The sequence below is a fragment of the Amycolatopsis sp. NPDC114503 genome (genome assembly GCF_055633655.1).
The window spans coordinates 114,696-172,366 of sequence record NZ_JBVKDT010000002.1; the positions used below are offsets into that span (position 1 = coordinate 114,696).

At 72.6% G+C, this 57,671-nt stretch carries 18 protein-coding genes and 1 pseudogene (2 of these 19 cut by a window edge); 1 reads left to right on the forward strand and 18 read right to left on the reverse strand.

The annotated features are described in order from the left end of the window. Window positions 1-206, forward strand: the final stretch of a protein-coding gene (locus ACZ7OI_RS08600; protein WP_470263547.1) for an MFS transporter. Its footprint begins 1,294 nt before the window's first position; 206 of the gene's 1,500 nt are visible here — the last part of the coding sequence; its start codon lies off the left edge, out of view; it ends in the stop codon at window positions 204-206. A gap of 467 nt (window positions 207-673) precedes the next feature. On the opposite strand, the gene ACZ7OI_RS08605 is transcribed toward ACZ7OI_RS08600, so the two are convergent. From ACZ7OI_RS08605 to ACZ7OI_RS08690, 18 genes and pseudogenes are all read right to left on the reverse strand, one after another. After that, the gene (locus ACZ7OI_RS08605) at window positions 674-1,552 is read right to left on the reverse strand and encodes a 3-hydroxyacyl-CoA dehydrogenase family protein (protein WP_470263548.1); all 879 of its coding nucleotides are present in this window, start codon (window positions 1,550-1,552) and stop codon (window positions 674-676) included. 29 nt (window positions 1,553-1,581) lie between these two features. Further along, a complete protein-coding gene (locus ACZ7OI_RS08610; RefSeq protein ID WP_470263549.1) occupies window positions 1,582-2,634 on the reverse strand; it encodes an HAD-IIIC family phosphatase in 1,053 nt (350 codons plus the stop codon). Further along, a complete protein-coding gene (locus ACZ7OI_RS08615; RefSeq protein WP_470263550.1) occupies window positions 2,634-3,773 on the reverse strand; it encodes an acyl-CoA dehydrogenase family protein in 1,140 nt (379 codons plus the stop codon). Before ACZ7OI_RS08615 ends, ACZ7OI_RS08610 begins: the two co-directional genes overlap by 1 nt. Beyond that, entirely contained in the window at window positions 3,770-4,033 is a 264-nt protein-coding gene (locus ACZ7OI_RS08620; protein WP_470263551.1) for an acyl carrier protein, read from the reverse strand. The genes ACZ7OI_RS08615 and ACZ7OI_RS08620 overlap by 4 nt, the downstream gene beginning before the upstream one ends. A gap of 20 nt (window positions 4,034-4,053) precedes the next feature. Continuing rightward, window positions 4,054-5,055, reverse strand: coding sequence for a 3-oxoacyl-[acyl-carrier-protein] synthase III C-terminal domain-containing protein (locus ACZ7OI_RS08625; protein WP_470263552.1), 1,002 nt, complete (start codon window positions 5,053-5,055; stop codon window positions 4,054-4,056). Next, a complete protein-coding gene (locus tag ACZ7OI_RS08630) occupies window positions 5,052-11,966 on the reverse strand; it encodes an amino acid adenylation domain-containing protein (protein ID WP_470263553.1) in 6,915 nt (2,304 codons plus the stop codon). The genes ACZ7OI_RS08625 and ACZ7OI_RS08630 overlap by 4 nt, the downstream gene beginning before the upstream one ends. Continuing rightward, window positions 11,963-24,373, reverse strand: a pseudogene (locus tag ACZ7OI_RS08635) (non-ribosomal peptide synthetase); the annotation flags it as partial. The pseudogene ACZ7OI_RS08635 and the gene ACZ7OI_RS08630, both read right to left, overlap by 4 nt. A gap of 149 nt (window positions 24,374-24,522) precedes the next feature. After that, window positions 24,523-40,662: an amino acid adenylation domain-containing protein gene (locus ACZ7OI_RS08640; RefSeq protein WP_470263554.1), complete on the reverse strand. Its 16,140-nt coding sequence runs from the start codon at window positions 40,660-40,662 to the stop codon at window positions 24,523-24,525. An 85-nt stretch (window positions 40,663-40,747) separates the two neighbouring features. Continuing rightward, window positions 40,748-47,275, reverse strand: a complete 6,528-nt coding sequence (locus ACZ7OI_RS08645; RefSeq protein ID WP_470263555.1) for an amino acid adenylation domain-containing protein — start codon at window positions 47,273-47,275, stop codon at window positions 40,748-40,750. A gap of 149 nt (window positions 47,276-47,424) precedes the next feature. Beyond that, the gene (locus tag ACZ7OI_RS08650; protein WP_470263556.1) at window positions 47,425-47,646 is read right to left on the reverse strand and encodes an MbtH family protein; all 222 of its coding nucleotides are present in this window, start codon (window positions 47,644-47,646) and stop codon (window positions 47,425-47,427) included. A gap of 38 nt (window positions 47,647-47,684) precedes the next feature. Next, window positions 47,685-49,007, reverse strand: a complete 1,323-nt coding sequence (locus ACZ7OI_RS08655; RefSeq protein WP_470263557.1) for a lysine N(6)-hydroxylase/L-ornithine N(5)-oxygenase family protein — start codon at window positions 49,005-49,007, stop codon at window positions 47,685-47,687. A gap of 65 nt (window positions 49,008-49,072) precedes the next feature. Further along, window positions 49,073-52,852, reverse strand: a complete 3,780-nt coding sequence (locus tag ACZ7OI_RS08660) for an SDR family NAD(P)-dependent oxidoreductase (RefSeq protein WP_470263558.1) — start codon at window positions 52,850-52,852, stop codon at window positions 49,073-49,075. 34 nt (window positions 52,853-52,886) lie between these two features. Beyond that, the gene (locus tag ACZ7OI_RS08665) at window positions 52,887-53,669 is read right to left on the reverse strand and encodes a thioesterase II family protein (RefSeq protein WP_470263559.1); all 783 of its coding nucleotides are present in this window, start codon (window positions 53,667-53,669) and stop codon (window positions 52,887-52,889) included. Between the two features lie 16 nt (window positions 53,670-53,685). Then, on the reverse strand, window positions 53,686-54,366 hold the full coding sequence (locus tag ACZ7OI_RS08670) for an FMN-binding negative transcriptional regulator (protein ID WP_470263560.1): 681 nt from the start codon (window positions 54,364-54,366) through the stop codon (window positions 53,686-53,688). A gap of 29 nt (window positions 54,367-54,395) precedes the next feature. Then, window positions 54,396-55,259 (reverse strand): dimethylargininase, encoded by an 864-nt coding sequence (gene ddaH, locus ACZ7OI_RS08675; RefSeq protein ID WP_470263561.1) that lies wholly within the window; start codon window positions 55,257-55,259, stop codon window positions 54,396-54,398. A 145-nt stretch (window positions 55,260-55,404) separates the two neighbouring features. Next, a complete protein-coding gene (locus ACZ7OI_RS08680) occupies window positions 55,405-56,178 on the reverse strand; it encodes an inositol monophosphatase family protein (protein WP_470263562.1) in 774 nt (257 codons plus the stop codon). Between the two features lie 17 nt (window positions 56,179-56,195). Then, window positions 56,196-57,224: a TauD/TfdA family dioxygenase gene (locus tag ACZ7OI_RS08685; RefSeq protein WP_470263563.1), complete on the reverse strand. Its 1,029-nt coding sequence runs from the start codon at window positions 57,222-57,224 to the stop codon at window positions 56,196-56,198. Further along, a protein-coding gene (locus ACZ7OI_RS08690; protein ID WP_470263564.1) for a methyltransferase domain-containing protein crosses the window boundary here: on the reverse strand, window positions 57,221-57,671 show its 3' end. The gene runs 473 nt beyond the window's last position; only the last 451 of its 924 coding nucleotides appear in the window; its start codon lies beyond the right edge, outside the window — the gene reads right to left on this strand; its stop codon occupies window positions 57,221-57,223. The genes ACZ7OI_RS08685 and ACZ7OI_RS08690 overlap by 4 nt, the downstream gene beginning before the upstream one ends.

Below are 57,671 nucleotides of genomic sequence, written 5' to 3' on the forward strand. Positions count from 1 at the left end.
AGGCGGCCCGGCGATCCATTTCCGAGGCGCTCGTCGGGAACGACCAGTCGGTGATCGCGCTCGCGCGCACCGCCTTCACCGACGCGGTGGGCACCACCTTCACCGTCGCGGTCGGCTGCTCCGTCGTCGCCTTCATCGTGGCGACGACGATGCTTCACAAGCGCAAGCCCTCCGAAGCCCAGCAGCGGGAGGACGCCACCGCCTGATCAGGACAGCCGGGCAACCGGGGTCGAGCGGCACCCGCCGCTCGACCCCGGTTCGCTGTCTCCGGAAGAAAAGGGACGAGGAGCGCACGGCCGCGGGCACAGTGGCGGCGACGGCGATCGATGCGGACGGCTGGTTCCCGGAGAGCGGGGTCGACGACTGCCCAGGAGGCGCGAACTCTCCCGAAGCGGTGATGTCCACAGTGGACGTCCATAGTGGACGATCTGGCGGATGCGGGCAGAGAGGCGGCAGGGGCACGGAGTTCTTGCCGGTCGGCCTGGCGTTCACCACGATTGGCAACGTGACCGCCCAGGGCGGGCGGGCCCGGGTCTTCCGCAGCGCGCCGCGCACCTGCACCCGGGCGGGCTGTTCCTGGTCGAGGCGTGCGTCGCCGGGATGCCCCTGAAAGACCGCTTGTCGGCCGGGGAAACCGGGCGGCGCGATCACCGGCTTCGGGCTGGCGAGGCATTCACAAGGCGGTTGGACGATACTTGCCGGCCAGTCCCGGGTAGCGGTGGAAGCCCTGGCCGCTCTTGCGGCCGAAGTGCCCGTCCGCGACCAGCCGGCTCAGCTCGGCGCACGGCCGGAACCGCTCGTCCCCGGTGCATTCCAGCAACACCCGCAGGGTGTCCGCGACGGTGTCCAGCCCGATCAGGTCGGCCGTGGCGAGCGGGCCCATGGCGTGTCCGAAGCAGTCCTGGAAGATCCGGTCGACGGTGGCCGGGTCCGCGGTGCCCTGCTGCACCACGGTGGCCGCCTCGTTGACGGTGAGCATCAGCACCCGGTTGGACACGAAGCCGGGGGCGTCCGCGACGACGATGCCCTTTTTGCCGATGCGCGTGAGCAGTTCGCTCGCGGCGCGCAGGGTCTCCTCGGCCGTGCGCGGGCCGCGGATCACCTCCACGACCGGTTTCAGCGGCGCGGGGTTCATGAAGTGCATGCCCAGCACCCGGTGCGGGCGGGCGGTGTGCGCGGCGAGCCGGTCCACCGGGATGGCCGAGGTCACCGTGGCGAACACCGCCTCCGGCCGGCACACCTCGTCGAGTTCACGGAACACCGCCTCCTTGAGCGGGATGCGTTCCGGCGCGCATTCGAGCACGAAACCCGCGACGGCGAGATCCTGCATCCGCGGAGTCCAGGTGATCGCGTCCGGCGTTGCCCGCGAGGCCCGGCCGGCCAGCTTCGCCAGCCTGATCCCGTCACGGAGCCGGGCCGGTGCGGTCGCGAGTGCCGCCTCGTCCGGATCGACCACCACGACGGAGTACCCGTCTCCGGCGAGGCACTGGGCGATTCCGGCGCCCATGGTGCCTGCGCCGACCACCCCGATCACGTTTCCGGTGCTGGGCATGGCGTTCTCCCTGTCTCGGCCGGGCCCGCTCACGCGAGCACCACCCGCACCGGATGCCGGCGGGCGGGCGGCGGGTTGCCGGGGTCGATGGCCAGGGTCGTGCACCCGGCGGTCTGCTCGATCGCTTCGAACCCGCTGAAGCGCAGGGTCACCAGCATCTGCCGGTTGGTGTCGGTGGGCACGAACTCGGCGACCGGGCGGCGGCCCGCGGCCAGGGATTCGGCGATGATGTGGTCGATCAGCACCGTGCCGACGCCGCGGGAGAGCACCCGGCAGGACATCAGCAGCAGCTGGAGAACCGTTGCGCTGTCCCGGAGTTCGGTCACCGCCAGGCCGATCGTGCCGTACGAGCCGAACCGGTCCTGGAGGTCGGCGACGAGCACCTGGTGCCCGGGATCCGCGCACAGCCGGCGCAGCTCGGCCTGCTCGAAGGTGCGGCCGGTGGTGTTGAGCTGGTGCGTGCGCACGGTCAGTTCGTGCGCGCGGGCGAGATCGGCCTCGCCGGCCCGCCGGATGGTGAGCACCAGCTCCAGCGACTCCAGGAATTCGGCGGGTGGCCCGGCGTGCTCGGCTTCGGCCGCCTTGCGCCGCCGTTCGGTGCGGTAGAGCTGGCGCCGCTGGGCGCACTCGCCGGTGACCACCGACGGCGAGAACTCCTTGTACGTCGCGAGCCGGCCGGCCATTTGCGCGGGATAACACCGTACGACCGGCAGCGCGGCGGTCACCTCGGCTCGTTCCGCCGGATCGTTGTCGACGAAGGCGATCGTGTCGAGGCCGATGTTCAGCTCCTCGGCGATCCGCTCGACGGACCGGGATTTCGCTCCCCAGTTCACCTCCACCACAGTGAACATCTCGTCGAGCCCGTGCGCGGCCAGGTGCCCGGCCGCGACGTCGTGCTCGCCGCGGCTGGCCACCGCGTGCAGGATGCCCCGCCGGTCCAGGGTGTGCAGGGCCTCGACGGCCGCGGGGAAGGGAATCGGCCGGTCGCCCTCCACCACGACCCCGTCCCACAACGTGTCGTCCAGATCCCACACCAGGCACTTCACCGTGGGTACCGGGATCCGGCCACTCTGCCCTTTCATCACGCGCCCTTCCGCAGTTCGGCCCGCTGCCGGCGACCGCGCAGCAGGTGATCGGCGATGTGCAGTTCACAGACCTGCGTCGGGCCCTCGATGATTTCCATGACCTTGGCGTCCCGGAAGAATCGGCCCGCCCGGCTGCCGGGGGCACAGCCCGCTGCGCCCAGCACCTGCACCGCGCCGGCGGTCACCGCGGAGGCGGCGGTCGTCGCCAGGTACTTGGCGACGATGGTCTCCGCGACAGCGTCCGGGTCCTTGCCGTCCCGCAGCCGCGCTGCTCGCCGGCACAGCTCACGCGCGGCCCGGCTGTCCGCCACGGCTTTGGCCAGCACCGAACGCACCAATTGGTGCCCGGCCAGTGCGACCCCGCCCTGGCTGCGCCGCACCGCGTGGTCCGCGGCGTCCCGCAGGCACGCCTCGGCCATCCCGACACCTCCCCAGGCCACTGTGAACCGCCCGTGGTCGAGCGCGCTGCCCGCCACGTGCGACAGGCCGAAACCGGCTGGGGCGACCAGATTCTCCGGCGGTACGCGAACCCGGTCGAACCGCAGGTGCGCCAGATGCGCCGCGCGCATGCCGAGCTGCCCGCGCACCGGCTCCCGGACGACGCCGGGCCGGTCCGCCTCGACGAGGACCGCCACCGGACGTCCGCCGGTGACGCCCAGCACCAGAAACACGTCCGCCAGCTCGCCGAAGGTGCTCCAGCGCTTGTCGCCGGTGACCGTGTACTGGCCGCCCTCGGCGGTGACGGCCGTGGTGACCGAGGCGAGGTCGCTGCCCGCCCCCGCCTCGGTCGCCGCGAACGCGGCGAGCAGCTCCCCCCGGGCCAGCGCCGGCAGCCACCGCTCGCGTTGTCCGGCGGTGCCCCAGCGCGCCAGCGCGACGCAGACCATGCTCTGCACGGTGAGCAGGCCGCGCAGCGAGCTGCACACGCCACCGAATCGCGCGCACAGTTCGCCGACCTGTTCGGCGGTCGCGCCGAGCCCGGAGTACCGAGCCGGCACCACCGCGCCGAGCAGCCCCTCCCCCGCCACCGCGCTCCGGACCTCCGCGGGCAGCTCGCCCCGGGCGTCCCAGTCGTCCGCGTCTTCGCGCACGTCGTCGGCCAGCCGCGCGCCGAGGGCGGCGAGCTCGCTGCTCACGTTTCCGCGCTCTGGGCCGCGGTTTTCGCCAGCACGAACTCGGTCAGTCTGGCCGACGTGCGGAAATGGGACAGGTCGAGGTCGTCGACGCCGACCTCGAACCCGTACCGTCCCTCGACGAAGGCCACCAGCTCGATCGCGAACAGGGAATTGGCCAGTCCCAGCGCGAAATAGTCGTCGTCCGGGCCCAGCTCCGCACCGAGGCTGGCGGTCAGGTACCGCCGCAGTTCCGCGCCGACCGCGGCATCCGGTGTTTCCATGCGAACTCCCCTGTCGGTTGTCACAAGCAGTGGGTGGCGCTGCCGTCGCCGATCTCCACGAGAACCAGGCTCCACGCGGCCACCGGGCTGGCGCTGAGCAGCACCGCCCGCCCGCCTTCCCGGAGACCGCCGTTCGCCAGCTCGGCGTGCAGGTTCAGCAGCAGGTCGTTCGGGCCGAGATGTCCGTACTGGCGAAGGTTTTCGAAGCAGGTCTTGCTGATCTCGACACCGAGCGCCTCCTCGGTGAACCGGAAAGAACCGGCGGACAGGTTGTGGCTGAGGTAGCAGGACACGTCCGCGGGGGTGAGGCCGTTGCGCGTCAGCAGCCGCTCGTGCAGCGCGCGCAGCCGTCGGCGGGTCTCCACGGACAGCCGGAACGAGTAGTCGAAAACGTCGCGGCATTCCTCGCGCCACCGTGCCACGGGCCGGTCCCGGTAGTCGACTTGGAAGAGATCCCAGTAGGCGCCGTCGGTTTCCTGGACGACGTCGAGCACGCGGATCGGCCCGTCCCGGGAAATCACCGCGGCCGCGCCGCCGTCGCCGCTGACGGTCACCGGATGCCGGTACCGCGACGGGGCGGGCGGCTTGCTGCCGTGCGCGATCAGCACCCGGTCCAGCTCGCGGTCGGCGGCAAGCAGGCCGCGCGCGGCGAGCAGCGCCGGGGCGAGGGAGACGCAGCCGAGCCCGCCGACGGAAAACGTCACCGCCCGCTCCGCGCCGAGCAAGGCCTGGAGCCGGGTGGCGGGGGAACTCATCAGCGTTTCCGGCGCCCGGGATTCGATCAGGATCAGCGCGTCGAGTTCGCCCGCGGCGAGCCCGGCCCCGGCCAGTGCCCGGCTCGCCGCGGCGGCCGCGAGATCGAACGCGGAAAGCGAGTCGTCCGCCCGGATCTCCTCGATCCCGAGCGCCAGGCAGCTTTCCCGGCCGGCTTCGTCGAGCCGGTCGAGCTCGGGCAGCCGCGCGACGCAGAGCGAGGCCTCAGGCTGATAGCAGACCGGAGGGTGGAGGGCCGCCCGCGTCATCCGGCCGTCCCGTCCGCGAGTTCGGCGAACGCCTCGACCAGATGCTCGGCGAACGCCGCGGCGTCGGCCCCGGAAACCGAACCGCGATGCACCACGCCGAGTTCGAGTTTCCCGCCCAGCACATGAGTTTCGACCACGATCGGGACCTGGGCGAGCAGCGAGTCGGGCAGCGCGGTCAGGTGGATCGGGCAGGCCCGGATCGAGGCGCCGCCGAGCTTGCCCATCCCGTCGCCGGCCCCGGCCAGGTGCTCCACGAGCACCGAGGGTTCCGGCAGCGCGCGCAGCCGCGCCACCTCCGGGGTTCCGGGGCTGAGGTGGCGCAGGACGCCGTACCCGATGCCGTCGTTGGGCACCGAGCGAAGTGCCGAAGCGGCGCGCCCCAGGACGTCGGCGGCCTTGGCGCCGGGCTCGACCCGGACGAAGGTCGGGAACAGGTGGGTGAACCAGCCGAGCGACTCGGCTCGGTCGCCCGGCCACAGGGAGTTGGGCGAAGTGCCCATGCCGACGGTGCTCAGGCAAGCGTCCGGGGTCGCGCGCCAGCGCGACCAGGCCACCGCGACCGCGGCCATCGCGGCGTGCTGGCCGACCGGGCCGCTCTCGGTGAGCGGCACCGCGACCTGATCTGCCTCGACGGTGCGGCGCACGAGCCCGGCCCGCGCGCCCGCGGGGCCGTTCTCGGGCACGCCCGGCGCTCCGGCGGCCGCGCGCAGAACGCCTTCCCAGTAAGGAAGTTCGCCCGCCACCTCGTCGGACGTGGCCATCGCGCGGAGCAGCCGCGTCCATTCCCGCCAGGCGGCCCGGTGCAGCCCGCCGGCCGGACGGCCGGCCAGCGCGGCGTTGAGATCTTCCAGCAGCGGAACGAACGACGTGGCGTCGTAGACGAAATGGTGGATCGCCAGCACGACCAGCCCGGGCAGGTCGGCGCCGCGGTCGTAGCAGCGGACCCGCAGCAGGGGGCCGCGGCCGGGATCGACCGCCTCGAGCAGCTCGGCCAGATCGGACTCGAGATACCGGCGCAGCTGCTCGTCGTCCAGCGGCGGCAGCACCTTGGAGTCGGCGAAGGGGGCGGTCTCGTCCGGCACGCATTCGATGCGCCAGCCCAGGCTGTTGCGCCGGAACCGGTAACGCAGCGGCTCGTGCAGTTCGACGAGGCGTTTGAACGCCGCCCGCACCGCGTCCGCCCGGACGCCGGGAGTCGTCTCCAGGACGACCGGGGTGACGAAATCCCTTGCCCCGTCGACGGATTCGGCCAGCATGGCGTGCACCAGAGGGGCCGGCGGGACCGGTTCCCGCGGCGGGGCCGCCGGTTCCCGGGCCGCGACCGGCTCCGGCGGTGATGCCGCCGCTCCGGCCGTTTCGGCTGTTTCGGCCGCGAAGGCGGCGAGCTCGCGCAGGGTCGGATGTTCGAGCACGTCGTGCGGGGTGAGGCGCAGACCGGCGCGCGTAGCCCGCGAGGCGATGCCGACGCTCAGCATCGAGTCGCCGCCGATCTTGAAGAAGTTGTCCCCGGGGGCCACCTCGGGAACACCGAGCAGATCGGCCCAGATCCCGTGGAGGACGCGCTCGGTCTCGGCGAGCGCCGCCGGGACGGCGGCGGTGGTCGCCGACGTCAGGTCGCCGATCGGGTCGTGGCCGGGCATCGCGCCCTCCTTCATCCTGGTGCGGTCCAGCTTTCCGTTGCTCGTCCTGGGCAGCGCGGCGTGCCGCAGCACCTGGCCGGGCACCATGTGGCCGGGCAGCGCCTCGGCCGCCCACGCCTGCAGCGCGGTCTCGTCCGGGATCCGGTCGCCTGCCACGTGCGCTGTCAGAAGCGGGGCGCCGGAAGGCTGCGGCACGGAGAGCACGAGGGCTTCGCGGACCCGCGGATGCAGCATCAGCACCCGCTCGATCTCCGCCGGTTCCACTCGGTGACCGCGCAGTTCGAGCTGATCGTCGGCGCGACCCCGGAAGTCGAGGGCGCCGTCGGGGCGGACCGCGGCGAGATCCCCGGTGCGGTACATGCGCGCGCCGGGTGCGAACGGATCGGCGAGGAACCGGGCGGCGCTGAGCGCGGCCCTGCCGTGGTAGCCGCGGCCGACGTGGGCACCGCCGAGATAGACCTCTCCGCAGCGGCCCCGCGGCACCGGGCGCAGCCGGTCGTCCAGGAGGTAGACCACGGTGTTGGGCAGCGGCCCGCCGATGTCGGGCAGCTCTCCCTCCCCGGCCACCCGGCCCCCGGTCACGCAGATCGTGCACTCGGTCGGGCCGTAGATGTTGAGCAGGTCGAACGCGGCCTCCCGGGGCGGGCGCACGCGGAGCAGATCTCCCCCGGTGACCACGAACCGCAGCGCGGTTTCCGGTCCCTCGGGACAGTCGGCGAGAAAGAGCTCGGCGACCGGCGTCGGCATGCAGGCCACGGTGACGCCGTGCTCGGCCAGCTCGCCGAGCAGCCGCTCCGGGGTCTGCAGGATGTCGGACGCGAAGCAGAGCGGAACTCCGTGGTACAGCGCGGCCATGACCTCCAGCACCGCCATGTCGAACGCGGGCGCGGACAGCTGGGCGAGCCGGTCCGTGACGTCCAGCCCGGTCTCCTGGCCGAACCAGTGCAGCAGGTTGAGCAGGCCGCGGTGCTCGATTTCGCAGCCGAGCGGATGACCGGTGGAGCCCGAAGTGTGCGACACGTAGGCCAGATCGGCCACGCCCGCCCGCTGCGGCAGGCCGGTTTCACGGTCCGGCGCGGTTTCGGGGATCCTGACGACCGGTCCGCCGTCGACCGTCATGCCGTCGCCCACCACGAACGCGGTCGCGGCGACGCCGGCGAGGATGTCGTCGGTCCGCCGCCTCGGCATCGCCGGATCGAGCGACGCGAAGGCACCGCCCGCCTTCATGACCCCGAGCCAGCCGATCACCAGTCCGGCGTCGCGCGGCGCGAGCACCGGGACCACGCTGCCCGGTCCGACACCGTGCCCCGCGAGCCGCCGCGCGACCTCGTTCGCCCGTCGGTCGATCTCGCGGAAGGTGTGGCCGCCCGCCGAATCGACCACGGCGATCTCGTCGGGCCGTTGCGCGGCATGCTTTTCGAAGACTTCGCTCACCAATTCCGAGGCGGGCCAGGCGCATCGCGGGCCGGCGAGGACGGAAACCTCGCCGTCCCGGCAAAGTTCCGCCAGCGGCCGGTCCGGCTCGTCCGTCACGGCCGCGGCGGTCTCCCGGAACAGCTCCGTCAGCCTGCGGGCGGTGCCGGGCTCGAACAGGTCGGCCGCGTACTCCAGGTAGCCGTCCAGCGGGCCGTCGTCCTGGTCGTACAGACCGAAAGTGAGGTCGAACTTCGAGGTTCCCGGCGCGACTCCGGACACCCCGGCGAGGTCCTCGTGGATGCTCGCCACGTCCTGGACGCGAACGCCCGCGAGGTCGAGGTCGGGCTTGGCGGTGTTCTGGTGGGTGTAGCAGACGGTGAACACCGGATGCCGCGAGGGATCGCGGTCGCCCGTTTCGGCGACGATCTTCCCGAAGGGGATCTCCTCGTGGTCGAGGACGCCGGTCGCGGTGGTCGCGCAGCGGGCCACCAGTTCGCGGAAACTCAGCCCCGGATCCACCCGGGTGCGGAACGGAAGGAGGTTGTTGAAGTAGCCGATCAGGTCGTGGGTGGCGGGGTTGAACCGGCCGGTGGTCGCCGCGCCTACCACGACGTCCCGGTGTCCCGCCCACAGGTGCAGGACCGTGTCGACCACGGCGAGCATCGTGACGAAGTTCGTCGTGCTCTCGCCGGCGCTGAACTCCCGCAGCCGACGGGCGAGCTGCTGGTCGAGGCCGAACCTCACGGCGCCGCCGCGGAAAGACTGCACGGCCGGGCGCGGGTGGTCGGTCGGCAGTTCGGCGGCGGTCAGGCCGCTCAGCTGCGCACGCCACCACCGCAGGCCGCGCTCGGTGCGTTCCGCGTCCAGCCAGTGGTGTTGCCAGGCCGCGAAATCGGCGTACTGGACGGCGGGCTCCGGCAGCCGGACCGGGTGTCCCGCGCGACGTGCCGTGTAGCAGGCCGAGAGTTCCCGGAAGAAGACCGCGGGCGCCCAGCCGTCGAAGGCGATGTGGTGCCAGGTGTGCAGGACCACGTGATCCCGTTCGGCGACCTTGAGCACGACGGTGCGGAACAGCGGGCCGCGCCCGAGGTCGAACGGCTCGGTCGCTTCCGCGGTGATCGCCCGCGAAAGCTCCGCGACGCGTTCCGTCTCCGGCAGCGCCGCGAGGTCGTGCACGGCCAGCCCTGGTTCGGACACGTCGGCGAGCCCGTACGGTCTGCCGTCCTCTTCCAGGATGCGGCTGCGGAGGACCTCGTGCCGGTCGGCCACGTCGCGCACCGCGCCGAGGAACGCGTCGACGTCGAAATCGCCGGAGTAGCGGAGGTTGACCGGGATGTTGTACAGCGCGGTCCCCGGCTTCAGCCGGTCCAGGTACCACAGCTGTTCCTGGTTGTAGGACAGCGGCAGCCGCCCCGGACGCGGGATCGGGGCGATCGTCCAGTCGTCCGGCGCCTGGTCCGCCGTGCGCAGCTCGTCCACCCGGGCGGCCAGTTCCCCCAGCGTGGGATGGCGGTGCAGGTCGGCGAAGGTGAGCTGCACCCCGAACTGCCGCTGGGCCTGCCGCAGCACGGTGATGCCGGCGATCGAGGTGCCGCCGAGTTCGAAGTAGTTGGCGTCGGAGCCGACGTCCCCGGCCTTGAGCACGTCCGCCCAGATCCCGGCAAGTTTCGCCGCGGTCTCCCCAGGTATCGCCGGTTTCACCGCGGGGGCTGGGTTCGCGGGCGTCGGGGTGCCGGGCGGGCGGCACCAGCACGACACCTCGTCGGCGCCGAACGGGTAGGTCGGCACCTCGATGCGGGGTATCCCGGCGCCCGCGTAGTAGCGCCGCCAGTCCAGATCCGCGCCGTGCGAGTAGAGCTCGGCGAGCGCGGTCAGCACGCCCTTCCGCGTCGGGTCCGCGAAGAGCCGGACGACCGGCAGTTCGGGGGCGACGCGGGCGATCCGCCGGGAAAGCACCCCGTCCGCGGCCATTTCGGCGAAGACGGCGCCCTCCCCCGCGAGGCTGTGCACAAGCCGAAGCAGTCCGGCCTCGTTCAGCTGGTCGGTGAGCGGAGCGTCCGCCGCCGCGCGCCGGGCGTCGCCGGCCGTCGCCGGGTCCTGGATGCCGCGCACCGCCAGGTTGCCGACCCCGGAGCCGACCAGCCGGGCCGCGGTCAGGCCGAGGGGTCCGGCCAGCCGGTGGACCTCCTGCTGCCGGGCCAGCAGGCGCGAACCGGGCGACGGTTCGTCGGCCTCGGCGAGCATCGGGAAGGCCTCGCGCAACCCGGCCCACACGTCGTCTCCGAGCGCACCGTCGCCGGAGAAGAGCAGTACGAGCGGGACGTCCGCCGCCTGCTCGCGGCCCGTCGAGGAGACCTGCCGGAGCAGCCTGGCCAGTTCCCGGTTGTCCTCCGCTACGCCGGCCCAGCGGTAGCGGTAGTCGTCCCGGCCGCGGTTCAGCGCGTGGGCGACGGCGGCCGCCGAATGCTCGGTCCGGTCGAGGAAATCCGCGACGCTCTGCGCATAGGCAGCGAGGGCGCGCGGCGACTTCGCGGAAAGTGTGACCAGCTCCGGCGCCGGCCGGCCCGGCGCAGCTCCGGCCGGCACAGGCGGCTCCTCGACCACCACGTGCACGTTGGTTCCGGTGAGGCCGGTCGAACTCACGCCCGCCCGGCGCGTGCGGCCCGCACGGCGTTCCCATGGGGTGGCGGCGACGTCGACGCTGACCGGTCCGGCGAAGTCGATCAGCGGATTGGGGGTCTCGAAGTTGGGGTTCGGGTACCTCGTGCCGTGCCGCAGCCCGGCGAGGACTTTGAGGAGCCCGGCCACCCCGGCGGCCGGGCCGAGGTGGCCGATGTTTCCCTTGATCCCGCTGATCCCGCACGGGCCGGCGAGCCCGGTTTCGGCGAAGGCCAGCCGCAGCCCTTCGACCTCGATGACGTCGCCGAGCCGGGTGCCCGAACCGTGGCATTCGATGTGGTCGAGCGGGCCCGTTCCGGCGTCCCGCCAGGCCTCGGCCAGTACCTCGGCCTGTCCCCTGGCGCTGGGCGCGCTCATGCTCGTCGCGCGGAAACCGTTGTGGTTGAGGGCAGTTCCCCGCAGTACTGCGTGCACGTGGTCGCCGTCCGCGAGCGCGTCGGACAGCCGCTTGAGGACGACGAACCCGCCGCCCTCGCCGCCGGTGGTGCCGTCCGCCCTCGCGTCGAAGGGGCGGCACACCGCGTCGGGCGACTCCAGGCCGGGCATCCGCGCGCGTTCCGTCTCCGGGATCAGGACCGGGTACACGGTGAGCCCCCCGGCGAGCGCCAGGTCCGCCTGCCCAGTGCTCAACTGGTCCGCCGCCATCGCGATGGCGGCCAGGCTGCCGCTGCACGCGGTGTCCACCACCAGTGCGGGACCGGCGAAATCGAAGAGATAGGACAGGCGCGTGGCCGTCGCGGACGGATGCGAGCCGAGGACCTGCTGCGGATCTTCCTCGGAGTACAGGCTCGCGTAGCCCGCTTCCGGCGCGCTGAGCACGACCGCGGTGCGGGAGCCGCGCAGTTCTCCGGGCGCGTAGCAGGCGTTCTCGATCGCCCGGTGGGCGAGCTGCGCGGTGAGCCGCTGGTGCGGGTCCATCAGCTCGGCCTCGCGCAGGGAGATTCCGAAGAACCGGTGGTCGAACAGGTCGATCCGGTCCAGGTACCCCATCGCGAGGTAGTCGGCGTCCGCGCACGCCCCGGCGTAGTGGACCCGGTCCCGGCCCGGCGGCCGCACGCTGACCCGCCCGGCGAGCAGGTTTTCGTGCAGGGCGTCCAGATCGTCCGCGTCGGGCAGCGCGGCGGCCGCCCCGATGACGGCCACGGCTTCCCGGCCGGAACTGCTCGTACTCGTCACAGCTCGTGCCCCTTCTCCCCGGCGGCCTCGCCGGCCGGCTGATCGTCGAGCAGCCGGGCCATCGCCTCGACCGTGGAGTGCTCGAACAAGGTGCTCAGCGGAATCCGCCGCGCGGTCAGCCCGCCGAGCCTGCTGTGCAGCGCGAGCAGGACGAGCGAGGTGCCGCCGGCCTCGAAGAACTTCTCGTGCACGCCGATCCCGTCCCGCCCGAGCAGGTCCGCCCAGATCGCGGCGACCGCGTGCTCGGTCGCCGTGCGCGGAGGAACCGCGGCGTCGGATCGGTGCTCCGGCTCGGGCGGAGCAGGCAACGCGCGCCGGTCCACCTTTCCGTGCTTGGTCAACGGGAGTTCGTCGAGCACGACGAACGCCGACGGCACCAGGTGCTCCGGCAACCGCCGCGCCAGGTGCTCGCGCACCGCGCCCACGGCCGGCGGGCCGGCCGGAACCACGTAGGCGACCAGCCGCGGCCCGCCGGGCGCGTCCCGGACGGCCGCGACCGCGCCGGCCACCGCCGGATGCGCCAGCAGCGCCGCCTCCGTTTCCCCCGGTTCGACCCGGATCCCGCGGATCTTCGCCTGGTCGTCGGCCCGCCCCCGGAACACCAGTTCCCCTTCCCGCGTCCAGGTCACCACGTCTCCCGTCCGGTACATCCGCTGTCCCGCCGGTCCGGCCACGAACCGTTCCGCGGTGAGCCGCGGCCGGCGCAGATAGCCGCGTGCCAGACCGCTGCCCGCCAGGTACAGCTCGCCCGGCACTCCCGGCGGGACCGGCCGCAGCCACTCGTCCAGCACGTGGCAGCGGGTGTTGTCCATCGGACGGCCCACCGGGATCACCTCGGCCGGCGCGGTGCCGGCGACCCGGTGCGCGGTGGCGAACACGGTCGCTTCGGTCGGCCCGTAGGCGTTGACGACAGTGGTCTCCGGGCAGGCCCGGAGCACCCGCGCCACCGCGTCCGGCGGCACCTGCTCGCCCCCGGTCAGCACCTCGCGCACCCCGGCGAAACTCTCCGGGCGCTCCTGCGCGAGCACCGCGAAAAGCCCGGCGGACAAGCACAACGCGCTCACCCGCTGCTCGGCGATGACCGCGGCGAACGCGTCGACGTCCGGATTTCCCTGCGGCGCCACCACGATCCGGCCGCCGCCCAGCAGCGGCACCCACATCTCGTAGCCGGAGATGTCGAACGTCGGCGCGGAATGCATCAGCACCCGTTCGTGGGCGCCGCCGGACCAGCACCGGTCCGCGGCGAGGTCCACCACCGCCCGGTGGCTCACCCCGGACCCCTTGGGCGCCCCCGTCGAGCCGGACGTGTGGATGACGTACGCCAGCCGGTCCGGCAGTCCCGCGTCGGGCAGGTTCTCCTCCGCGTGGCCGCGGACGGGCTCGTCGAGACGCAACTGCGGGACGTCGCCCGCCGGCATCGCGGAAGTGCTGAGCAGCAGCGTCGGACGGGCCTCGCGCAGGAGCGCCGCCAGCCGGTCCGCCGGCTGGTCGGGCGCCAGCGGGAGGTACGCACCGCCGGCTTTCAGCACCGCGAGGGCGGCCACCACGTACTCCGGCGAGCGCGGCACGGCCAAGGCCACGATCGACTCGGGGCGAACGCCGCGGCGCACCAGTTGCCTGGCGAGCCGGTTGGCCTGTGCGTTCAGTTCCCGGTAAGTCAGCGACTCCGCACCGCACACCAGGGCCACCGCGTCCGGCGCGGCGGCCGCCCGCCGCTGGAAGAGCGCAGGAATCGTCTCGTCCGGGGTGACCGCCGCGGTGTCGTTGACGCTGTCGAGAAGCCGGTCCCATTCCGGCGACGGCAGCCGCGCCGCGGCGAGCCGGGCCGGCGGATTCCGCAGCAGCTGGACGAAACCGGCGGCGAGGGCCCGCACCGTGGCGGGCTCGAACAGTTCGGTCGCGTACTCGACGAGTCCCGCGCCGCTCTCTTCGACGTGGAACAGCAGGTCGAACCTCGCGGTCCCCGTCGCCACCGGTTCGGCGGTGCAGACGACGCCCGGAAGATCGAGCCCGGCAGGGCCGTGCTGCCAGGAGAACGCGACCTGGAACAACGGGTGATAGGCGGTGGACCGCTCCGGGTTCAGTGCCTCGACGATCCGTTCGAAGGGCAGGTCCTGGTGGTCGTGCGCGCGCACCGCCTTGTCCCGTACCTGCCGCACCACCGAGGCGAACGACGGGTTCCCGGACAGATCGACCCGCAGCACCCAGGTGTTGGCGAAGAAGCCCACCAGGTCCGCCAGCCGGTCGTCGACCCGCCCGGACACCGTCGATCCGATGGCCAGATCGTCGCCGCCGCCCATCACGTGCAGCAGCACCGCCAGCGCGGCCTGCAGCACCATCGGCACTGTCGCCCGGTGCGCGGCGGCCAGTTCCCCGGCCGTGGCCATCACCTCGGCGGGCACGGTGAACTGGACGCTGTCGCCGCGGTGGCCGGCCACCGGCGGACGCGGACGGTCGAGCGGGAGCCGCGCCGGCTGCGGCAGGCCGGCCAGTTCCTCGCGCCAGTAGCCGAGCTGGGCGGCCGACACACTGCCGGGATCCGCCGCGTCCCCCAGCAGTTCCCGTTGCCACAGGGTGTAATCCGCGTAGCTCACCGGCAGTTCCGGCCACCGCTGCGGCTCTCCCCGCAGACGGGCCGCGTAAGCCGTGTTCAGATCCCGGACCAGCGGCGCCAGCGACTCGCCGTCCGCGGCGACGTGGTGCAGCACCAGCACCAGCACGTGCTCGGCCGGGCCGTACCGCAGGACGGCCGCCCGCACCGGTATCTCCGCCGACAGGTCGAACGGGCGGCGTACCAGCCGGGACATCTCCTGCGGCGTCCCGGCCAGCACCGGCACCTCGAATTCGAGATCCTCCTCCCGCAACACCACCTGCGCCGCCTCGCCCGCACTGTCCACTTCGGACAGTGTCCGCAGGCTCTCGTGCCGCAGCACCACGTCCCGCACCGCCGACGCCAGAGCGGGCACGTCCAGTTCTCCGCGCAGCCGCACCACGAACGGAAGGTGGTAGGTCGGCAGTTGTTCGAGCTCGGCGAGGAACTTCAACCGGCTTTGCGCGTAGGACAGCGGCACCCGCTCCGGACGCCGCCCGGCGCGCGACAACGCCGGCCGCGCGGACCCGCCGCGAGGAGCGAACTCCGCGAGCCGGGCCGGCGTCGCCAGGTCGAACACCGCCCGGACCGGCAGCTCGATCCCCAGCACCGCGCGCACCCGGTTCACCAGCCGCATCGCCGAAAGCGAATGCCCGCCCAGGTCGAAGAAACTGTCGTCGACACCGACCCGCGCGACGCCCAGCACCTCGGCGAACATCTCGCACAGCGCCGCTTCGCGAGCAGTGCGCGGCGCCCGGTGGGGCGCGGTGCCGAACTCGGGGTCCGGCAGCGCCCGGCGGTCGAGCTTTTCGTTGGGGGAAAGGGGGAAACGGTCGAGCAGGACGAACGCCGACGGCACCAGGTGGGCGGGCAGCCGATCAGCCAGGAACGCGCGCAGGTCCGCGGGAGACGGCCGGGCGGCCTCCTCGGCGGGCACCGCGTAGGCGACCAGCCTCGGCGCCCCGCCGGCGGCTCGGGCCAGCACCGCGGCGCGGGCGATCGCGGGATGCGCGAGCAGGGCCGCCTCGACCTCGCCGGGTTCGATGCGGATGCCGCGGATTTTGACCTGATCGTCGGTCCGGCCGAGGTATTCCAGTTCGCCGCGGCCGTTCAGCCGGGCAAGGTCGCCGGTGCGGTACATGCGGGAGCCCGGTGCGCGGAACGGATCGGCGACGAACCGTTCCGCGGTGCGGCCGGGCCGGTTCTGGTAGCCCCGCGCGATCAGGCCGCCGACGTACAGTTCGCCGGGAACGCCGGGGGGCGCCGGGACCAGGCCGGGACCGAGGACGTAGGTGTGCAGGTTGCCCAGCGGCCCGCCGATCGGCACGTTCCCGTCCGGACCGGCCCCGGGCGGAACGGCGAACGTGGTGGCGTAGAAGGATTCGGTCTGCCCGTAGGCGTTGACCACCCGCGCGTCCGGGCGCGCGGCCCGCACCCGCCGCACCAGCGCGCCGGGCAGTGCCTCGCCGGCCAGCACCACGGTGTCCGCGCGAATTCCGCCGGGGTCGCGGTCCAGCAGTTCGGCCAGTACCGACGGGACCGTGCTGAGCACCGTGCCGGCGGCCGGGGCCAGTGCGTCGGGCACGATCTCGACGACACCGCCGGCGATCAGGGTGGCGAGGATTTCGAAGACCGACACGTCGAAGTTGACCGAGGCGCCGGCGGGCATCCGCGTGCCGGCCCGGATCGGGATCTCCTCGGCCAGCCGCAGCACGCCGTTGGCGACCATCCCGTGGGTCGCCGCGACGCCCTTCGGCTGCCCGCTGGAGCCGGAGGTGTACATGACGTACGCCAGGTTGCCGGGCCGGGCCGCGATGCTCGCTGCGGGACCGGGATCGCCGATTCCGTCGAGGTGGAGCAGCGGGATCCCGGCGTCCGGCAGGACCGGCGCGGTGGCCCGGGTGGTGACGATCGGAGCCGGGCGGGCGTCGGCGAGCATGAACTCCAGCCGGCCGCTGGGGTACTCCGGGTCGATCGGCAGGTAGGCCGCGCCCGCCCGGCCGATCCCCCAGAGCGCCGCGGCCAGGTCCGCGGACCGCGGCAGCGCCAGTCCCACGATCGATTCCGGGCCCGCCCCGCGCGCGAGGAGTTCCGCGGCCAGCCTGCCGGACCGGAGGTCCAGTTCCCGGTACGTCAGCGACACTTCGCCGCACACCACCGCGACGGCGTCCGGCGTCGTGGCGGCCCGCTGTGCCAGCAACGCGGGAAACGTCTCGCGCGGCGCGGGCACGGATTCTCGCGGGCGCAGCCGCTCGGCGGGCGTCCGGAAGTCGAGCGCGCCGACCCGGGCGCCGGGGTCGGCGGCCAGCTGCCGCACGGTCTGCCGCAACCGGCCCGCCAGGGTTTCCGCCTCCTGGCGGGTGACGGCGCCCTGCCGGTACTGCACGGACAACCGCAGCCGCGGGGTGAGTTCGGCCAGCACCGTGATCGGGTAGTGCGTGCCCGAGACCGAGCGGATGCCGCGCACCGCCAGCCCGGCCGCGTCGAACCCGGCCCGGTCCACCGGATAGGACTCGAACACCACCAGCGTGTCGAACAAAGCGGACAGTCCGAGCCCCTGCTGGAGATCGGCCAGGACGGGTTGCTGGTGGTCGAGCAGCGCCGCCTGCCGGTGCCGGAGCCGGGTCACCACATCGGCGAGGGTGTCGCGCGGGGCGCATCGCACGCGGACCGGAAGGGTGTTGGCGAACAGACCGATCATCTCGTGCACGTCCGGTACCGCGGGCGGGCGGCCGGCGACCGTCGCGCCGAAGAGCACGTCCTGCCGCCCGGTGAGCCCGGCCAGCAGCACCGACCAGGCGACCTGCACCAGGGTGCTGAGCGTGCTGCCCAGCCGGGCGGCGAGCCGGGGCAACTCCCGGACGGTCTCCTCCGGCAGCGGCACCTCGACCTCTCCGTAACCGGGACCGGCTTCCCCCGCGCGGGGGCACAGCAGGGTCGGTTCGGTCACGCCGTCGAGTTCCGCGGCCCAGACCCGCGCGGTCGCGTCCCGGTCCTGCGCGGACAGCCACCGCAGGAATTCCCGGTACTGGGGCACCGTGCCCCCGGTGCCGTCGTACAGCCGCAGCAATTCCTGGACGAGCAGGGGAACCGACCAGCCGTCGAGGACCAGATGGTGGGCGGTGAGGACGAGTTCGCCGCGGCCGGGGCCCAGAGTCACCAGCGCCATCCGGACCAGCGGCGGAACAGCCGGGTCGAACCGGTTCCGCCGGTCCTGCGCCAGCAGGCGGTCGACGGCGGCCTCCTGCTCCGCTTCGGGCAGATCCGAGACATCGACGTGCTGCCAGGGCAAAACCGCCTCCCGGGGCACCAGCTGCACCGGATCCCCGGTCTCGTCGGGCACGAACGCCGCCCGCAGGTTGGCGTGCCGCGCCAGCAGTGCCTGTCCGGCCGCCCGCATCCGCTCCGGGACCACGTCGCCGCGCACATGGCACACGAACTGCATGTGGTACGCGTCGAACGCGGCGCCGGCCAGCATGGTGTGGAAGACGAACCCGGACTGCAGCGGCGTCAGCGGCCACACGTCGGCGAGGCCGCGGTATTCCTGTTCCCACCGCTCGATTTCGCGCTGGCGCACCGTCACCATCGGCAGGTCGGACGGCGTGAGCCCGCCCGCGCCGGGCTCGGCGGCGTGCCGGACCAGCCCGTGCAGGGCCGTGCACCACCGGTGTGCCAAGTCCTGTACCTCGGCGCGTGAAATCGCCCTGGCGGGGAAGGAGAATTCCGCCTCCAGACGCGGTCCCGTCGCGCTGTCGGCGATCGCCGCTTCGATGTGCAGCACGGCGGTCGCCGGCTGGTCCCGGTCGGGGACGGCCGGCTCGACGGCGCCGGCGATCCGGCGGAAACCCGTGCCGCGTCCGTCCTCCGCGGAGAGACGGCCAAGGTAGTTGAGTTCGACCTGGGGCAGCGGGTGCCGCCGCAGCCGGGCGGCGGTCCGCGGGTTCAGGTGGCGCAGCAGTCCGAACCCGATGCCGTGGTCCGGAATCGCCCGGAGCTGTTCCTTGACCGCCTTGAGCAGTTTCCCGGCCTCGGCGAGGTCGTGGCCGTCGAGGTCGAGGCGCACCGGGAAGTAGCCGGTGAACCAGCCGACCGTGCGGGAAAGGTCCGCGCCCGGCACGACCCCGTCCTCGCGGCCGTGCGCCTCCACGCCGACCAACACCGACCGCGTCCCGTGCCGATCGGCGACGGCGGCCGCCAGCGCCGCGAGCAGAGCGTCCTGCACGCCGCAGCGGAATGCCTTCCGAAGCGCGGTCGACAGCCGATGGGTGAGCTCCGGCGCGAACCGCACCCGCACTGTGTCCACTGTGGACATCAGGTCCGCCGAGGGGTCGAGCCGCCTGCGGCCGAGCAGCGGGTCCGGCCCGTCCAGGATCGAAAGCCACCGGGGCAGCTCCGCGATCCTGCCCGGCTCGGCCGCCTCCTCGACGAGGGCGTGCGCCCATCGCCTCGCGGAGGTGCCCACCGCCGGCAGGGCCGGGGTCCGGCCGTCCCGCACCTCGGCCCAGGCGGCGGCGAGGTCCGGCAGCAGGATGTCCCACGAAACCCAGTCCACCACCAGGTGGTGCAGGACCAGCAGCAGCCGGCCGGTCTCCGGCGCGGCGAACCAGACGAGCTGGGCCGGCACTCCCGCGTCGAGGTCCAGCCGTGCGGTGGCGGCGGACAGATGCTCGGCCGCGGCACGTCGCCACCGCTCGTCCCACGGGCCGGTCCAGGGCACCCGGCGGATCTGCGCGGAGGGGTCGGCCGACCCCTCCGGGCCGATCAGCAGCACGTCGCCGTCCGCGGTTTCCCGCCGTGCCCGCAGCATGTCGTGGTGGTCGAGGACCGCGCCCCAGGCGGCGCTCAGCCCAGGGCCGTCGATCCCGGGAGGCAGCTCCACCACGGCCGACATGGCGAACCGGCGCCAGTCGCCGCCGAGGGCGCGCAGGTGCCGGTCGATCGGCATCGCCGGCATCCGGCCCACACCGCCGCCGTCGAGTTCGTCGAGCACCGGGCCCGCCCCACGGTGCTCGGAAGCCAGCCGTGCCAAGGCGGACGCGGTCCGGGCCTCGAAAATCTGCCGGCTGCTGATCTCCACCCCGCGGGCCCGGGCGAGGGAGACCACCTGGAGGGAACGGATGCTGTCGCCGCCCGCGGTGAAGAAGTCGTCGTCCACGCCGACCCGGTCCACGCCGAGCACCTCGGCGTACGCGGCGGCCAAGGTCTCTTCCGCCGGCGAGCGCGGAGCCCGGTACGCGCCGGTGCCGATCTCGGGCGCCGGCAACGCGGCGCGGTCCAGTTTCCCGGTGGCGGCGAGCGGAAGCCGGTCCAGCACGACGAACGCGGCCGGGACCATGAACTCCGGCAGCCGGTCCGCGGCGAACCGGCGCACTTCGGCCACCGACAGCCCTCCGGACAGGCCGAGGTCGTCGGTGTCCGCGTGGCGCGCGGGAACCAGGTATCCGACCAGCCGCCGGCCCTCGTGCACGGCCACCGCGGCCCGCGCCACCGCAGGGTGGGCGATCAGCGCGGCCTCGACCTCGGCGGGTTCGATGCGGAGGCCGCGGACCTTCATCTGTTCGTCGGCCCGGCCCGCGTATTCCAGTTGTCCGTCGCCGGTCCAGCGGGCGAGGTCGCCGGTGCGGTACATGCGCGCTCCGGCCGGGCCGAACGGATCCGCCACGAAACGCTCCGCGGTACGCACCGGCTGCCCGTGGTATCCGCGCCCCACCGCGCCCGCGACGTACAGTTCGCCGGCCACCCCCGTCCCGGCCGGGACGAGCCCCGGGCCCAGCACGTAGGCCCGCATGTTCCCCAGCGGCCGGCCGATCGGCGCGCTGCCTGCCGCCTCGCCGGTACCGGGCAGCTCGGCGACGGTCGCGTAGAAACTTTCGCTCTGGCCATAGGTGTTGACCACCCGCACGCCGGGGAAGGCGGCCCGCACCCGCGCTACGAGCCCGGCGAGGAGCGCCTCGCCGGCGAAGACCACCGTGGCCGCATCGACCGTGCCGGTGATCGCCGGAAGGAGTTCCGCGAAGACCGAAGGCACCGCGCTGAGCACGGTCCCGGTCCAGCCGCCCCGTTCGGCGAGTTCGAGGACGTCCCGGACGATCTCGACCGAGGCGCCGGCCGACAGCGCCGCGCCGATCTCGAACATCGACACGTCGAAGGCGACCGAGGTCGCCGCGAGGACCCGCGATCCGGCGGTGATTCCGGCGGGCCGCGCGAGCCGCAGGACGCCGTTCACGACCCCGTGGTGGGTGATCGCGACGCCCTTCGGGGTTCCGGTGGAACCGGAGGTGTACATCACGTACGCGAGGTGCTGCGGCGACAACGGGGCCGCCCGTTCGTCGTCCCGCAGGTCCGCGCCGTCGCCGCGGGTCAGATCCAGTTCGTCGAGGAGCAGCTGCGGCGGGCCGTCCGGCGGCAGTACGCCGCGCGTCGCGGAGCTGGTCAGGACGCATCGCGGGCGGGCGTCGGACAGGATCCGGCCGACGCGGCGGCTCGGATGGCGCGGGTCGATCGGGAGGTAAGCCGCGCCGGACTTCAGGATGCCGAGCAGGCCCACGACCAGATCGGCGGTGCGGGGCAGTGCGATGCCCACCAGGTCTTCCGGTCCGACGCCGCGGCGTGCGAGCTCCCGGGCGAGCCGGTTCGCGCGGGCGTTCGCTTCCCGGTAGCTGTAGGAGGTTTCGCCGCACACGACCGCGACCGCGTCCGGCGCACCGGCGGCCACCTGCTCGATCAGCGCGGGGAGCGGGACCGTCGGCGTGGGCGCCGCCGTGTCGTTGAACTCCCGCAGCAGCCGTTCGCGTTCCCCCGGCGCGAGCACCGGCACGGACCAGACCCGGGCGGCGGGATCGGCCGCCACCTGCCGGACCACTCGCGCGAACCGATCCGCGAAGGCGGCCGCGGTGGCCGGGTCGAACAGGTCGGCGGCGTACTCGAGCTCGCCGGAAAGTCCCTGCCCGGGTGTCTCGGCGAGGCTGAACAACAGATCGAACTTGGCGCTCCCGGTCCGCACCGGTTCCAGTCCCGGATCGGTGTCCTGCCAGGCGAACATCACCTGGAACAGCGGGTGGTACGCGGGAGAACGCTCCGGGTTCAGCGATTCGACCAGCCGCTCGAACGGCACGTCCTGACGGTCGTAGGCGCGTATCGCCCGGTCCCGCACCTGACGCAGCACCGCGGCGAACGAGGGATTGCCGGACAGCTCGGCCCGCAGCACCCAGGTGTTGACGAAGAACCCGACCAGGTCCGCGAATGCCTCCTCGACGCGCCCCGCGATGGGCACGCCCATGGTCACGTCCGTGCTGCCCGTCATCAGGTGCAGCCAGACCGCGAGCGCGGCCTGCAGAACCATCGGCACAGTGGCGGCGTGCTCCTCGGCAACCTGCCGCACCGCGGCCAGGGCGTCCTGCGGGAGGGCGAATTCGACGGTCGCGCCCCGATGACTGGCCACCGGCGGCCGCGGGCGATCGGCCGGCAGCCGCAGCGGCCGCACGCCGGCCAGCTCCTCCCGCCAGTACGCCAGCTGGGTCGCCGCCACGCTGCCGGGATCGGTTTCTTCGCCCAGCAATTCGCGTTGCCATAACGTGTAGTCCGCGTACTGCACCGGCAATCCGGCCCACTCGGGTGCCCGGCCCCGGCGCCGCGCGGCGCAGGCGGTGGCGAAATCGCGAGCCAGCAAGGGAATCGACTCCCCGTCCGCCGCGATGTGGTGCAGCACAAGGACGAGCACGTGTTCCCCGGCACCGGACCGCAGTACGGTCGCCCGCAGGGGGAGATCCGCGGCGAGGTCGAACCGGCGTTCGGCCTCCTCCTCCGCCGCACCGGGCGCCGCCGCCCGAACCGGGAGGTCGAGCACGACTTCGTCCGCGGGAACCACCACCTGCGAGGCGATCCCGTTCTCGTCGGCGACGAACCGGGTGCGCAGGCTTTCGTGCCGTACCACCACATCGCGCAGGGCGGCCGTCAGCGCGGGTATGTCGAGCTCGCCGGGCAGCGGCAGCGTGTACGGGAGGTGGTAGGCCTCCGAAGGTTCCTCGTGCCGATGCAGGAACCAAAGTCGTTGCTGCGCGAACGACAACGGCAGCCGTGCGGGGCGCGGCTCCGCTCGCCGCACCAGCGGGCGCGCGGACCGGGCGGCAGCCTCGACCCGTGCCGCGAGCCGCGCGACGGTCGGTGCGTCGAACACCGCGCGGACCGGCACTTCGACGCCGAGCACCCGGCGGATCCGGTTCACCAGCTTCGTGGCCAGCAGGGAATGGCCGCCGCGCTGGAAGAAATCGTCGTCGACGCCGACTTCCGCGACGCCGAGCAGTTCCGCGAACAGCTCGGCCAGCAGCGCCTCGCGGCCGGATCGCGGCGCCCGCCCGGCGGTCCCGCCCGGGCGTTCGGGGGCGGGAAGCGCGGCGCGGTCCAGCTTTCCGGTGGCGGTCAACGGGAATTCGGGCAGCCGCACGATGTCGGCGGGGATCAGGTGCACCGGGAGCCGCCGGGCCAGGAACTCGTGCAGCCGCGCCGGTCCGGTCGCCGTCACGTACCCCACCAGGCGGTCGTCCCCGGCCAGTACCGCGGCCCTGGTGACCGCGGGGTGCGCGGACAGCGCCGCCTCGATTTCCCCCGGCTCGATCCGGACACCGCGGATCTTGACCTGATGGTCGGCCCGGCCGAGGAACTCGACCTCGCCGTCCTCCCGGAACCGCGCCAGATCCCCGGTCCGGTAGAGCCGGGCGCCCGGGACGCCGAACGGGTCGGCGACGAACCGTTCCGAGGTCCGCGCGGGCTGCCCGAGATAGCCGCGCGCGAGACCGGCGCCGGCGAGATACAGTTCGCCGCGCTCTCCGGACGGCACCGGGCGCAGCGCGGCGTCGAGCACGTGCGCCCGGGTGGCCTCGATCGGCCTGCCGACGGCCACCCTCCCGGTTTCCTGCAGGACTTGATGAATCAGGCTGTCGCCGGCAACTTCGGAGCAGCCGTAGAGATTCACCAGCCGGGCGTGCGGCCACCGCGCGCGCATCGCGTCGGCCAGCGCGGGCGGCAGTTCCTCCCCGCTGGTGATCCAGGTGGTCACCGAATCGAACGCGCCCTCGGGTGCCTCAGTGACCAAAGCGGACAGCAGACTGGGCACCATCGTCAGCAGCCTGGCGCGGTGCCGGCCGGCCAGCCCGGCCAGTGCCGTCGGGTCGGCGGCCGCCTCGTCCGCGGCCAGCACCACGGTGTCGCCGGCGACGAGGCCGCCGAGCAGCTCCGTCGCCCCGTCGATGAACGTCAGCGCGCTCTTCGCGATCCGGACGCCCTCGGCAAGACAACGACCCCAGTGCAGCCGGTTCGCCAATGCCCGCTGGGTGCCGGCGACCGCCTTCGGCCGGCCAGTCGAGCCGGACGTGAAGATCACGTACGCCAGGTTTTCCGGACGCACCACCGGCCACTGGGCGGGCGGTCGGTCGGTTTCCCTCGGTGCCACCACGCGCTCCGGCGGCAGGCCGAGCTGTCCGGGCCGGTCACAAAGCACGAGGCGTGGCGCGGCGTCCGCGAGCATCAGCCCGATCCGCTCCACGGGCTGCGCAGGGTCCAGCGGCGCGAAAGCGGCACCGGACTTCAGCACCGCGAGGATCCCGACGACCAGCTCCACCGACCGCGGCAACGCCAGCGCGACGACCTCGTCCGGCCCAGCCCCGCGCCGGATAAGCGCGGCCGCCAACCGGTCGGCAGCCGCACTCAGCTCCCGGTAGCCGACTCGCCGGTCCCCGAAGACCAGCGCGCACCGGCCGGGAGTGCGGGCGGCCTGCGCGGCCACCAGATCCGCGACGCTCCCGGCGAAACCCGGATCCGCCCCGGCACCGGGAAAACGCCGCCCCGGTGCCACTGCCTCGTCGGCGCTCACGGCACCACTCCCTTCGCGGCGGCGGGCATCGCTGCCCACGCCGAACGCGACGCGCGGGGCGCGCGCCCCTTCGGGCCGGGCAACGACCGCACCGCCGATCAGCCTTCGCCGAGGACGTCGGTGATGATCCGGCCGATCCTGGCCGCGTTCTCCGGCAGGTGCAGCTGGTCGTGGGTGCAGTCGATCCCGAACTCCCGCACCGGGTTCCGGACGTAGGGCTGCCAGAGATCCCGGTAGGACCCGTCCGGGTTCGCGGTCGCGGTGAAGAGGACGACCTCGCCGCCGTCGCAGGCCGGGGACTCGTAGTGCTGCATCAGCCGCCGCTGGTGGATGGTCAGCGCGGCCGCGCTCTCCACAAGGGACTCTTTCTCCTCGCCTGCGAAGTGGGAGATGTTCTCCCGGAAGAAGTCCCGCGCCTGTTCGAGCGTCGCCCCGGAGCCCTCCCGGTCGCGGAAGTAGCTGCTGGGCACCGAATCCAGCATGACCAGCAACGCCACCTCGTGCCCGCGCCGCTCGAGTTCCCCGGCCATCGCCTGCGCGAGGGTGCCGCCGATGGACAGCCCGAGGAGATGGAACGGGCCCTCCGGCTGCACCTTGAGCAGTTCCCCGACGTAACCGTCCACCATGTCCTCGACGGAATCCGGCCGCGGCGTCTTCCCGTCGACGCCGCGGGCCTGGATCCCGTACATCGGCCGGTCCGCCGGCAGATGCCCGGCGAAACCCAGGTAGAGCCAGCACAGGCCGCCGCCCGGGTGGATCCACCACAGCGGCGCTTCCCGCCCCTCGGTCTTGATCGGCAGCACCGGCGCGAACGGATCCTCCGCACGGGCGGTGTCGTCGTCCAGCCGCTTGGCCAGCTCCGCGACGGTCGGGTACTGGAACACCGTCCGGATCGACAGCCGTTTGCCCAGCACCTTGCGGATCCGGCCGATCAACCGGGTCGCCAGCAGCGAATTCCCGCCCAGTGCGAAGAAGTTGTCCTCGACACCGATCCGCCCGGCCCCGAGCACGTCGCCGAACAACCCGGCCAGGAGCGCTTCCTTCACCGTCAGAGGCTCGCGCGGCCCGTCCGCGGAAATCTCCGGCAGCGCGTCGGAGTCCAGCATCCCGTCCGCGGTCAGCGGCACTCGGTCCAGTACCGCCAGCGCGGCGGGCACCAGGAACTCCGGCAGCCGGCCGGCGGCGAACTCGCGCACCGTTTCGACGTCGAGATCGTGCCCGTCGGCGGCGACGAGGTACCCCGCCAGCTGCCGGTCCTCACCGGTGCCGCGGGCGACGACCACCGCCTGTGCCACGGCCGGATGCGCCGTCAGGGCCGCCTCCACCGTGCCGGGTTCGATCCGGTATCCGCGGATCCGGACCGGATCGTCCGCGTGCCCGCGGAACAGCAGGTCGCCGTCCGGCGTCCAGGCCGCCCGGTCCCCGGTCCGGTACATCCGTTCTCCGGCCGGTCCGAACGGGCACGCCACCCATCGCCGCGCGGTCCGCCCCGCCTGGTGCGGAATGCCCCGCGGAAGCGTTGCGCCCGCGACGTACAGCTCGCCGGTCATCCCCGCCGGCACCGGCCGCAACGCGGCGTCCAGCAGGTAGACCCGGGTGTTGGCCACAGGACGGCCGATCGGAACGCCTTCGCTCGCCGGGTCTGCGGACGGCAGCGTCTGCCGGGTCGTGAACTCCGGCCCGTACCCGGTGTGCAGCACGACGTCCGGGCACCTGGCCGAGACGCGTCGCACAGCCGCCGGCGAGACGCGTTCGCCGCTGATCCACACCTCGCGCAGCCCGGCGAAGCATCCGGCGTTCTCCTCGGCAAGGCGGTGGAATCCTTCGCTGGTCAGGAAAACCGACGTCAGGTCCGATCCGGACACGGTGTCGGCGGTCAGTTTCCCTTGCGGTGCGAGAACGATCCGGCCGCCGCGCAGCAGCGGCGCCCACAGCTCGCGGACCGAAGCGGCGGCTCCGGGCGCCGAGTGCAGCAGTACCCGTTCGTGCGCGGCGGAGCGCGCGGTCTCTATGACGTTCCGGTGGGTCATCGCGACTGGCGCGTCCGCGTACCGCACGAGCGCCAGCTGGTCCGGCCCGGCGGTCCCGCGCACGTCCGGCGCGGCCGCACGTGCCGCCACCACGTCGAGGTCGTCCAGCAGGACCCGGGGGCAGCCGTCCGTCGGGAGCCCGGTCCCGGCTTCCGAAGCGGTCAGTACGAGATCCGGCCGGGCGTCCCGGAAGTCCGCCGGATCAGCCGGATCCAGGGCCAGGTAGGCACTGCCTGCCTTCACCACCGCCAGCAGTGCGACGACCAGCTCCGGCGAGCGCGGCAAGGCCACCGCTACGAGCGATTCCGGCCGTACCCCGTGCCCGGCCAGCACGCTCGCCAGCCGGTCCGCCCGCGCGGCCAGCTCCCGATACGTCACCGGCTCCTCGGCCGAAGCCACCGCGACCGCGTCCGGCGTGGCCGAGGCCTGCCGCTCGAACAGCTCGCTCACGGTGTCCCCGGGCGGAGGCGCCGCGGTGTCGTTGAACGCGCTCAGCACCCGGTCCCGCTCGGCCGGCGCCAGCAGGTCCACCTGACCGATCCGGAGCCGGGGGTCCTCGGCGAAGTGCCGCAGCACCCGCTCGAACCGGGCGCCGATGCCCTCGACGAGGTCGCGGCCGAACAGGTCGGTCCGGTACTGCAGGTCCACCACCAGTTCCGGATCGGCGACGGCCATCACGACCAGCGGGTAGTGCGTGCCGAAATCCGAGCGCATGCCGGTGATCGAGACGCCGCCCGAGGTGTTCGCCTCGGCGATCCCGGCGCGGTCGACCGGATAGGACTCGAACACGACGAGCGTGTCGAACAACGCGCCCAGCCCGGTGTCCCGCTGGATCTCGGTCAGCCCGTAGTGGTGGTGGTCCAGCAGCGCGCCCTGCCGTTCCTGCAGCCCGGCGAGCAGTTCGGCGAGCGTGTCCCCCGGCCGGCAGCGCACCCGCACCGGCAGCGTGTTGATGAACAGCCCCACCATCGAGTCCACGCCCGACACCTCGGGCGGGCGGCCGGACACGGTCGCGCCGAACACCACGTCGTCCCGGCCCACCAGCTGCGCGAGCAACACCGACCAGACGCCCTGCACGAGAGTGTTCGGGGTGATGCCCAGTTCGGCGGCCCGCCGGGAAAGCGCCCGCGAGAGCGAACCCGGCACCGCGACCGCGACCCGTCCGATGTCCCCGGTGTCCACTTCGGACCCGGCGGCGGGCGCGAGCAGGGTGGCCTCGGCGACCCCGTCGAGCTCCGCGGCCCAGGCTGCGGCGGCCGCGCCGGTGTCCTGTCCGGCCCGCCAGGCCAGGAACTCCCGGTAGCCGCGCACCTTCGGCAGTGCCGCCGGATCCCCGGCGGAACCGTAGAGCCGCAGCAGGTCCTGCATCAGCAACGGCATCGACCAGCCGTCGAGCAGCACGTGGTGCACGGTGAGGACCAGCTCGAACCGTTCCTGCCCCAGCGCGACCAGGACCATCCGCAGCAACGGCGCGACGGCCGGATCGAAACCGGCGTTCCGGTCCTCGGCCAGGAACCGGTCGAGCCCGGCGGCGCGGGCGTCCGGACCGTCGAGGCCGCTGAGGTCGAGGTACTGCCACGGCAGGGAAACCCGGTCGAGCACCAGCTGCACCGGATCGCCGCCGGCGTCGGCGGCGAACGCGGTGCGCAGGTTGGCGTACCGGTCGAGCAGCGCCTGCCCGGCCGCCCGCATCCGTTCCGCGTCCACCCGTCCGGCCAGCTGGAACACGACCTGGACGTGGTAGGCGTCGACGGCGGCGTCGCCCATCATCGCGTGGAACAGCAACCCGGACTGCAGCGGCGTCAACGGCCACACGTCCGTCAAGCCCGGGTAGCGGCGTTCCCAGTTCTCCAGCTCGGCCTGGCTTGCCGACACCAGCGGCACGTCCGACGGGGTCAGCCCACCGGCTCCCGGCTGCTCGACGTGGGACGCCAGCGCTTCCACCGCGGTCCGCCACAGCTCCGCCAGTTCGGCCGTCTCGGCCGGGGACAGCACTCCGGCCGCGAAGGCGAACCGGGCGTTCAGCTGCGGGCCTTGCGGGGTGTCGCCGACGAAGGCGTTCACGTCCAGCACCGACAACGGGGGCATGTCCGGGTCCGGCGCGGCCACCAGCTCGGCAGCGTCGGCGGCCTCGGTCCAGCCGAGCCCGCGCAGATTTTCCGGCATGTCCGTCGCGGAGAACCGGCCGAGGTAGTTGAAGCCGATCTGCCCCGTCGAGCAGGGCCGCAGCGCGTCGGCGGTCTCCGGGTTCAGGTACCGCAGCAGGCCGTAGCCGATGCCCTTGTCCGGGATTCGCAGCAGCTGTTCCTTGACCGCCTTCACCGCCCGCCCGGCGGCCTCGCCCCCGGCGAACGCCTCGGCCAGATCAACGCCGGCGAGGTCGAGCCGGACCGGGAACGTGCTGGTGAACCAGCCCACCGTGCGGGAAAGGTCCGCGCCCGGCACGATCTCTTCCTGCCGGCCGTGCCCTTCCAGCCGCAGCAGCACCGACGGCTCGTCCAGGCCGCGCGCCCGGCGCCAGCGCACCACGGCCATCGCCAGCGCCGCGAGCAGGCCGTCGTTGACCCCGCCGCGGAACGCCGCGGGCAGCGCGGTCAGCACCGACTCGGTCACCCCGGCCGGCAGCCGCACCCAGTGTTCCTCCACAGTGGACACGAGGTCCGCCGCGGGATCCAGCGGCCGCGAGCCGAGCACCGGGTCCGGCCCGTCGACCACCGAACGCCACAGCTCGAGCTCCGCCACCCGCGCCGGATCGGCCGCCTCCGCCTCCAGCGCGTGGGCCCACCGTCGCGCGGACGTCCCGACCGCGGGCAGCTCCGGGGCCTCCCCGGCGCGCACCCGCGCCCACGCCGCGGCGAGGTCCGGCACCAGGATCCGCCACGACACGCCGTCCACCACCAGGTGGTGCAGAACGATCAGCAGCCGGCCCGCGCCGGCCGTGCCGGGGTCGAACCACACGAACTGCGCCATCGTCCCGGACGCCGGGGCCAGCCTGCCCACCGCCGCCGTCAGCTCCGTTTCGGCGAGCTTCCGCCATGGCCCGTCCCACCGGCCGGTGCACTCCACCCGGCGCACCAGGCCCGCCGGGTCGACCGAGCCCGGCGGCTCCACCACCAGGCCCCAGCCCTCGTCGGACACCAGCCGGGAACGCAGCAGGTCGTGCCGGTCCAGCACGGCGGCCAGCGTCGCGGTCAGCCCGGCGCGGTCGATGCCGCCGGGCAGGTCCACCACCGTCGACATCGGGAACCGGTCGACGACGCGGCCGGCCAGCTCCGTCAGGAAGTGCCCGATCGGCGGAAGCGGCAGCCGGCCCACCCCGCCGCCGGCCAGCTCGGCCAGCACCGGTTCGTCCTGCCCGCCCGACGCCGCGGCCTCGGCCAGTTCGGCCACCGTCCGGCATTCGAAGATCTGCCGCGGGCTCACCTCGATCCCGCGCGCCCGGGCCCGGGACGCCACCTGGATCGACCGGATGCTGTCGCCGCCGACCGCGAAGAAGTCGTCGTCGACGCCGACCCGGTCCAGTCCCAGCACCTCGGCGTAGACCTCGGCCAGGATCTGTTCCCCGGCCGAGTGCGGCGCCCGGTACCCCCCGCCGGTGAACTCCGGAGCCGGCAGCGCCCGCCGGTCCAGTTTCCCGTTGGGGGTCAGCGGAATCCGGGGAACGGCCAGCAGCGCGGCGGGCACCAGGTAGTCCGGCAGCCGCTGGTGCAGGTACTCGCGCAGCGCGGTCATTAGGGTGCCGACCTCGCGGACGCCGCTCGGGTTGCTGGCCAGAGTCCGGCCGGGACGTCCGGTGGGCCGGAACCCGTCCGCCACCGCCCGGCCGCCGAGGGGGCCGTCCGGGAACAGCACGGCTTCGAAGCAGTCCGCCGACGTCGCCGACCAGGTCAGCACCGCGCCCCAGCCGCGTTCGGCGGCCCATTCCTCGAGTTCGTGCGGGTCGAGCGCCGGGCCGCCGGCCGCCGGCTGGTCGAGCACGGCCATCGCCCGCGCGGTCCGCGCCTCGCCGGCGAGCCGGGCGTTGGGGATGCCGGTGATCCGGACCGGGGTCTCCGGCCGGGCACGGCAGAACCGCTCGACCGCGCTCAGCTCGCCGTCCCAGGCCAGCACCGGCAGGCCGGCGAGCGAAACGGCGGCCACCGGCTCCTTGTGCAGCACGACTTCGTAGCGGTGCCGGGTCAGCTCGTTGTGCGCCCGGCCGGGCTTGAGCCGCACGTCCGCCCCGGCGGCACCGTGCTCGGCGGCCCACCGGTGGAACCACTCCGGATCGAGGACGAGTTCCTTCTCCATCAGCACGGCCTGTTCCACCAAAGCCCGCGCCGCCCAGGGCGCCGCGCCCGGCTGCTGCGCGTGCCGCACGGCCGCCTTCAGCACCCGGAGCGTGCCGCCGTTGCGCACGTCCCCGACCAGGATCCGGCCGCCCGGCGCGAGCAGGTCCATCGCCTGCGCCAGCACCCGGTCCAGGTACCGGTCGTCCGGGAAGTACTGCACCACCGAGTTCAGCACCACCGTGTCGAAGTAGCCGGCGGGCAGGCCGGACACGTCGTCGGCGGTCTGGCAGCGCAGGCGCACCCGGTCGGCGTACCCGGCCCGTTCCGCCTGGTCGGTCAGCCGGCCGATCACCGCGGTGGAGAGGTCGGTGCCCCAGTATTCGTCCGCTTCGGACACGATCTTCGCCATCAGCAGACCGGAGCCGACGCCGAGTTCCAGCACCCGCCGCGGGGCCCAGCGCAGGATGCGCGCCACCACCGCGTCCCGCCATTCCCGCATTTCCGGCAGCGGGATCGGGTCGTCGGTGTAGCTGGAGTGCCACCCGGTGAAGTCCTCCCCCCACGGGGTGTCCGGGTCGGCGTACATCTGCTCGTAGATCTGTTTCCACTCGTCGACCTGCTCGTGCGAGCCGACCTCGGAACCGGCCACGCTCGGCACCACGTAGCCGACCAGCCGCCGGGCGCCGGGCTGGTCCTCCCGCGGCACCACCACGGCTTGCGCGACCCCCGGGTGCGCGCGCAGCACGGCCTCGACCTCGCCTGGCTCGACCCGGAACCCGCGCACCTTCACCTGCGCGTCCGCCCGGCCCTCGAACACCAGCTCGCCGCCAGGGGTCCACGAAACCACGTCGCCGGTGCGGTACATCCGCTCCCCCGGCTCGAACGGATTCGCCACGAACCGCTCCGCGGTCAACCCCGGCCGGCTCACGTAACCGCGGACCAGACCCGAGCCCGCCAGATACAGCTCGCCCGCGGCGCCGACGGGTACCGGGCACAGCCCCGGGCCCAGCACGTAAGCGCGCATGTTGTCCATCGGCGCACCGATCGGAATCGACTCGCCGACCTCCTGCACACTGGAAATCCGGTGGCACGCGGCGAACGTCGTAGTCTCCGTCGGCCCATAACCGTCCACCACGGCGATGCCGGGGCATGCCGCCAGCACCCGCCGCACAGCCACCGGCGACACCACATCGCCACCAGCCCACACCTCACGCACCCCGGCAAGACACTCCGGCCGCTCCTCCGCGACCACCGCGAACAACCCCGCCGTCAACCACAGCGCAGTAATCCCCTGCTCCGCCACCAAGGCGCCCAGCACATCGACATCCAGGCGTCCCGGCGGAGCCACGACCACCCGGCCGCCACCGAGCAACGGCACCCACAGTTCGTAGGTCGACGCGTCGAACGCCACCGTCGAATGCAGCAACATCCGCTCGTGCGCACCGGTGCGATAACGCCGGTCGGAAGCCAGTCCGACCACCGCGCGGTGGGTCGCCCCGTTTCCCTTCGGCACCCCCGTCGAACCCGACGTGAACATCACATACGCCAACCGATCCACATCGGCCGCAACGTCCACATCGGACAGAGGAGCACCCGAAAGGCCCGCGATGGACCCGGCCACCGCAGGATCGTCCAGCACCAGACGCGGACCGTCGGTCTCCGGCAGGCTGCCCGCCGTCTCGACGGTGGTCAGCAGCAGTACCGGTTCCGCCGTCCGCAGCATCTCCGCCACCCGGGCTTTGCCGTGCCCGGGATCCACCGGCAGATAGGCACCGCCCGCCTTCAGCACCGCCAGCACGGCCACCACGAAGTCGACCGAGCGCGGGACCGCCACCGCCACCACCGACTCCAGCCCCACGCCCCGGGCACGCAACTCCCGCGCCAGCCGGTTCGCCCGCACGTCCAAGTCCCGATAGGACAGTTCCTGGTCCCCGGACACGAGCGCCACCGCATCCGGCGTCGCCGCGACCCGCTGTTCGAACAACGCGGAAACCGACAGCTCGGCAACCGGCGCCGCGGTGTCGTTGAAGGCCGACAACACCCGGACCCGTTCCTCCGCCGCCAGTACGTCGGCGGAGCCGATCGACCGCTCCGGCTCGGTCACCACCCGCCACAACACCCGGCGGAACCGTTCCACGAGCTGTTCCGCCGTCGACCGGTCGAACAGGTCCGTCGCGTACTCGAGCCGGCCGATGATCTCCTCGCCGGAAATGTCGGCCATGTTGAAGAAGAGGTCGAACTTCGAGGTGCCGAGGAACACCTCCTCCTCGCTCACCCGCAGTCCGGACAGCTCGAAGTCCGTCCGGGTGACGTTCTGCCAGGCGAACATCACCTGGAACAACGGGTGGTACGCGGTGGACCGCTCCGGGTTCAAGATCTCCACCAGCCGCTCGAACGGAACGTCCTGGTGTTCGTAGGCGGCGACCGCCTTGCCGCGCACCTGGTCCAGAAGGTCCGCAAAGGACGGATTGCCGGACAGGTCCGCCCGCAGCACCCAGGTGTTCACGAAGAAGCCCACCAGATCCGCCAGCGCCTCGTCGGTCCGGTTCGCGATCGGCGACCCGAGCGTGATGTCCGTGCCCGCGCCGAGCTGGTGCAGCAGCACGGTCAGCGCGGCCTGCATCGCCATCGACACGGTCACCCCGCGGGCACGGGCGAACGCCTCGATCTCGATCAGCAGTTCCTTCTCGTAGGCGAACTCCAGGGTGTCGCCGCGGTAGGTGGCCACCGGAGGGCGACGCCGGTCGGCCGGCAGCCGCAGCGGCTGCGGTATCTCCGCCAGCTCGTCCCGCCAGTACGCCACCTGCGCGGCCGCGACGCTGTCCTGGTCGCTCTCGTCGCCGAGCAGTTCCTGCTGCCACAAGGTGTAATCGACGTACTGCACCGGCAGCTCGGCCCAGTCCGGCGCGCGACCGGCCACCCGCGCCGCGTACGCCTCGGCCAGATCCCGCGCCAGCGGGGCCATCGACTCGCCGTCCGTGGCGATGTGGTGGATCAGCAGCACCAGCACGTGGTCCTCGGGACCGCACCGGAACAGCTGTGCCCGCAACGGAATCTCCGTCGCCAAGTCGAACTCGTGGGCGATGGCCGAGCGCACGGCGTCGTGCACCGCCTCCGGCGCGACCTCGGCGACCGGCACGTCCGGCCGGACTGCGCCGATCGGCAGCACCTGCTGGAACGGCGTGCCCGCGTCGTCCTCCACGATCAACGTGCGCAGCACCTCGTGCCGTGCCACGACATCCCGCACCGCCTCGGCCAGCGCATCCGAGTCCAGCGTTCCCCGCAGCCGCAACGGGAACGGCGAGTTGTAGATCGCCGACGAGTCCTCGAACCGGCCGATGAACCACAGCCGGCGCTGCGCCGACGACAACGGCACCCGCTCCGGCCGCGTCATCCGCCGCAGCCCGGCACGCGACCGCGACTCGGCCGACAGGTGCTCGGCCAGCCGCGCCACCGTGCGCGATTCGAACACCACCCGGATCGAGACCTGCAGGTCCAGCTCGGTGCGGATGCGGTTGACCAGCCGGGTGGCCAGCAACGACTGCCCGCCCAGCGCGAAAAAGTCGTCGTCGATCCCGACCTCGTCGGCCCGGAGCACCTCGGCGAACAGCGCGCACAACGCGGTCTCCTGCGCGGTCCGCGGCGCCCGCGTGGCGACCGCGGCGGTCTCGGGCTCGACCGGCGCGTCCTGTTCGGCGGCGCGGTCGGCCAGTTCGCCTTCCGGCGTCCAGGCGACGAGCTTCCCGGTCCGGTGCATCCGTTCCCCGGGCGCCCCGAACGGACAGGCGACGAACTCGGCCGCGGTGCGCCCGTGCCGGCCGGCATAACCGTGCTCGATCGGCTCGCCCGCGACGTACAGCTCGCCGGGCACACCGACCGGCACCGGCCGCAGCGCACCGTCCAGCACGTACCGGCGCCCCGGCGAAGCGCCTTCACCCCGGCTGGTCAGCCAGGCGCGTTCCTCGGCGGAAAGCGGGTCCACCGCGGCGATCGGCACGTCCGCGTCCGCCGCGATCCGCTCCAGCACCCGCGCGAACCCGCGGGCGACCGCACCGGCCCGCTCGGCGCTCAGCTGGCGGGGCTGGTACTGCACGGCCACCCGCAGGTGCGGTTCGGCGGTCGCGATGACCGTGACCGGGTAGTGCGACCCGCTGGGCGAGCTGAGCCCGGTGATCGAAACCCCCGCGGTCGCGTTCGCGTCGGACAGTCCCGCGCGGTCGATCGGGTAGGACTGGAACACCATCAGCGTGTCGAACAGCGCGGGCAGCCCGAGATCCTGCTGGATTTCAGTCAGCCCGTAATGGTGGTGGTCCACCAGCCCGCCCTGGCGGGCCTGCAGCCGGGTCAGCACCTGGGCGAGGGAGTCCCCGGGCCGGTGGGCGACCCGCACCGGCAGAGTGTTGATGAACAAGCCCACCATCGAGTCCACGCCCGCCACCGCGGCCGGGCGCCCGGACACGGTCGCGCCGAATACGACGTCGTCCCGCCCGGTCAGCGCGGCGAGCAGGATGCCCCACGCGCCCTGCACCAGTGTGTTCAGCGTGATGCCGAGTTCCGCGGCCCGCTGCCCCAGCTCGCGCGCGGTGGCCGCGGACAGCGGCAGGTCCAGGTACGCGATCCCGGAGCCCTCCGCCCCGGCGCCGTCGACCGGATCGGGCACGAGCAGCGTCGGTTCGGAGACCCCGGCGAGTTCGTCCGCCCACGCCGAGGCCGACGCCGCACTGTCCTGTTCGGACAGCCAGACCATGAAGTCGCGGTATTCGCCGGGACGCGGGAGCGCGGCCGCGTCGCCGCGGACGCCGTAGAGCTCGAGCAGCTCCCGCATCAGCAGTGACACCGACCAGCCGTCGAACAACACGTGGTTGGCGGTGAACACGAGTTCGGACCGGTCGTCGGCCAGCTGGATCAACGTCATCCGCAGCATCGGCGGGGAGGCCGGATCGAAGTGCGTCGCGCGGTCGAGGTCGAGCAGCCGCCGCAGTTCGGCGGCGCGGGCAGGCTCGTCGAGGCCGCGCAGGTCGAAATGCCGCCAGGGCAGCGCGACGTCGGCGAGCACCACCTGGACCTCGGCGCCGGACTCGTCGTGCGCGAACGCGACCCGCGCGTTGGGATACCGGTCCAGCAGCGCCTGGCCCGCCGCGCGCATCCGTTCCGGATCGACCCGGCCGGACAGGTGGAAGTCCAGCGGCACGTGGTAGGCGTCGAACGCGGTGTCGGCCAGCATGGTGTGGAACAGCAGCCCGGACTGCATGGGGGTCAGCGGCCACACGTCCACCAGACCCGGGTAGTCCCGCTCCCACCGGTCGACGTCGCGCTGGGTCGCCCGCACCAGCGGCAGGTCCGACGGGGTCAGGCCACCGGCCTCCGGCGAGGCGGCGTGCCGGGCCAGCCCGGCCAGCGCGGACTGCCACAGCTCGACGAACTCCGCCGCCTCGTCCGGCGAGAGCACCCCGGCGGCGAAGCTGACCCGCGCGGAGAGCGTGCCGTTCTGCTCCAGCGCGTTGATCTCCAACGCGGCCGTCGCGGGCATCTCCCCGTCGGGGCGCGGCACCAGCTCGGTCGTGCCGGAGCTTTCCGCCCAGTCAAGGGGATCGGTCGCCGCGTAGTGCCCGAGGTAGTTGAAGGTGAGCTGCCCGATCGAGTGTTGTGCGAGCACCTCGGCCGAGTCGGCGTGCAGATACCGCAGCAGGCCGTAGCCGATGCCCTTGTCCGGGAGCCGCAGCAGCTGCTCCTTCACCGCCTTCACCGCCCGCCCGGCGGCCTCGCCACCGGCGAACGCCTCGGCCAGATCGAGCTCGGCGAGGTCCAGCCGGACCGGGAACACACTGGTGAACCACCCGACCGTGCGGGAGAGATCGGCGCCCGGCACCACGTCCTGTTCCCGGCCGTGGCCCTCGAGCCGGATCAGGCTCGACGTCCCGGACACCCCGCGCCGGCGGCGCCACTGCGTCATCGCCAGCGCCAGTGCGGTCAGCAGCCCGTCGTTGACCCCGCAGCGGAACACCGCGGGCACGGTGATCAGCAGCGCCGAGGTGACCTCGGCGGGCACCGTGCACCAGACGTGCTCCACAGTGGACATGACGTCGGTCCCGGGGTCCAGCTCCCGGCTGCCCAGCACCGGATCCGGACCGTCCACTATGGACTTCCAGAGCGGCAGCTCGGCGGCGCGCCGGGCCGCCTCGTCCACCAGGGCGTGCGCCCAGCGGCGCATCGAGGTCCCCACCGCGGGCAGCTCCGGCGGTTTGCCGGCGGCCACCCGCTCCCACGCGGCGGCGAGGTCGGCGGGCAGGATGCGCAACGACACCCCGTCCACCACCAGGTGGTGCAGCACGATGCCGAGCCGGCCGGTCCGGCCCGCGTCGAACCACACGAACTGCGCCATCGTCCCGTCGGCCGGGGACAGCCTGCCCGCGGCCGCGTCCAGCTCGGCCTGGGCCAGCTCCCGCCACGGTTCGTCCCACCTGCCGTCGCACTCGACCCGCCGGATCGACCCGGCCACGTCCACCGTGCCCGGAGGGGACACCACCAGACCGTCGGCGACGAGCCGCGAACGCAGCACGTCGTGGTGGTCCAGGACCGCGGCCAGGGTGGCGACGAGGCCCTCCCGGTCGATCCCGGCGGGCAGGTTGAGCACCACCGACATGGAGAACCGGTCGAGCCTGCCCAGTTCGGTCAGGTACCGGGCGATCGGCGTCAGCGGGAGCCAGCCGGTCCCGCCGCCTTCGAGTTCGGCAAGCACCGCTCCGGTGCCGTCCTGTGCCGCGGCCACCGCCGCCAGCTCGGCCACGGTGCGGTGCTCGAAGATCTGCCGGGGTGTCACCTCGACGCCCCGGGCACGGGCGCGCGCCACCACCTGGATGGAACGGATGCTGTCCCCGCCCACGGCGAAGAAGTCGTCGTCGACGCCGACCCGGTCCAGCCCGAGCACCTCGGCGTAGACCGCGGCCAGCGCCTCCTCGTCCGGCGTGCGGGGCGCGCGGTAGGCGCCCCGCACACCGAATTCCGGATCGGGCAACGCGGCCCGGTCGATCTTGCCGTTCGGGGTCAGCGGGAACCGTTCCAGCAATACGTAGGCGGAGGGCGCCATGAACTCCGGCAGCCGCCGTCCGGCGAACTGCCGCAGCTCCCGCACGGACACCCCGGCGGTGAGGTCGACGTCCAGCTCGCCGGCGCTCTCCGCCTTGCCGAGACCCGTTTCGTCCGCGCCGACCGGCACGACGTAGCCGACGAGCTGAGTGCTGCCGGCGAGCTTCTGTGCGGTCACCAGGGCCTGCGCCACCCCGGGGTGCGCGGTGAGCACGGCCTCGATTTCGCCGGGTTCGATCCGGAACCCGCGCACCTTCACCTGCGCGTCCGCCCGGCCCTCGAACACCAGCTCGCCGCCCGGTGTCCACGACACGACGTCGCCGGTGCGGTACATCCGCTCCCCCGGCTCGAACGGATTCGCCACGAACCGCTCCGAGGTCAACCCGGCCTGCCCCAGATACCCCCGGGCCAGCCCGGCGCCGGCCAGGTACAGCTCGCCGGTCGCCCCGATCGGCACCGGGCACAATCCGGGGCCCAGCACGTAGGCGCGCATGTTGTCCATCGGCGCACCGATCGGAATCGACTCGCCGACCTCGCCGACGGCCGACATCCGGTGGCACGCGGCGAACGTCGTAGTCTCCGTCGGCCCGTAACCGTCCACCACCGCGATACCAGGGCATGCCGCCAGCACCCGCCGCACAGCCACCGGCGACACCACATCGCCACCAGCCCACACTTCCCGCACTCCAGCGAGGCACTCCGGCCGCTCCTCGGCAACCACCGCGAACAACCCCGCCGTCAACCACAGAGCAGTAATCCCCTGCTCCGCCACCAAGGCACCCAACGTGTCCACGTCCAGCCGACCCGGCGGAGCCAGCACGACCCGGCCACCACCGAGCAACGGCACCCAGAGCTCATACGTCGACGCGTCGAACGCCGGGGTGGAGTGCAGCAGCACCCGCTCGTGTGCACCGGTGGCGAACCGTCGGTCCGCTGCCAGACCGGTCACCGCGCGGTGGGTCGCCCCGTTTCCCTTCGGCACCCCCGTCGAACCCGACGTGAACATCACATACGCCAACCGATCCGCACCGGCAGAAACGTCCACATCGGACAGAAGAGCACCCGAAAGGTCCGCGATGGACCCGGCCACCGCGGGATCGTCCACCACCACGCGTGGACAGGCCGTCTCCGGCAGGTCGCCCGCGACCGCGGCCACGGTCAGCAGCAGCACCGGCTCCGCCGTCCGCAGCATCTCCGCCACCCGGACACTCCCGTGCCCGGGATCCACCGGCAGATAGGCACCACCCGCTTTCAGCACCGCCAGCACGGCCACGACGAATTCCGGCGACCGGTTCATCGCCACCGCCACCACCGATTCGAGGCCCACGCCCCGGGCACGCAACTCCCGCGCCAGCCGGTTCGCCCGCACGTCCAAGTCCCGATAGGACAGTTCCTGGTCCCCGGACACGAGCGCCACCGCATCCGGCGTCGCCGCGACCCGCTGTTCGAACAACGCGGAAACCGACAGCTCGGCAACCGGCACCGCCGTGTCGTTGAAGGCCGACAACACCCGGTCGCGCTCCGCCGGAGCGAGCACCTCCACCGCGCCCACCGGGGTGTCCGGCGCCGCCGCGACCCGCGTCAGCACCCGGCGGAACCGCTCGGCGAACAGCTCGACCGTGCCGTGGTCGAAAAGATCCGTGGCGTATTCGACGGAGCACTTCATTCCCGGCTGCCCTTCCGCCGAGGTGAAGTTGAACTCCAGATCGAACTTCGCCACCGGGACCGGCACCGCTTCCAGCCGCGCCTGAAGCCCGGGCAGTTCGAGGTCGATCCAGCCGTGGTTCTGCCGGGTGACCATCACCTGGAACAACGGGTGGTACGAGGTGGACCGCTCCGGGTTGAGCAGCTCCACGACCCGCTCGAACGGGGCGTCCTGGTTCACGTAGGCGGACACGGCCTTGTCCCGCACCCGGTCCAGAAGGTCCGCAAAGGACGGATTGCCGGACAGGTCCGCCCGCAGCACCCAGGTGTTCACGAAGAAGCCCACCAGATCCGCCAGCGCCTCGTCGTTGCGGCCGGCGATCGAGGAGCCCAGCGTGATGTCCGTGCCGGCACCGAGCTGATGCAGCAGCACGGCCACCGCCGCCTGCAACGCCATCGACACGGTCACCTTCCGCGTGCCGGCCAGTTCCTCGAGAGAGTCCAGGACGGCCCCGTCCACTTCGAACTCCACCAGGGAACCGCGGTGGCTTTCCTTCACCGGCCGGGGCCGGTCCGCGGGCAGCCGCAGCGGCTGCGGCACCCCGGCGAGTTCGGTCCGCCAGTACTCGACCTGGGTGGCCAGCACGCTTTCCGGATCGTTTTCGTCGCCGAGCAGTTCCTGCTGCCACAGGGTGTAGTCCACGTACTGCACGGGCAGCTCCGGGAATTCCGGCGCCCGCCCCGCGCATCGCGCGGAGTAGGCGGCGGCCAGGTCCCGCGACAGCGGGGCCATCGACTCCCCGTCGGTGGCGATGTGGTGCGTGACCAGCACCAGCACGTGCTCCTCGGGCGCGCACCGCAGCAACCGGGCCCGCACCGGGATCTCCGAGGACAGGGCGAACCGGTGCGACGCCGCTTCCACGATCGCGTCCGCTTCGCCCGCCGGAGTCACCGCCGTCACCGGCAGGTCGATCCGGACCTCGCCGGCCGGCACCACCTCCTGCCCCGGCACCCCGGCGTCGTCCTCGACGATCAGCGTGCGCAGGCTTTCGTGCCTCACCACCACGTCACGCACCGCCGCGGTCAGGGCCGCCACGTCGAGCTTCCCGGTCAGCCGCAGGGTGAACGAGAGGTTGTAGGTCGCCGAGGGACCTTCGAAGCGGTCGATGAACCACAACCGGCGCTGCGCGTACGACAACGGGATCACGGGAACTACTCCTTAACGATCGTGCGCGAGCGGGCAGTGGCACCGGGGGCCGGGCGGGTGCGCCAGGGCTCCCGCGAGGAGATCGTCACGGCGTGCCCGAGGCGGAGCGGGCGGGTCGGTTCATCTTGCGCAGCAACGGTTTCCGGGCGACGGTCGCGGTGGTCAGCCGCTCCGCGATCGCCAGCGCGGTCCGGTGCTCGAACACCGTGCGGACGGAAACCTCGACGTCGAGCGCCGAGCGGATCTGGTTCACCAGCCGGGTGGCCAGCAGGGAATGCCCGCCCAGGTCGAAGAAGTCGTCGTCGATGCCGACTCGTTCCAAGTCGAGCAGCCCCGCGATCAGATCGCACACCGCCTTCTCGCGCGGGTCGCGCGGGGCGCGGTAGCCGACACCGCGGAACTCCGGTTCGGGCAACGCGGCCCGGTCGAGTTTCCCGTTGGGAGTCAACGGAAGACGGTCGAGCATGACCACCGCCGAGGGAACCATGTAGTCCGGCAACCGGTCCCGCACGGCCTGCCGCAGTTCCTCCGGTCCGACCGCGCCCGGCTCCCGCGCGACGGCATAGCCGACCAGCTGCTTCGAGCCCGCGCCGGCGCGCGCGACGACCGCGGCGCGGGCCACCCGCGGGTGCCCGCCGAGCACCGCTTCGATCTCGCCGAGTTCGACCCGGAAGCCCCGCACCTTCACCTGGTCGTCGCGCCGGCCGGCGTACTCCAGCCCGGCACCGGTCCACCGGCCCAGGTCGCCGGTGCGGAACATCCGCGCGCCCGCGGGACCGAAGGGGTCCGCGAGATAGCGTGCCGCGGTGGCGCCGGGCCGCCGGTGGTAGCCCCGGCCGACGTTGCTGCCCGCGAGGTAGATCTCGCCGACCACGCCGGGGGCGACCGGAACCAGACCGGGGCCGAGCACGTACACCCCGCTGCCGGTCAGCGGTTCCCCGATCGGCGGATTGTCCTCTTCGGACCATCGCTCGCCGCTTCCGATGCCGAACGTGGTGATGTAGAACGTTTCGGTCGGCCCGTAGCCGTTCACCAGCCGCACGCCGGGGATGGCTTCCCGCACCCGTGCCACCAGCGCCGCGGGCAGCGCTTCGCCGGCCACCACCACTGTCTCCGCGCGGATCTTGCCCGCCGCGTTCTCCAGCAGCTCGGCGAGTGCCGACGGCACGGTGCTGAGCACTCCGCCGGACCAGCTCTCGCGCTCGCCGAGCACGAGCACGTCGCGCACCAGCTCCACGGCGCCGCCCGCGATCAGCGGGCCGAAGATCTCGAACACCGAGACGTCGAAGCTGACCGAGGTGCCCGCCAGCACCCGGGCGCCGGGCTCCACCCCGGTGCGCGCGATCAGCGCGGACAGGCCGGCCGCCACGTTGGCGTGGCTCATCGCCACCCCCTTGGGCTCGCCGGTCGACCCCGAGGTGTACATCAGGTAGGCCAAGTGCCCGGGGGACAACGGCTTCCGGAGCTCCGGGCCGGCCAGATCGCCGTCCGGTCCGGCCGGATCCAGCTCTTCGATCAACAGCGCGTCCGTCTCGGGCACCAGGCTCCGGGTCGGCTTGTCGGTCAGCAGCACGACCGGCTCCGCGTGCGCGAGCACCGTCGTCAGCCGCGCCATCGGATAGGCCGGATCCAGCGGCAGGTATCCGGCGCCGGCCTTCAGCACCGCCAGCAGCGCGACCACCAGGTCGACGGTCCTGGGCAGGGCGACGGCCACGACGGCGTCCGGCCCGGCCCCGTGCGCGATCAGCTCGCGGGCCCACCGGTTGGCCCGCCGGTTCAGCTCGCCGTAGCTCAGCGACTCGTCCCCGCACACCACCGCGAGCGTGTCGGGCGCCCGCCGCACCTGGTGTTCCACCAGCGCCGGAATGGTGGCCGGCCGCGGCGCCGCGGCGGCCGGGCGCGAGTACCGCGCGCGCTCGGCCGGGGTCAGCAGGTCGACCAGGTCGACCGGCCGCTGCGGACCGGCCACCATCTGGTGCACGACCTGGGCGAACCGCTCGGCGATCCGCACCGCGGCGGCCCGGTCGAAGACGCCGCGCCGGAAATGCATGCTGAGCCGCAGATGCTGGGTCGAATCCGCATTGGCCAGCACGGTCAGCGCGTAGTGCGTGGTGACGAACGGCCGGATGCCGGTCACGGTGAGCCCGGCCGACCGGCTCGTCTCGGTGATCCCGGAACGGTCCAGCGGGAACGATTCGAACGCCAGGAAGGTGTCGAACAGCTTGCTCAGCCCGGTCGTCTCGTGCAGTTCGCTCAGCCCGTGGTGGTGATGGTCCAGCAGTTCGCCCTGCCGGTGCTGGAGATCGGCGAGCAGCTGCTCGAACGTCTGGCCCGGCCGCCAGCCCACCCGTACCGGCACCGTGTTGAGGAACAGGCCCACCATGCCGTTCACCCCGGGCAGTCCGGGCGGCCGCCCGGACACCGTCGTGCCGAACACGACGTCCTGCCGGCCGGTCAGCTGGCCCAGCAGGGTCGCCCACGCGCCCTGCACGGCGGTGTTGAGCGTGATCCCGAGCCGGGCCGCGAGCCGGGCCAGCGCCCTGGCGTCCTCGACCGGCACCGGGACGTCGACGTGGTCGATCCCCGCGCTGTCCGCTTCCGGCGCGCGAGGAGCCAGCAGCGTCGGCTCCGTCAAGCCGGACAGTTCCGCGGCCCATGCCTTCGCGGAAGCCGAAACGTCCCGGGCGGACAGCCAGGCCAGGAAGTCCCGGTAGTCCGGGGCGCCCGGCAGCGCGTCGTCGCCGGCGTACAGCTTGAGCAGATCGTGCGTGATCCGGCCGAGCGACCAACCGTCGAACAGCACGTGGTGCGTGGTCAGCAGGAGCTCGTACCGGTCCTCGGCCACCCGCAGCAACGCCATCCGCAGCAACGGCGGGGTCGCCGGGTCGAAGCGAGCGGCTCGTTCGCCGAGCAGGAACTGTTCGCGTTCCCCGGCGCTCGCCGTGCGGAGGTCGACCTCCTGCCACGGCAGGGCGACGTCGCGGCGGACCAGCTGCACGAGGTTGCCGTCGGAGCCGGGGACGAAGGCGGCCCGCAGCGCCGCGTGGCAGTCGATCAGCCGCTGCCCGGCCGCCCGCATGCGGGCGGCGTCCACCGGCCCGGTCAGGTGCAGCACGTACTGCACCTGGTAGGCGTCGAACGCCGATTCGGTCAGCCTGCTGTGGAACAGCAGACCGGACTGCAACGGGGTCAGGGGCCACACCTCGGCGAGCCCGGGGTACCGGGACTCCCAGGTGTCCAAATCGGACTGTGTCACCGGCACCAGCGGGACGTCCGAGGGAGTCAGTCCGCCCGCGCCGGGCCGGGCGGCGTGCTCGGCCAGCCCGATCAGCGCGGCACGCCACAGCCCGGCCAGCTCGGCTACCTCGGCGCGGGACAGGATTCCGGCCGGCGCACCGAACACCGCGGTCAGCTCCTGGCCTTCCGGGCGGTCGAACACGATGGCGTTGATGTCGAGTTCGGCCAGCGCCGGCATCGCCGGGTCCAGGCCGGCGTCCAGCTCGGCCAGCTCGGTGAACCGGGTCATGTCGTCGGCGGGCGTCCAGTCCGTCCCGCCGGGGCCGGAGAACCGGCCGAGGTAGTTGAACCCCACCTGGCCGAGCGGGAACGGGGCGAGGCGGGCCGCGGTCTCCGGGTTGAGATACCGGAGCATCCCGTAGCCCAGCCCCTTGTCCGGCACCGCGAGCAAGCGCTCCTTGACCGACTTCAGCACCGCGCCCGCCGCCGGGCCGCCGGCGAACGCCTCGTCCAGGTCGATCCCGGCGAGGTCGAGCCGGACCGGGAACACGCTGCTGAACCAGCCGACCGTGCGGGTCAGGTCGGCGCCCGGCACCGCGTGTTCCTCCCGGCCGTGTCCTTCCAGCCGGAGCAGCACCGACGGCTCCGGCTCGCCCCGGTCGCGGCGCCACCGGGCCACCGCGAGCGCGAGCGCGGCCAGCAGCCCGTCGTTGACACCGCCGCGGAACAGCGCGGGAATCGTGCCGAGCAGCGCCTCGGTCGCCGCGGCCGGCACGGTGACCCGGACCTTCTCGACGGTGCCGAGGGTGTCGGCGGCCGGGTCCAGCCGCCGGGTCCCGAGCAGCGGATCCGGTCCGTCCACAACGGACAGCCAGTGGTCCAGTTCGCGCACCCGCTCCGGGTCGGCGGCGGACTCCGCCAGCGCATGGGCCCAGCGCTTCGCCGAGGTCCGCACCGGGGCCAGTTCGGGCCGCGCGTGCGCGCGGACCTGGTGCCAGGCCGTCGCCAGGTCCTCCATCAGGATGCGCAGGGAGACGCCGTCCATCACCGCGTGGTGCAGCACCGCGAGCAGCCGGCCGGGCCGGTCCGGCCCCGCGTCGAACCAGGCGAACCGGGCCAGGATCCCTTGCCGGGCGTCGAGCCTTCCCGCGGCCGCGTCCAGCTCCGCCAGCAGCAGCTCGCGCCACGCCGGTTCGTCCCACCGGCCGTCGCAGGGCACCCGGTGCACGAGATCGGCTCCGCGCACGGAGCCGGGCGGCTCGACGACCAGCCCGTCCTCGGCCAGCCGCGCACGCAACATGTCGTGCCGGTCCAGGACCGCGTCCACCGTCGCGGCCAGGGACTCGGAATCGACGTCGTCCGGCAGCACGAGCACCATCGCCTGCTGGAAGCGGCCGAACGCCGGCCAGAGATCACGGATCCAGTGCGCCACCGGCAGCAGCGGCTGCCAGCCGACGCCGCCGCCGTCGAGGTCGGCCGGCGCCCGGTCCGGGTCCGTGCCGTGGCGGACCGCGACCCCGGCCAAACCGGCCACGGTGGGATGGGCGAACAGCTCGCGCGTGCTGAAGTCCAGGCCGCGGGCGCGGGCGCGGGAAACCACCTGGATCGCCTGGATGCTGTCGCCGCCGAAGGAGAAGAAGTCGTCGTCGGCGCCGATCCGCTCGGCGCCGAGCACTTCGGCGAACACCTCGGACAGCACCACCTCCAGGTCCGAAACCGGGGCCCGGAACTGCGCGCTGGCGAACACCGGGTCCGGCAACGCGGCGCGGTCCACCTTGTTGTTCACCGTCATCGGCAGGGCGTCGAGGACCACCAGAGCCGAGGGCACCATGTACTCGGGAAGGCGCCGGGCGACGAACTCGCGCAGCTCGCTGAGCACGAAGCCGGAATCGACCGCGATGACGCCCTGCCCGGCGCCCCAGGACACCTCCTTGCTCCGCACCGGGACGACGTAGCCGACCAGCTGCCGCGCGCTGCCCGCGCCGGGGATCTCCCTGGCCGCCACCACGGCCTGGTCGACGCCGGGGTGCGCGGTGATCGCCGCCTCGACCTCGCCGGGCTCGATCCGGTAGCCCCGGATCTTCACCTGCCCGTCGGCCCGGCCGGAGAACACCAGCGCCCCGTCCGGCGTCACCGTCGCGAGGTCGCCGGTCCGGTACATCCGCCGGCCCGGGTCGTCAGGGCAGGCGACGAACCGGCCGGCGGTCAGCCCGGGGCTGGACTCGTAACCCCGGGCCACCCCGGCCCCGCTGAAGTACATTTCGCCGACTTCCCCCGGCGCGACCGGGCGCAGTCGCGGGTCGAGGACGAAGACCTCCATGTCGGAGACGGCAGTCCCGATCACGCTCCCGTCCGCCGCGTCCGCCAGCTCGGGGTCGAGGGCGGTGGCGGTGCACCAGATGGCGGTTTCGGTCGGGCCGTATCCGTTCACCAGCACCGTCGCGGTCTCAGGGTGGCGGGCGTACCAGGAGGACAGCCAGCCGAAATCGAGCTTGTCGCCGGCGGACAGCACGTACCGCAGGCCGAGTTCCTCGCCCCGCTCGTCCGCCGTCGCCATCAGCTGGTAGAGCATCGACGGCGTCAGGCTGAGGAAAGTCACCCCTTCCGCGGCCAGCAGGTCGAGGAAGTCCCCGGGGGACAACGTCGCCGCCCGCGGCACGATCACGAGCCGGCCGCCGGACATCAGCGCGCCCCACTGCTCCCAGACCGAGTAGTCGAAGGCGTAGGAGTGGAACATCGTCCAGACGTCGTGTTCGGTGACGGAAAACCATTCCGCGCTCACCGGGAAGAGCCGGACGACCTCGGCGTGCGAGACCATCACGCCCTTCGGCCGCCCGGTCGACCCGGAGGTGTAGATGACGTAGGCGACGTTGCCCGGCCGAGGCCCGTCGTCGAGATCGTGCGCGGGCAGCCCGGCCAGCACTTCGGCGGTCTCCGGCGCGTCCAGCAGCAGCCGCGGAACGGGGTCCCCGGCCAGTTCCGCCGCGGCGTCGCCGGCGGTGACGAGCAGCATCGGACGGCAACTGTCCACAATGTACTCGATCCGCTCCGCCGGATTCGCGGCGTCGAGCGGCACGTACGCGGCGCCGGACTTGAGCACCGCCAGGATCGCCGCCATCAGGTCGAGCCCGCGCGGCAGCACGAGCGCGACGTACCGCTCCGGACCGGCGCCGTGCCGGCGGAGCAGGCGGGCCAGCCGGTTCGCCCGTGCGTTGAGTTCGCGGTAGCTGAGGTGGACGCCTTCGAAGGTCACCGCAGGCCTGTCCGGGAACGCCCGCACGCTCGCTTCGAACCCTTCGACGAGGGTCGCCGGCAGGCCGGTTCCGGCCGTGCCCGAGGCGGTCGGCCGATTCTGTGCTGTGCCCGAATTCTCCATCAATGGGAAACCCTCTGAACAGGGTCCGACGCGGCCTTGCCGCCGCGCGCCGACCGAAACCGGAAGATGGTCCTCGAAACCCTCGTACTGCACGGAAACCGGCCGGCACGCGTCGACGTCACCTTCGGCGCGTCACCCGGTCCCCCGGGTTACCGCGCGTCCGCGGCCATCGCGTCCCGCAGGCTCTTCGGGCGCAGATCGGTCCAGTGCTGCTCGACGTAGTCCAGGCACTCCTGGCGTCCGTCCTCGCCGAACACCACCCGCCAGCCGGCGGGCACCTCGGCGAACGCGGGCCACAGGGAGTGCTGTTCCTCGTCGTTGACCAGGACGTAGAACCGGCCGTTTTCGTCGTCGAACGGGTTGTTGCTCATGATTGACGCGACCTTTCGATGGGAATCGGATTGCTTCGTCAGCGCGCGGGCAATGCGACCGCGTAGGCCAGTTCGCTGCGCACCCGGCGGTGCGTGATGGACTCCGCGATCTCCCCGCTGCGCACCGCGACGTTGGACAGCAGGGAAGAGGTCAGCCCGTGCGTGTGTTCGGTGCCGCCCTGCAGGTAGATCCCGCCGGGCAGCTCCAGCTCGGTGGCCAGCCGGTAGTCCCGCTCGACCCGGTAGCGGCCCCTGCCGTCCCGCGGCAGGTGCTCGCCGAGCGCGGCGAGCAGCCTCGTCGGCTCCATCTCGTCGTACCCGGTGGCGCACACCAGCGCGTCCACGTCGAGTTCGCGAGCGCTCCCGCCGAGCAGGGAGTGCAACAGGATCCGGGTCTCCTCGCCGTTGCGCCGGATCCGCTCGATCCTCGCCAGCCGGATGAAGTCCAGCCGGCTGGACTTGCGCACCTCGTCCTCGTACTTGCGCCGGAACAGGTCCCGGATCACCTCGTCGTCGACCACCGAGTAGTTGGTGTTGCGGTGGTATTTCCAGAACGCCTCGCGCGTCCTGTCGGATCCGAAGAAGTGGTCGTCCACCGCGTCCGGGTCGAAGACCTGGTTCGCGAAGGGGGTGTCGTCCGCGACCGAGTAGCCGTACGACGGGATGATCGCGGACACGGTGGCGTGCGGCAGCGAATCGTAGAGGAACCGGGTGATCTCGGCCGCGCTCTGGCCGGCGCCGGCGACCGCTACCCGGCGCAGGCGCGCGGGGTCGTGCCGGGAGAACTTCCGGATGAACTCCGAACTGTGCCAGACCCGGTCGTCCCGTTCGACGCCGTCGGGCATCTTCGGGGCCAGCCCGGTCGAGATCACCACGTTCCGCGCCCGCACCACCCGCCGCTCGCCGCGGCGAAGATCCCGGACGTGCACCTCGAGGTACTGCGGCCGCCCGCCGCCCGCCGGCAGCTCGATGCCGGTGACCTCGGTGTCGTAGGAGACGTTCTCCGCGAAATGCGCCCCGGCCCATTCCAGGTAGTCGTGGAACTCCTGCCTGCTGGGGAAGAAGTCCTGGTTGTTCACGAACTGGACGAGCCGGTCCGAGGAATGCAGGTAGGACACGAAGCTGAAGCGCGACGTGGGATTGCGGAAAGTGACCAGATCCTTGAGGAAGGAGATCTGCATCTTCGTCGAAGGCAGCAGCATGTTGCGATGCCAGCCGAACTCGGGCTGTCGTTCGAAGAAGGCCATGGAAACCGGCCCGGCGTCGCCGGGATCCTCCGCGAGAGCGATCGCGAGGGAAAGGCCGGCGGGGCCGAAGCCGACGCCCACGACGTCGTACACTTGGGGTTCAGCAGTGGTCATCGCGGGTTCTCCCCCATTGTGTGCCTGCGGACTGGACGGAACGGAAACGGCGCGCTGCCCGGCGGTCATGTGCCGGCCTTGATCATCCCGGCGAGATCGGCCACGGTCGGATTCGTGTAGAGCTCGTTGATCGACAACCGGACGGCCAGCTGCTCGGTCATCTTGGCCAGCAGCCGGGTGGCGTGCAGGGAACTGCCGCCCAGATCGAAGAACGAGTCGTCCCGGCCGATCCCGGTGCGGTTGAGGACGTCGGACCAGATCCGGGCGATGCGGTGTTCGAGTTCGTTTTCCGGACCGCGGCGCTTCCGGCGCGGGCCGTTCGCGACCGCAGCGGCCAGGAGGCGGCCGGGGTCGGCCGGGATGTGCGGCACCGCCAGCACGCGCACCGGCACCGGGCAGCTCCGCAGGTCCGGTTCCAGCGCCGCGTGCACGGCCGCCGCGTCCACGGCGTCTCCGGTGTAGGCCACCAGGATCTCCTGCGGCCGCAGGTCGTCCGGCGCCACTTCCCCGAGGATGGCCGGGTTGCCGAGGTCGAGTCCGATGAGGACGTAGTGCGACGGGAACGCGGCGGCGGTCAGGAACGAGCGCAGCCCGTCCTCCGGGTCGATCGAACGGTACCCGCGCAGCCGGGCCGGTCCGGCCGGCTGGCCGCGGTTCATGCCGACGTCGGTCCACATGCTCCAGGCCAGGCACCGGACCGCACGCCCGCGCGCCCGCCAATGATCCGCGAAACCCACCAGGAACGCGTTGGCCGCGGCGTAGGCGCCGAAGGAATGGCCGCCGAATTCGCCGTTGACCGAGCCGAACAGGACGAGCGAGGCGTCCGGCCGGTCTTCCAGCACTCCGGCGAGCGCCAGTGTGCCTGCCACCTTGGCGCGGTACATCCGGTCGAAAGTGGACAGTGCTTCCCTGGCCAGTGCGTGCTGCTCCAGGTTTTCCCACTGCGAGGCGGGATCGGCGCCCGCGAGGTGCAGGACACCGTCGAGCGGGCGGCCCCAGCGTTGTTCGGCTTCGGCGACCGCTTCCCGCAGCGCGGTTTCGTCGGCGACATCGAGCTGGCGGTACCGCACCTCGCCGAGCCCGGTCAGGTCGGCCAGCCGGGCGGCCTTCTCGCCTTCGGCGGCCGAGCGGCCGACGAGCAGCACGCGGATTCCGTACGTGGCGAGCAAATAGCCGACAAGGCCGTGCGCGATCCCGCCCAGCCCGCCGGTGATCAGGTACAGCCCGCCGGCGACCACGGGCGCCGTGCCGTCCGCCTCGGTCTCCTCGACCGGGCGCAGCTTCGGCTGCCAGCGCCGGCCCGCGCGGACCGCGACGACCCCCGAACTGTCCGGATCGGACAGTTCGGCGCGGACCGCCTCCGTCCACTGTGCACTGTCGGCGGGAAGGTCGACCTGCCGGACGAGGGGAAGCACTTCCTCGGTGCCTGCCGTGCGGACCAGCCCCGGCAGCGCGCACGCACCGAGGTCGACCCGGTCTCCTTCCCGCACGAAAACCGCGCCCGCGCTGAGCACGAGCAGCGCAGGCCGGCCGAACTCCCCGCCGGCCAGCACGTGCAGCAGGGACAGCAGCCGGCTGGTGATCGCGGTCAGCCGGGAGGCCGGGTCGGCGGCCTCCCGCTCGGGCAAGGACCAGCCGAACACGATCGTCGCGATCGGCCCGTGCTGTGCGGTCGCCCGGGTCAGCAGGCGGCGCAGGTCGTCCTCGTTCCCCGGAACGACGCGGAACCTCGTGGGTGTCTCCTCGGCGAACCGGTCCCCCGCACTGACCGCGACCACCTCGTCGCCCAGCCCCAGCGCGTGGAGCTGGCCGTCCTCGGCGAACACCAGGCGGACGCCGTTCCCGGCGGTTCCGGTGCTCTCGGGCACGCTCGACCACTGGCGCCGGAAGAACCAGGTGCGCTCTCGCGCCGGTTCCTCCCCGGCGCAGGCAAGGCGGACCACCCGGTCGGCGAACCGGCCCGCCCGCAGATCGGCCACCAGCGCGGCACGCTGGATCTTGCCGCTGGAGGTCTTCGGGAACTCCGCCTCGGTGACCGGGACCAGCATCTCGGGGGCCACGCCGACCTCCCGCACCAGCGCGGCGCGCACCTCCCCGCAGACCTGGTCGAGCCGATCGGCCTCCCAGCGCTCCGGGACGAAGAAGAGGGTCAGGCGGTCCGAACCTTCGCCCGGCTCGCGCACTCCGGCGGCGGCCGCGAAGGTGGTCCGGACCCCGTCCACCCGGTGCGCCACGCTCTCCAGCTCGTGCGCCAGGTAGTTGATCCCGCGCACGACGATCTGGTCCTTCTTGCGCCCGGCGATCACCACCTCGCCCTCGTGCAGGAACGCCAGGTCGCCGGTGCGGAACCAGCCGTCCGGGTCGAACGCTTCCCGGTTGGCCCCGGGGTTGGCGTGGTAGCCGGACATCATGGTGACGCCGCGGATCTGCAGTTCGCCGACCCGGTCCTGAGGAAGCACCTCGCCGTCGGCTCCGACCACGCGGACGCGCACCCCGGGAACCGGTCCGCCCACAGTGGACAGTGTCACCGCGTCCGGTTCTCCCGGCGCCACGTGCCGCACCGCCCCGTCGAGCGAGGACGAGGCGATGGTGACAGTGCCCGCGGCCCGGTCGTCGCGGCTCTGCCGGGTGTAGGTCACCCCGGAACAGGTCTCGGACATGCCCCAGCACGGCCGTACGGCGTCCGCGGCCAGCCCGTGCGGCGCCAACAGCTCCAGGAACAGGTGGCTGGTCGCGGCGACGACCGGCTCGCCGGCGTTGGTGAAAGCGCGCATCCGGGACAGATCCCACTCGCGGCGCGCGATTTCGTCCGCCTGCTCGTTGATCAACGCGAACGCGAAGTTCGGCGCCCAGGTGTTCGTCGCCCGGTACCGGTCGAGCCAGTCCAGCCAGGCCAGCGGGTCGGCGAGAAAGCTGTCGGTGCGGGCACGGACGTGCGTGGCGCGCAGGAACACGTCGCGCACGTTGTAGTAGGCCACGGTCACGTGGTCGAGCGGCATCCAGATCACGCTGACGTCGTCTTCGCGATAGCCCTGGGACTGCACGGTCGCCCAGGTCCGGCCCGTCACGCTCGCGTTGGTGTGCTGCACGCACTTGGGCACGCCGGTGCTGCCCGAGGTGAGCAGGTTCAGCACCGGCGAATCGGGCTTCGTCTCGAACCAGTCGCCGGCGCGCGGATGCTCGATCAGGTCCGCCACGGTGAGGATGCGCACCTCCGGCTCGCCCCACAGCTCGCGCACCTCGGCCAGGGCCGGCGCGGTCGCCGCGTCGGTGAGCAGCACCGGCCGGGCCAGGAGGTTCCACGCGTTGCGCAGCTTGCGGTTCGTCTCGTTCGGCGTCCGGTAACTGGTGGCCACCGCGACCGGCGTCGGCACGAATCCGCCGAGCACGCAGGCCCAGAACGAGGTCAGGTAACCCCGATCGTCTTCGAACTGGAAGAGCACCGCGTCGCCGGGGCGCAGGCCGGCGGCCCGGAGCCCGCCGAGCACGCGTTCGGCCTCGGCCAGCAGCTCCGGATAGGTCTGGACCTCGTCAGCGCCGTCCGGTCCGATGTAGACGGTGCCCTTCTCCGGAGCCAGCTCCGCCGCCTGGCGCAACGCTTCCTGCAAGGTGGTCGCGCCGCCGTCCGGAACCCGGACGTCCCCGCCGTACACGTCCGACGACGGGGCGCTCGTACCGCCGGTCGCCGCGGGGGCTTCGACCGGAGCGGACGCGGCCGCCGGAGCGGTCGCCGCGCGCACCGCGTGGCGCACCACCGCGACCGCCTCCCGCACGCCCGGCACCGTCCGCGCCGCGGCGGACAGGTCCGACACCAGTCTCGGGTCGATCGTTTCGGGCGTGGTCATGACGCCGTCCCCTTTCTCCTCGGCATCGGGGCCGTCACCGGGGGTCGTCCCGGTCGCCGGCCAGCAACGCCTGCGCGAGGAAATCCAGCACCGTCCCGGTCGCGTCGAGGAAGTAGAAGTGCCCGCCGGGGAAGAGCCGGGTGCGGAAGCGGGCGGTGGTGTGCGCGGACCATTCGCCGAGGGTGTCCTCCGGGGCCTGCGGGTCGGACTGTCCGGAAAGGACGGTCAGCGGACAGCCGAGCGGCGCGCCCGGCTCCACCCGATGGCTTTCCCAGAGCCGGAAATCCGCGCGCAGGGTCGGCAACAGGTCCGCCATCACGTACTCGTCCTCGGCGATCTCCGGTTCGATCCCCCCGAGCCGCGCCACTTCGGCCGCGAACTCCCGGTCGGAGAGGTCGTGCAGCCGCCGTACCCGTCCGGCCGCCTCCGGCGCCGGCTGGCCGGACAGGAAAAGGTGAGCCGGTTCGGGCGCGCCGCCGTCCCGCAGCGTCCGCGCCAGTTCGTAGGCGAGCACCGCGCCGCCGGAGTGCCCGAAGAACGCGAACGAACCGTCCATGATCGGCCGCAGCGCATGGGAAAGCGTCTTCAGCAACCGGGGAACGTCGGTGATCGGCGGCTCGGCGATGCGGTTCTGCCGTCCGGGCAGTTGCACCGCGGCCAGTTCGATCTCCGGCGGGAACAGCCCGGCCCAGTCCAGGAAGGCGCCCGCGCCCGCCCCCGCGTGCGGGAAGCAGATCAGCCGGTGCCGATGTCCTGGCCGTTTGGCCCGCCAGATGTAGGGGGTCTCCTCGAGGAGTTCCGAGGTGGTGTGCGTCATCGTCTCAGATGCCCCTTTACCGCCCCGGATTCGGAGCATCGGCTGTTTCCCGCTCGCTCAACCGGTGCATGAGCTCGGCGGTCTCCCGGCGGCTGCCGGAATCGTGCCCGGCGAAGCAGCGCCGCACGCGTTCCCGGACCTCGGGTTTCTGTTCCTGGCTCAGCTTGAACATGCCTTCGGCGGCGGAAACCTCGAACCGGAAGGCCCCCACGCCCGGCAGCAGCCGGTGGAAGTACCCGACCGAATCGGTCATGTCCCAGCCGGTGCCCAGTTCGGCTTCGAACGCTCGCACGGTGGACTGGACCACGTCCATCGTCTCCTCGGGAGAGGAGATCTTCGACAGTTTTCCGTGTACGTGCACGGAGGTGAAGTCCCAGGTCGGCGCGGCAGGCGACTGCCGGTAGACGGTGGGCGAGACGTAGCCGTTCGGTCCGGTGAAAACCAGCAGCGCGGGGGTCTCCGCGCCGAGCGCGGCCCAATGCGGGTTCGCCCGGTTCAGGTGCCCGAGCAGGGTGGCGCCGGCCAGTCCGGCCGGCCAGTCGCCGGGGCTGCGCGGATCGGGGATCACCGGCAGATGGGTCGCGAACGGGCTTTCCCCCGCCGGGCCCGCGGTCGCCAGCAGCGCCAGCGGATTTCCGCGGATCAGTTCGGCCAGCCAGGAATCGTCCGGCTCGCGGTACTGAGATGGCACGAACATCGCCCCGCCCCTCTCGGATAGTGGTCTGGTCACCGATCGCCGGTGCGGTGCAGTTCCAGGGTGCAGCACTTCACGCTGCCGCCGGCCTTGAGCAGTTCGGTGAGGTCGACGCCGATCGGCTCGAAACCCCGTTCCTTCAGCTGAGCGCAAAGCCCGGTCGCCTGGTCCGGCAGAACGACGTGCAGCCCGTCGGACAGCGCGTTCAGGCCGAACACCTCGGCGTCCGCTTCCTCCGCGACGATCGCGTCCGGGAATTGCGCCGCCAGCAGTTCTCGGCTTTCCGGGGAAAATGCCTTCGGATAATACATGATTTCGCTCTCGGAAAGCACCGCGAGCGCGGTGTCGAGGTGATAGAACCGGGGATCGACCAAAGACAGGCTCACCACTCGCCGACCGAAGAACTCGGCCACCTCGTCGTGCGCCTGGGAATCGCTGCGGAAACCGGTTCCGGCGAGGATCACCTCGCCCGCGCGCAGGAAATCTCCTTCGCCTTCGTTGGTGTGCGCCGCCTGCCGGACCTCGGTCCATCCGCGGCCGGAAAACCACTCGAGATAGGGCTGCGACTCACCGGTCCGCTGCTCGTGCCTGAACCGGGCCACGAGCGCCTTGCCGTCCTCGACGATCGCGCCGTTGGCGGCGAACACCATGTCCGGCAGCCCCGGCACCGGCTCGACCAGCTCCACCTTGTGGCCCAGCTCGACGAACAAGTCGTGCAGGTGCTTCCACTGGGTCAAGCCGAGCGCGCCGGAGGTCGGCATGGCCGGATCCATCCACGGATTGATGGAATAGCACACGTCGAAGTACGTCGGCCGGCACATCAGATATCGCCGCGGGCGGGCGGAGCGAAGAGGGGATTCGGGTCGCTGTTCGACGGCGTTCGGCACTCTGATCATCTTTTCTCTCGCTGATTCTGCGGGAAATCTCAGGTGGCACAAAACCCATTCACGCGCTATTTCACGCTAATGAGCGGCGGCTTTGCCTGTCAACAGAACGGGCGTCCGCGCGGCCGATGCTGTCCTGTCGACAGGACGGGCGGGGTCAGCGCACGAGGGCGAGGGCCTTTTCGTGCAGCTCGGGGTCCCCGCAGGCGAGGATCCGGGACTGGGAAAACAGGTGGAGTTCGCCTCCGGTCCACTCCGTGACCACCCCGCCGGCGCCGTGGACCACCGCCGCGGGAGCGAACACGTCGTATGCCTTCAGGCCGCCGTCCACCGCCAGATCCGTGCGACCGGACGCCAGCATCGCATACGCATACGAGCTGGCACCGTACAAAGTGTACTGAACGGACTCGCGGACGACCTCGAACGCCGCCCGTTCCTCCGGGCGGAAGAAATCCGGGTTAGAGCAGGTGGCCAGCGCGGCGGTGAGATCGGCGCAGGGTCTCGTCCGCACCGGCACGTTGTTGCGCAGCGCGAACACCCCGCTTTCGCCCACCCACCGGTCCCCGGTCGCCGGGTAGTCGAGCACTCCCAGCCAGGGCCTGCCGCGCCGGCTGAGGCCGATCAGCGTGCCGTAGACGGGGATTCCCGCGATGAACGGCGCCGTGCCGTCCAGCGGGTCCAGCACCCAGACGAATTCGGCGTCGAGCCGGTGCGAACCGAATTCCTCCCCGAGCACCCCGTGCTCCGGATAGCGGTCCGCGATCAGTTCGCGCAGCCTGGTCTCGACGGCGCGATCGGTCGCCGTGACGAAGCTGTTGTCCGCCTTGCATTCCACCGCTATCGACTCGGTCATCGCGCGGTTCAGCATCCTGCGGCTTTCGTCCGCCAGCGATTCGGCGAACCTGATCAACTCGGCGACCGCCGCGGCCATCGGCACTGTCCTTCCGGTTACCGGGTCAGGCTGACGAAATGGCGGCGGGAGCCGGTGTAGCCGAACCGCCCGTGCTGGAGCACCCGGTTGTCCAGCACGAGCAGATCGCCCGGCCGCATCCGCACCGCGCGGGAGGTCCGCCACAAGGCGCCGCGCAGGAACGCGATCAGCTCCGGATCGATCGGGGCGCCGTCGCCGTAGGCGGTCGTCGCCGGGTATTCCCGGTCGGGCAGATCGGGGGGAAAGAGCGGGTGTTCCCGCCAGTACGAGCAATGCAGTTCGGTGACCTGGTTGAACCACAGCTCGACGCCGCTCTCGGGATGCGTGGCGAACGCGTCGTGCCGGTAGTCGTAGCGCAGTTCCCCGGCATCGCCCCACGCGACCCGGCAGCCGGCGGACACCAGCTTCTCCTCGATCGCGTCCCGGTCCTCGGTGCGGAAGGTGTCCGCCCAGCCGGTCTCCCCGAGGGAGGATTCGCGGGCAAGCCTGCGGTAGTACCGGATTCCCTTGTCCCGGAACGCCTGTTTGACCTCGTCCGGGATGATCGCCGCGGTTTCCCGGATGTCGTTGACCGGCACCTCGCCGCCGCTGGCCGCGGCGCTCTCGCAGAAGAACAGGATCCGGCGCGGGAAACTCGGCAGGTAGGCCATCTCGTTGTGCGGCGACAGCGTGATCCGGGGATCCTCCTGGCTGGCCTCGAGCGCGATCCCCTCGTCTTTGCCGCGGACCGCGATGCCGCCTTCGTAGCCGCTGCGGTCGTACCCCAGGCCCCGCACGAACCGCTCGAACCCGGCCCGGTCCCGCAGCGGCAGGCCGCGGACCAGAACTCCGCCGTGCCGGGGCAGTGCCTCGTCGACGGCCGCCCGCACCGCGGCGGGAGACGCGGGCTCGTCGGAGCCCAGCACCGGAATCGTCCCGCCGGCGTCCGGGACGCTCTCCGGGAAGTTCGGGTGCGCCGATCCGGCCAGGAACTCCCGGCCCCGCACCGGCACCCGGAACGGCGCGCCGGGTTCGAGCCGGCGGAAGACCGTCGTATCCGCAGTCATTCGCGTCCTTCCGGGTTCGAGGGGCGGCCGCGCAGCACGCAGATCTCGTGGTAGATCGGCACCGCCGGGTCCGCGGCGAGCAGGTCGCGGGCGGCGCTCGCCGAAAGGGGCGCCTTCCCGGACGGATCGGCATAGAACTCGCAGGCGAAGTCGCGTTCCCCGCCGGCCCCGCGCAGCGCGGACTCCAGCGCGGCGAAGAAGGAGATGTCGGTGCGCTGGTGCTGCCGGACGATGCGCGCGGCCAGTTCCTCCGCCCGGTAGCCGTTGGCGGAGAACATCCGCGACAACGCGTCCTTGCCGACCCGGCACCCCAGCATCAGCACCACCTGCGCGCGCGGTGCGCACGACCGGATGCTCCGCAGCAGCGCCTCGATCAGCCCCATGCCCACCGAGTTGAACGGGTAGCCGTGGAAGGCCGTCCACGGGTAGTAGTGCGCGATGTGGTCG

Excerpts from the sequence above, each read along its gene's own strand:
- ACZ7OI_RS08670 (WP_470263560.1), bottom strand. The coding sequence starts at position 54,366 with ATGTTCGTGCCATCTCAGTACCGCGAGCCGGACGATTCCTGGCTGGCC.
- ACZ7OI_RS08620 (WP_470263551.1), bottom strand. The coding sequence starts at position 4,033 with ATGGAAACACCGGATGCCGCGGTCGGCGCGGAACTGCGGCGGTACCTG.
- ACZ7OI_RS08680 (WP_470263562.1), bottom strand. The coding sequence starts at position 56,178 with ATGGCCGCGGCGGTCGCCGAGTTGATCAGGTTCGCCGAATCGCTGGCG.
- ACZ7OI_RS08685 (WP_470263563.1), bottom strand. The coding sequence starts at position 57,224 with ATGACTGCGGATACGACGGTCTTCCGCCGGCTCGAACCCGGCGCGCCG.
- ACZ7OI_RS08645 (WP_470263555.1), bottom strand. The coding sequence starts at position 47,275 with ATGGAGAATTCGGGCACAGCACAGAATCGGCCGACCGCCTCGGGCACG.
- ACZ7OI_RS08650 (WP_470263556.1), bottom strand. The coding sequence starts at position 47,646 with ATGAGCAACAACCCGTTCGACGACGAAAACGGCCGGTTCTACGTCCTG.
- ACZ7OI_RS08660 (WP_470263558.1), bottom strand. The coding sequence starts at position 52,852 with ATGACCACGCCCGAAACGATCGACCCGAGACTGGTGTCGGACCTGTCC.
- ACZ7OI_RS08605 (WP_470263548.1), bottom strand. The coding sequence starts at position 1,552 with ATGCCCAGCACCGGAAACGTGATCGGGGTGGTCGGCGCAGGCACCATG.
- ACZ7OI_RS08665 (WP_470263559.1), bottom strand. The coding sequence starts at position 53,669 with ATGACGCACACCACCTCGGAACTCCTCGAGGAGACCCCCTACATCTGG.
- ACZ7OI_RS08625 (WP_470263552.1), bottom strand. The coding sequence starts at position 5,055 with ATGACGCGGGCGGCCCTCCACCCTCCGGTCTGCTATCAGCCTGAGGCC.
- ddaH (WP_470263561.1), bottom strand. The coding sequence starts at position 55,259 with ATGATCAGAGTGCCGAACGCCGTCGAACAGCGACCCGAATCCCCTCTT.
- ACZ7OI_RS08610 (WP_470263549.1), bottom strand. The coding sequence starts at position 2,634 with ATGAAAGGGCAGAGTGGCCGGATCCCGGTACCCACGGTGAAGTGCCTG.
- ACZ7OI_RS08655 (WP_470263557.1), bottom strand. The coding sequence starts at position 49,007 with ATGACCACTGCTGAACCCCAAGTGTACGACGTCGTGGGCGTCGGCTTC.